Origin of the sequence: Streptomyces sp. NPDC051207 (assembly GCF_040682395.1) — a bacterium.
Lineage (GTDB): Bacteria > Actinomycetota > Actinomycetes > Streptomycetales > Streptomycetaceae > Streptomyces.
In genome coordinates, this window is sequence record NZ_JBFBAX010000013.1 from 111,351 (window position 1) to 166,572 (window position 55,222).

The window sequence follows — 55,222 nt, forward strand, 5'->3', positions numbered from 1 at the left end:
GCGCACACGCCCCACACCAGGCCCAGGCCGAGCCCCAGGAGCGCGCCGAACACCGCGATCACCACCGACTCCAGCCGGATCATCCGGCGCAGCTGACGCCGGGCGAGACCGATGGCCCGCAGCAGCCCGATCTCGCGGGTGCGCTCCACCACCGACAGCGCGAGCGTGTTGACCACGCCGAGCACCGCGATGACGATGGCCAGCCCGAGCAGCGCGTACACGAGGTACAGCAGGACGGCGATCTGGTCGCGCACCAGCTCCTTGTAGTCGGCCTGGTCACGGACCTGGACCTGCGGATACGCGTCCAGTGTCCGCTCGAGCCGGCCGCGCAGCACGTCCGCGTCGGTGCCGGGGGCCGCGTTGACGTACAGCGCCGCCTCCTGCCCGCCCGGCAGGTACTTCTCGGCGGTGGCGATACCGAAGAACAGCCCGCCCCGCATGCCGAGGCCCTCGGCTCCGTCCTGGTCGGTGAGGGCCCGCACGGTCAGCTCGGTGCGCCGCCCCGCCGGGAACTCGACCGGGAGCACGCTGCCCACCCGGACGCCGTGCTCCCGGGCGAAGCCGGCGTCCATGGCGAGCGCCCCGTCCGCCAGCGCGGCCCGCGTGTCACCGCTCGCGTACGTCACGTGGGCGACGTCGTCGACGCCGTCGTCGTAGCCCGAGGCGTTGGTCTCGATCCGCTCGCCGTCCGGCAGCCGTACCGCCAGCGGCACGAAGCGCTGCCTGACGACCTGGCCGACGCCCTCCGTGCCGCGGACCTTGGCGGTGATCTCCGGTGCGAACGGCCTGAAGTTGTTGTTCTGGACCACGAAGTCCGCGCCGAGCGTCCTGTCGATCTGCTGGTCGAAGGACTCCGACATCGAGGCGCTCGCCACCGACATCCCGCCGACCAGCGCCAGGCCCACCATCAGGGCCGCCGCCGTGGCGCCCGTGCGGCGCGGGTTGCGCAGCGCGTTGCGCTGGCTCATCCGGCCGACCGGGCCGAACACGGCCGGGAAGGCGCCGCCCAGCACGCGGATCACCGGGCGCACCAGCAGCGGGCCCGCGATCACGGTCGCGGCCAGCGTGAGGACGACCCCGAGCCCCAGCAGCGAGGCCGCGGGGGCGGTGTCCGTCGCGGCCGCGCAGCCCACCAGGGACGCCGCGCCTAGCACCCCGACGACGCCGCCCACCACCGCGCGCGCCCTCAGCGGCCTGCCCACCCCGGCGATCTCGGCGTCCGCCAGCGCCGCCATGGGTGAGACACCGGCCGCCCGCCGCGCCGGAAGGTAGGCCGCCACGAACGTCACGCCGATGCCGACGGCGTACGCCGTGACCGGGGTGCCCCAGCCGACGACCATCTCCGCCGTCTTCAGATTCATGCCGAACGCGCTCATCAGCCGGATCAGCCCCGCCGCGAGCCCGATGCCGGCCGCCAGGCCCAGCGTGGAACCGGCCACGCCGAGCAGCACCGCCTCGGTGAGCACCGACCGCCGCACCTGCCGCCGGTCGGCGCCGAGCGCCCGCAGCAGGCCCAGCTCCCGGGTCCGCTGGGCGATCAGCATGGAGAACGTGTTGACGATCAGGAAGACACCGACCAGCACGGCGATGCCGGCGAAGCCCAGCATCACGTACTTGATCACGTCGAGGAACGTGCCGAGTTCGGCGGTGGCCGACTCGGCCTGCTGGTCCGCGGTGCGCACCTCGTAGCGGCCCGGGCCGAGTTCCGCCGTGATGCGGCGCGCGAGCTCGGCGTCGCTCACCCCGGGGGCGGCGGTCACCGAGACGCCCGTGGCCCGGTCGGCCGACCCGAGCAGCTCCCGCTGCGCGGTCTGCTGATGGAGGAAGACCAGGGTGGCGCCCGGGTTGGTGGTGGTGAAGGTGGCGATGCCGACGATGTCGACCCTGAACGACCCCGGCGGGGCCAGCACGGTCAGCGTGTCGCCGATCTCCAGGTGCTTCTTCTCAGCGGTGTCGGCGTCGAGCAGGGCCTCGCCGTCGCCGCGCGGGGCACGGCCCGAGGTCAGCGCGACCGGGCTGCGGTCGGTGACGTACCAGTTCGAGGCGATGGTCGGGGCGCCGGTGGTCGAGCCCACCGGATCGTTGCGCTCGTCGACGACGGTGACGTAGTCGACCGCCACGTCCAGATGGGTCGCCTCGGCCCCGTCCACCCGGGCGATCCGCTCGGCGAGCGAGGCGGGCAGGGTCGGCACGGTGCCGGAGACCTCGGAGGACCCCACTCCTTGTTCCGGCTCCACCGTCACGTCGGCGGACGTCGAGGCGAACAGCCGGTCGAAGGTACGGGAGACCGTGTCGGAGAAGATCAGGCTGCCGGCGACGAACGCCACCGACAGCACCACGGCCAGCGCGGACAGCAGCAGCCGGCCCTTGTGCGCGAGGAAGCTCCTGAGTGTCGCCTTCAGCACCGGGTCAGTCCCTCCCGGAGGCGGCACCGGCCGGGCCGTCGCCGTCGGACCGGCCGCGGATGCCGTCGAACCGTTTCATCCGCTCCAGCACCGCCTCCGCCGTCGGCCGGGACATCTCGTCCACGATCCGGCCGTCCGCCAGGAAGAGCACCAGGTCGGAGTGGGCGGCGGCGCCGGGGTCGTGGGTGACCATCACGACCGTCTGGCCGAGGTGGTCGACGGCGTCGCGCAGGAAGCCGAGCACCTCCAGGCCGGCACGCGAGTCGAGATTGCCGGTCGGCTCGTCCGCGAAGATCAGCTCCGGGCGGGAGGCCAGCGCCCGCGCGCACGCCACACGCTGCTGCTGGCCGCCGGACAGCTGGGCGGGCCGGTGCGACAGACGGTCGCGCAGGCCGAGCGTGTCGATGACCTGGTCGAGCCACTTCCCGTCGGGCTCGCGGCCCGCGATGTCCATGGGCAGCGTGATGTTCTCCAGCGCGTTCAGCGTCGGAATGAGATTGAACGACTGGAACATGAACCCGATCCGGTCCCGCCGCAGCCGCGTCAGCTCCCGCTCCTTCAGCCCGGTGATCTCCGTGTCGCCGAGCCACACCTGCCCGGCCGAGACCGTGTCGAGCCCCGCCAGACAGTGCATCAACGTGGACTTCCCCGAGCCCGACGGGCCCATCACGGCGGTGAACCGGCCGCGCACGATGTCCACGTCGACCGCGTCCAGGGCGAGCACCGTGGTCTCGCCCGTGCCGTACGCCTTGGTGAGACCACGCGCGCGTGCGGCGGTCCCGTCGGGCGACGCGAGGCCGGGCGCGTGCTGTGCGGCGGGAGTGGACAAGGCTGCCTCCTCGGTGGCTCCTCGTGCACGGGCGTGGGGCGTGGGGGACTGCGCCGTCGCCCCGAGCCTAGTGTGACCCGCCACACGCCCGGCATGCGCCGGGGGAGGATGTCTTCGCCACGCGCCCTTGGCCCTGCGGGCCGTCCGGCGCGGGCCCGAGCAGGCGCGGCGACCGGCCCGCCCACGCCCCGGGCCCGGGGTGCCGGTTCGTGCCGTGCAGGTACGGCACCGGAGGGTCCGGCCGGTCAGGAGCGGCGGGGCGTCCGTCCTCGCCATGCCGAGGAACCGCGCTGGCGGCGCCTGTGCCCGGCCCGCGCGTCTATCCCTCGCGCCCCGGATGCCGGGCCGTGCCCAGCACGCAGTACGACGTCGGCAGAGTCGGGCCGTTCTCCGGCATCGTCAGCCGCCGGTAGGGGCCCAGCTCGAACCCCGCCTCCCGCAGCGCGCCCACCGGGTCCCGGGAGAGATGACAGCCGCCGTTCAGCCGGGGCCACAGCGTCCGGTCCAGCGCGCGCTGCGTGAACGTCATCGCCCGGCCGCCGCCCACGCCGTGCTCGAAGAACCGCACGACACCGCCCGGGCGCAGCACCCGCCGCACCTCCGCGAGCGCCCGCGGCACGTCCCGCACGCTGCACAGCACCAGCGACACGACCGCCGCGTCGAAGGCGTCGCTCTTGACGGGCAGCGCCTCGGCCGCGCCCGGTGCCACGTCGACGGGCACCTCGGCGCGCAGGGCGGCCTCGACCGCCAGCTTCCGCAGCACGCGCTCCGGTTCGATCGCCACGACCTCGGAGACGGCGCCCGGATAGTGCGCGAAGTTCAGGCCGTTGCCCGCGCCGACCTCGATCACCCGGCCGGACAGCCCGGCGAGCAGCTCGCGCCGCACCTCGGCCATCCCCATCCGGGACTCGGCGGCGACGCTGACCCGCGCGTAGTACCGGGCGAACAGCGGATGATGGACGGCATCACGCGCGACCCTGCCGGAACCGCCCGAACGCAACGCCATGGGGACCTCCGTAGGGGGCAGGACTGGCCTCAGGGCGATTGTCCCCCGCACACCGCCGGGACATCCCGGCGGTGCGGGCCGATTTCCGGGGGCGGGGCCATGGGCCCTTCCGGAATCAAGCCCACCGGCCACCGGCCCTGGCCCTTCGGCACCGGCCCCCGCCCTGGCCCTTCGGCACCGGCCACCGGTTCCCGGTCCTTCGGCCACCGGTTCCCGGTCCCTCGGCCACCGGCCACCGGCCCTCCGGCCACAGGTCCTCCGGTCACAGGGCACCAGCCCCCGACCACTAGCCCTACGGCCACCGGTCATCAGCCCTCGGTCCTCCGGCCACCGGCCCCCGACCACTAGGCCTAACGGCCCCCGGCCACCAGCCCTCCGATCACCAGCCCCCGGCCCCCGCCCTCACCCCCTCCCCGGCGACTCCCGCACCCGGAACGCCTCCGCGTCCCACGTGCCGTACAAGCGGGGTGCCAGCCAGTCCGGGGCCGCGGTGCGGAACGTCGCCGGGGGAAGGGCCGCCGCGGACTCGGGCAGGGCCCCCAGCAGGGGCGCCCCGGCCGACTCCGGAAGGTCCGCGAGGTTGCAGCGGCACGCGAGGTCCGGGACGGCCGGCCAGCTGCCGATCACCACACCCAGCAGCTCCAGCTGCCGCGCCCGCAGCTCACGCGCCGTCAGCTCCGTCGTGTTCAGCGTGCCGAGCCCGGCCGTGGCCACGACGAGGACCGGGGCCCCCAGCAGCCGCGCCGCGTCCGCGAGCGTCCCGCCCGACGCGTCGAACCGCACGAGCAGCCCGCCCGCTCCCTCCACCAGCACCAGATCGTGGTCGGTGGCCAGCTTGGCCGCGGCCTCGGCGACGTCCTGCGGATGCACGGGCGCCCGCCCGGCCCGCCGCGCCGCCGTCGCCGGCGCCAACGGGTCGGGATAGCGGGCCAGTTCGGCCGTCGTGACGTCGCCCGCGAGCCGCGCCACCTCCGCGGCGTCCCCGCGCTCGTCCTCCCGCACCCCCGTCTGCGCGGCCTTGAGGACGGCCACCGAACGGCCCGCCGCCAGCGCCGACGCCGCCACGGCGGCCGTCGCCACCGTCTTGCCGACCTCCGTGCCCGTGCCCGTGATCACCAGTACCGGCATGTCATCCCTCCCGTGCCGCCGCGCACACCGCGCGGGCGATCCGTGCCACGTCCGCGTCACCCGTGACGTACGGCGGCATCGTGTACAGCAGGTCGCGGAACGGCCGCAGCCACACGCCCTCGCGCACCGCGGCGCGGGTGGCCGCCCGCATGTCGACGGCGTGATCCAGCTGGACCACCCCGATGGCGCCGAGCACGCGCACGTCCCGCACGCCCGGCAGCGCCGCCGCCGGGGCCAGGCCCTCGCGCAGCCCCGCCTCGATCCGCTTCACCTCGGCCCGCCAGTCCTGCCCGAGCAGCAGCTCGATCGAGGCGCAGGCCACCGCGGCGGCGAGCGGATTGCCCATGAAGGTGGGTCCGTGGGCGAGCACCGGGACCTCGCCGCGCGAGATCCCGTCGGCCACCCCGGACGTGCACAGCGTCGCCGCCATGGTCAGATAGCCGCCGGTCAGCGCCTTGCCGACGCACATCACGTCCGGCGTCACGGCCGCGTGCTCCGCCGCGAACAGCGCGCCCGTACGGCCGAACCCGGTCGCGATCTCGTCGAACACCAGCAGCACGTCGTGCGCGTCGCACGCCTCGCGCAGCACCCGCAGATACGCGGGGGAGTGGAACCGCATCCCGCCCGCGCCCTGCACCACCGGCTCGACGATCACGGCGGCCAGCTCGCCGGCGTGCCGCTCGATCAGCGACCGCAGCTGCCCGGCGTACGCCTCGTCGTACTCGGCGGGCGGTGCCTCGGCGAACACCTGGCGCGGCAGGATCCCGGTCCACAGGTCGTGCATCCCGCCCTCGGGGTCGCACACCGACATCGGCTGCCAGGTGTCCCCGTGGTAGCCGCCGCGCCAGGTCAGCAGCCGCCGCTTCTCCGGCCGGCCCAGCGAACGCCAGTACTGCAGGCACATCTTGACCGCGACCTCGACCGACACCGACCCGGAGTCGGCGAGGAACACGTGCTCGAGACCGTCGGGCGACATGTCGACAAGGAGTTTGGCGAGCCGTACGGCGGGCTCATGGGTGAGCCCGCCGAACATCACATGACTCATCCGCCCCAGCTGCTCGCGCGCGGCCTCGTTCAGCACCGGGTGGTTGTAGCCGTGAATGGCCGACCACCACGACGACATGCCGTCGACCAGTTCCCCGGAGCCGTCGGCGAGGCGCAGCCGCACCCCGCTCGCCGACTCCACCACGAGCGGCTCCTGCCGCCCGGGCATCGGGCCGTACGGATGCCACACGTGCCGCCGGTCGAGGTCGAGCAGCTCGGACACGCCCAGGTCAGGCATTGGGCGCGAGGTCGGTCCCGGCGCCGCGGCGGCGCACGGCGACGAGATCGGTCCGGGGCTGGTCGGCGGACGCCGGGGCCGCGGGCCGGGACGCGGACCCGCAGGAGGCCCCGGCAGCCGGCTCGGAGCCGCACACCCCGCCGCCGTCGTGGCAGCCGCCCGCCCGGTGCTCCGGCAGGGTCACCTCGCCGGCGCCCTCCACCTCGAACCCGGCGTCGGCGATCATGTCGAGGTCCGCCTTGCCGGCCTGGCCCTCGCTGGTGAGGTAGTCGCCGAGGAAGATCGAGTTGGCCAGGTGCAGCGCGAGGGGCTGCATCGTCCGCAGATGGACCTCACGGCCGCCCGCGATGCGCACCTCGACGTCCGGGCACACGAACCGCACCATCGCCAGGATCCTCAGGCAGCGCTGCGGGGTGAGGTGCCACTCGGTGGCGAGCGGCGTGCCCTCCATCGGGATGAGGAAGTTGACCGGCACCGAGTCCGGGTCCAGCTCCCGCAGCGAGAAGACCACGTCCACGAGGTCCTCGTCGGTCTCGCCCATGCCCGCGATCAGGCCGGAGCAGGCGGACAGCCCTGCCGCGTGCGCCTTGCGCACGGTGTCGACCCGGTCGGCGTAGGTGTGCGTGGTGGTGATGTCGCCGTACGTGGACTCGGAGGTGTTGAGGTTGTGGTTGTAGGCGTCGGCGCCCGCCTCGCGCAGCCGGTCCGCCTGCCCGTCGGAGAGCAGGCCGAGGCAGGCGCACACCTCGATGCCCTCGTTCTGCTCCTTGATCGCCTTGATGGTCTTGGAGACCCGGTCGACGTCACGGTCGGTCGGGCCCCGGCCGCTGGCCACCAGGCACACCCGCTTGGCGCCGCCGGCCACCCCGGCCGCCGCGGCCTGCGAGGCCTCGTCGGGTTTGAGCCAGGTGTACTTCAGGATGTCGGCCTTCGAGCCGAGCCGCTGCGAACAGTAGGAGCAGTCCTCCGGGCACAGACCGGACTTGAGGTTGACGAGGTAGTTGAGTTTCACTCGTCGGCCGAACCAGTGCCGGCGCACCTTTCCGGCCGCGGCCACCACATCGAGCAGGTCGTCGTCGGTCGTGGCGAGAACGGCCAGGGCCTCCTCGCGGGTCGGCAGCTCGCGCCGAAGCCCCTTGTCCACCAGCGTGTTCAGCAAGTCCATGAGAGCCGATCCTTACGTACGGAAGCGTGCCGGGCCAAGGAGAGTTCGCACAACCCTCCCCGTTCGGCGTGTGTGGATTGCCACACCGTGGGTGGCTGGTCGTCCGGCTAGTGTCTGTGCACTGCCTACAAAGGGCGGTGCCGCGCGGGGGAGGTCTGCGAAGGCACTGTCCACCACAGCACCGGAGGGGCCATGGGGTTCGGCTGGATCGAGGAGCGGGCGGCGCGGCGCCGGCGCGCCGGACTCGTACGGACCCTGCGTCCCCGGCCCGCCGAGTCGCCGCTGCTGGACCTGGCGAGCAACGACTACCTGGGCCTGGCCCGGCACCCCGAGGTCACCGAGGGCGCGGCACGGGCCGCGCGGACCTGGGGCGGCGGGGCGACCGGCTCCCGGCTCGTCACCGGCAGCACCGAACTCCACGCCGAACTCGAAGCCGAACTGGCCGGTTTCTGCGGCTTCGAGGCGGCCCTCGTCTTCTCCTCCGGGTACGCCGCGAACCTGGCCGCGGTGACCGCGCTGGCGCCGCACGGCTCGCTGATCGTCTCCGACGCGGGCAACCACGCCTCGCTGATCGACGGCTGCCGGCTGGCGCGCGGCACGACCCAGGTCGTCGCGCACGCCGACCCGGAGGCGGTCCGCAAGGCGCTCGGCGCGCACCGGGGGCCCGCCGTCGTCGTGTCCGACACGGTCTTCTCGGTGGACGGCGACGCCGCCCCGCTGGCGGCGCTCGCCGCGGCGGGCCGGGAGCACGGGGCGGGCCTGGTGGTGGACGACGCCCACGGCCTGGGCGTCCTCGGTGCCGGCGGGCGCGGTGCCGCGCGGGCGGCGGGGCTCGCGGGCGACGCCGACGTCGTCGTCACGGTCACGCTGTCCAAGTCGCTGGGCAGCCAGGGCGGCGCCGTCCTCGGCCCCGCCCCGGTGATCGACCATCTGGTCAACGAGGCCCGGACGTTCATCTTCGACACCGGCCTCGCCCCCGCGGCGGCGGGCGCGGCCCTGGCGGCGCTGCGGCTGCTGCGCCGCGAGCCGCGGCGAGCCGCGCGGGCCCGCGAGGTCGCGGCCCACCTGCACACCCGGCTGACCGCCGAGGGCCTGGAGGCGGTACGTCCGGACGCCGCGGTCGTCTCCGTGCGCGCGCCGTCCCCGGAGGCGGCCGTGCGATGGGCGGCGGACTGCCGCGCGGCGGGCCTGGCCGTGGGCTGTTTCCGTCCTCCTTCCGTGCCCGACGGTGTCTCACGGCTCAGGCTGACCGCCCGCGCGGACCTCTCCGGGGAGCAGCTCGAACACGCTGTGCGGGTCATCGGCGAAACGCGGCCATGAGTCGGCGTGGCACGGCCGTGCGTCGCCCGGAGGGCCCGGTTCAGTCGCGCCCGGGAATCGTGCGGCTCACCGGAACACGCCGGTGAACGCCGCCCAGCTCTCGGGGGAGAACAGCAGCGCGGGTCCGGCCGGGTCCTTGGAGTCGCGGACGGCGAGCAGCCCGGTTCCGGGACCGGAGTGCGCGAGGGCCGTTTCGACGCAGTTGTTCGCTCCCGTGCTGTAGCTGCTGCGCAGCCAGCGCACGTCGTGCAGGTCGTTGCTCGAAGGGACGTTCCGAGGCGGTGCGGACATGGTGCCTCCTTATGCACCGCCGGTCATACCGGCGATGAATTCCAATGAATCCTCGGGTGAAAGAGCGCGCTTGCGGAGAGAGTTGAAAGCCTCTGTGTAGGCCTCCAGGTCTTCTTTCCGTTCGAGATGGACGCTACTCGTCAACTGGTCGAGAACAACCACGTCCAGATCAGATGTACGTGCAAATGAGAAAATAACGAAAGATCCCGTGACACCGATGTGTGCCCCCGCCGAAAACGGCAGAACTTGGAGCCGGACGTGCGGCAGAACCGCCGCCGCCGTCAGCTTCTCCAGCTGCCGCGACATCACCCCGGGCCCGCCCACTTCCCGGCGCAGCACGGCCTCGTCCAGTACGGCGCTCAGCTCCAGCGGGGGCTCGGCGTGCAGGACGTCCTGCCGGGCCAGCCGCACCTCGACCAGTGCCTCCAGCCGTTCCTCGGACAGCCCCTCGACCGCGGCGCCGGTCACCGCCCTGGCGTACTCCCGGGTCTGCAGCAGCCCGGGCACCACGGTGGTCTCCAGCGTGCGCATCGCGCTCGCCTGCGACTCCAGGCTGATGAAGTCCCGGTAGGTCGGCGGCAGCTCCCCGCGATAGGCGTGCCACCAGTGGTTGCGCCCGTCGCCGTCGTGCGAGCCCGCGAGGACGAGCAGCAGCTCCCGCAGCCGGTCGTCGGCCACTCCGTAGGCGTCCAGGAGCAGCCGTACATCGTCCGGTTTCGCCCCGCTCGTGCCGGTCTCGATCCGGCTGACCTTCGACTGGTGCCAGCCCACCAGCCCGGCAGCCTCCCCACTGGTGAGACCCGCCGCAGTGCGCAATGCGCGCAGTTCGGCGCCCAGTTTTCGGCGGCGCACCGCGGGACCGTGCTGCATGGGCTTCTCCTTACTCCTTCCGAGCCGCCCAAATACGTTCTCGCGTCGCAGAGTTCACCGCTTCGAGCGACAGATATATGCAGATCTTGGTGGATCGCCTTCCTCGCCGGTGCGGTGATGGCAGTCTGACGAGGAAGCACCAGTCCGGGACCGTACTCCAACCCTCCGCTCCGTGTCGGACGCGGTCCCGTGGGAAAGGGACGGCATCGCCATGGCAGACCTTTTGGAAGCATCCGTCACTCTGCCGAGCGAGCCCGCCTCGGTGTCCGCCTCCCGGTCCTTCGTGGTGGACACGTTGGCCGAATGGGGCCTGCCGGGGGGCGCGGACGTCTCCGAGACCGTCCGGCTCATCGTCTCCGAGCTCGCCACCAACGCCGTACAGCACACCTTCGGCCAGTCACCCACGTTCCGGGTGGACGTCGCCCTGTACCGCGACGAGCGCCTGCGCCTGGCGGTGACCGACAGTCACCCGCGCTTCCCGAAGCGGCTGCCCGCCGCCGTCCAGCAGGACAACGGGCGCGGCATGGTGATCATCCGGTGGCTGGCCGCGGAGTACGGCGGCAGGCTGCACGTCCGGCCCACGCGCGAGGGCGGCAAGACGGTCTCCATCGACCTGCCCTGGCACGGCGATGCCCCGGCCGAAGCGGTGACGGCGGCGGGGCAGCAGGAGCCGTAGGGGGTCACGGGGGCGACGGCGGGCCGGGTGCCGTCGCCCGCGCGGGGTCAGCGCACGCGTCCGTACGACACGCTCCGGGACCAGATCTTCTGCAGTCGCACCACGTCGCCGGTCTTCGGGGCGTGCCACATCCTGTTGTTCCCGGCGTAGATGCCGACGTGGTACACGTAGCTGCCCGAGTGGAAGAACACCAGGTCACCGGCCTTGCGGCTGCGCGCGGAGATGTGCCGGGTCCTGTTGTACTGCTGGGCGGCGGTACGGGGCAGCTTCTTGCCCGCCTTCTTGTACGAGTACTGGGTGAGCCCGGAGCAGTCGAATCTGCCCGGGCCCGTGGCGCCGTAGCGGTAGGGGGCGCCCTTCTTGGAGGCAGCGACCTGGAGGGCTTTCCTGGCCGGTGTGGCGGCGGCAGCCTCGGAGCCTGCGCCCGGGACCACGAGGGAGCCACCCACGGCGGCGAGAGTGAGGGCCGAGGCCGTACCGGCCCGGGCGAGGAGGGACGGGACACGATTGAGCGCAGTCATGCGCAACCCTTCGTCAGCCGCCTGTGAAGGATGACCTGTCGGATTCGGGCTGGCGAAGTTGCCCGGCCGCGGCTGCGGCTTCACCCCAAGGGCTGCCCGGAACGGCTGTCGCTCCGGTCCGGCGGCCCGTCGTGCTCGGGTCCTCCACTCCTGCCGATCCACTCCTGTCGACCGGGCGTCCGGGCGGCGGCAGGACTCGGCGTCCGCCCGGACCGCCCCGCCGCGGTGGCGGGGGCTTGTCGTCAGTCAGGGATCTTGACTGATGGATGTCCGAATATCCCAATGGAACCGGCTATTTGTGTTGTTCTTCACCAATCGCCCGTTCGGGTGGACAGCCCTCTGTTCGACTGATCGTGCACCCCTCTGATGGGCCCCGGACCAGCGGCGGAACACTCCATTCCGCCCTCGCGCCGCGCGCGTTGCGCAACTTCGGAGGGCCGGAAAAAGGATGTGCGCATACTCCGACGGGGGGTACGTCGTTCGGGCCGTTTCACCCCCGGTCCGGACGCCCCGTACGGCACGACGGCGCCCGGACACCTGGGAGTGCGTCAACGGCCCGCCTGCGGCGGCAGGGTGATCCGGGACGTGCGGCGCTCGCCGTCCAGGACGCGCAGCGCCCGGGCCAGGGTGGCGGCGTGCAGCTCGCTCTCGCCCCGCTGGTGCATGAGCGTCAGCGCGTCGCGCAGGGCCACGGCCTTGCCGACCAGTGCCTGCGCCGCACGCAGGCCACGATACGTGTCGCCGTCCTGCGCGGGGTTGATACGGCCCAGCAGGTCCACGACGTCGAGGTAACGGTCGATCAACTCGGCCTCCGCGCGCGTCAGGGCGGGCAGGGGAGGCAGTTCGGGCGGCAGCACCGGCGGCTCACCTCGCGCCGGGCACGGGCCGCGTGGCCCTGTGGTCCGGGATGATCCGGTCCGCCAGGCCGTACTCCAGCGCCTGCCGCGCGTCCAGGATCCGCTCCCGCTCGATGTCCTGCCGCACCTGCCGTGCCGTACGGCCCGTGTGCCGGGCGAGCAGCTCCTCCATGCGCGTGCGCACGCGCGTCAGCTCGTCCGACTGGACGGCGAGATCGCTCACCCGGCCCTCCACCGGCTCGGGCAGCGCGGGCTGACGGAGCACCACGCGGGCGCCCGGCAGCACGTACCGCTTGCCGTGGGTGCCCGCGGCCAGCAGCACCGACGCGGCGGCGCCGGCCTGGCCGAGGCAGACCGTCTCCACGTCACAGGTGACATGCCGCAGCGTGTCGTGGATCGCCGACATCGCGGTGAACGAGCCGCCGGGGCAGTTGACGTAGAGCGAGATGTCCCGGTCCGGGGCGAGGTGCTCCAGGTACATGAGCTGCGCCGTCACGTCGTTCGCCGACGGGTCGTCGACCTGCGTCCCGAGGAACACGATCCGCTCCTCCAGCAGCCTGGTGTACGGATCGAGCGTGCGGACGCCCGCGCTCGTGCGCTCGGTGAACCCGGGCAGGACATGGCGGGCGGATGGTCGGTTCATGGCACACCCCTCCTGGCGACAGCGCCGTCCCCGGCGGAACCGACTCCGCCGGGTCGGTAAAAAATGTACAGGATGTACGTGACGTTATGATGGAGGCATGGCCTACGAGATTCCGGTGACGCAAGCCAGGGCTGAACTCGCCGACCTGATCAACCGCGTCGTGTACGGCGGTGAGCGCGTCGTCGTCACGCGGCACGGCAAGCCCCTCGTCGCCCTCGTCTCCGCCGCCGACCTCGACCGACTCGAAGAACACCGGGAGCCCGGGGCGGACCAGGTGATCAGCGCGGTCTCCACGGTCCGCGAGGCCGCCTCCGCTCCCCGCGAGCCCCAGCGCTTCGGCATCGCGGCCCAGCACCGGGGTCCCGGCGCCTCCTAGGCGACCGCTTCGCGGTCCCGCTCGTCCGCCCGGGCGGCGTCCTTCCCGGCCCGCGCCCCGAGCACCCCGCCCAGGACGAGCGCGACCCACCAGCCCGGCGTCTGGGCCGGTCCGGTCGCCGCGGCGCCGCCGAGGCACGACACCGAACACGGCAGCGTCGTCCCCGCGGCGGGCGGCAGCCACTGGCCGATCGCCCGGCGGGCCCCGGCCGCATCCCGGGCGCCGAGGCCCACCGAGGACGGGTGGCCGAACACCATCACCACCGTCGCCGTGACCCCCCACCCCGGCGTACCGGCGAGGGCCGCCGGCCCGCCCACCGCCGGCGTCGACAGGGCGAGCACCCCGGCCTCCGCCCCCCCCCGCCGCCCGTGAGCACCCCGAGCCGGCTGTGCGCGACGCCCGCCCCCAGGAGGGCCACGGCGCCGTGCGCGACGCCAATCAGGCGGAATGAGCCACCGCCGTCCCGATCCGGCGGCCCGAGGGGCGCGCCGCTCGGTTAACGTGCGCGAAACGCCGTCCCACTAGCCTGCCCCTCCACGCCACCGGGGACGTCGCACGGGTGGCCGCGGCACCCGGGCCCCGCACGGCCCGGAGCGAGGACTGTGAGGTGGGACGTGCAACTGACCCCGCACGAGCAAGAGAGGCTGCTGATCCACGTCGCGGCCGACGTGGCCGGAAAGCGCCGGGCCCGCGGGCTCAGGCTGAACCACCCCGAGGCGGTCGCCCTCATCACGTCGCACCTCCTCGAAGGCGCCCGCGACGGCCGTACCGTCGCCGAGCTGATGGCCTCCGGACGCACACTGCTGACCCGTGACGACGTCATGGAAGGCGTCCCGGAGATGATCCACGACGTCCAGGTCGAGGCGACCTTCCCGGACGGCACCAAGCTCGTCACCGTCCACGACCCGATCGTCTGACGGGGGCCGCGCGTGATTCCCGGAGAGATCCTGTTCGCCGACGGGCCGGTCGTCTGCAACGCCGGCCGTGAGGTCACCCGGCTGACCGTCCTCAACGCCGCCGACCGGCCCGTCCAGGTCGGTTCCCACTACCACTTCGCCGAGGCCAACCCCGGCCTGGACTTCGACCGCGCCGCCGCCCGCGGCAAGCGGCTCGACATCCCGGCCGGCACCGCCGTCCGCTTCGAACCCGGCATCCCCGTGGACGTCGCCCTCGTCCCGCTCACCGGCGCCCGCGTCGTGCCCGGACTGCGCGGCGAGACCGGAGGCGCCCTCGATGGCTGAGATCTCCCGCGCCGCCTACGCCGACCTGTTCGGTCCGACCACCGGCGACCGCATCCGGCTCGCCGACACCGACCTGCTGATCGAGGTCGAGGAGGACCGGTGCGGCGGGCCCGGACTCGCCGGTGACGAGGCGGTGTTCGGCGGCGGCAAGGTCGTCCGCGAGTCCATGGGGCAGTCCCGCGCCACCCGCGCGGAGGGCACCCCGGACACCGTCGTCACGGGCGCCGTCGTCGTCGACCACTGGGGTGTCGTCAAGGCCGACATCGGCATCCGGGACGGCCGGATCACTGGCATCGGCAAGGCCGGCAACCCCGACACGATGGACGGCGTCCACCCCGACCTGGTGATCGGCCCCGAAACCGAGATCATCGCCGGGAACGGGCGGATCCTGACCGCGGGTGCCATCGACGCGCACGTCCACTTCATCTGCCCGCAGATCGCCGACGAGGCGCTGTCCGCCGGCATCACGACCCTCGTCGGCGGCGGCACCGGACCGGCCGAGGGCTCGAAGGCCACCACCGTCACGCCCGGCCCCTGGCACCTGGCGCGGATGCTGGAGGCGATGGAGGCCCACCCGCTCAACATCGGCCTGCTCGGCAAGGGCAACACCGTCTCCCACGAGGCGATGCTGTCGCAGATCCGCGGCGGCGCCCTCGGCCTGAAACTGCACGAGGACTGGGGCTCGACCCCGGCCGTCATCGACGCCGCGCTGACCGTCGCCGAGCGGACCGGCATCCAGGTCGCCATCCACACGGACACCCTGAACGAGGCCGGGTTCGTGGGCGACACGCTCGCGGCGATCGCCGGGCGCGGCATCCACGCCTACCACACGGAGGGCGCGGGCGGCGGGCACGCGCCCGACATCATGACCGTGGTGTCCGAGCCGCACGTGCTGCCGAGTTCGACGAACCCGACGCGGCCGTTCACCGTCAACACCGCCGAGGAACACCTCGACATGCTGATGGTGTGCCACCACCTCAACCCGGCGGTGCCCGAGGACCTGGCCTTCGCCGAGTCCCGGATCAGGCCGTCCACCATCGGCGCCGAGGACATCCTGCACGACCTCGGCGCCATCTCGATCATCTCCTCCGACTCCCAGGCCATGGGCCGGGTCGGCGAGGTCGTCCTGCGCACCTGGCAGACGGCCCACGTCATGAAGCGCCGGCGCGGCGCGCTGCCGGGCGACGGCCGGGCGGACAACCACCGCGTGCGCCGCTATGTCGCCAAGTACACGATCAACCCCGCCCTCGCGCAGGGGCTCGCCCGCGAGATCGGTTCCGTCGAGAGCGGCAAGCTCGCCGACCTCGTGCTGTGGGAGCCGGCGTTCTTCGGCGTCAAACCGCACCTCGTCATCAAGGGCGGGCAGATCGCCTACGCGCAGATGGGCGACGCCAACGCCTCCATCCCGACGCCGCAGCCGATCCTGCCGAGGCCGATGTACGGGGCGATCGGGCGGGCGCCTGCCGCCAACTCGGTCAACTTCGTCGCCCCGCTGGCGATCGAGGACGGGCTCGTGGAGCGGCTCGGGCTCGGCAAGCGGTTCGCCGCCATCGACTCGACCCGGGGCGTCACCAAGGCCGACATGCGGGAGAACGACGCCCGGCCCGACGTGCGGGTCGACCCCGACAGCTTCGCCGTGCACATCGACGGCGAACTCGTCGAGGCCACGCCGGCCGCCGAACTGCCCATGGCCCAGCGCTACTTCCTCTTCTGACGGCGGTCCCATGTCACGCGCGGCACTCCTCCTCCTGGCCGACGGCCGCTTCCCCGCCGGGGGCCACGCGCACTCGGGCGGCGCCGAGGCGGCCGTCAGGGCCGGTCGGGTGACCGGCGCCGAGAGCCTGGCGGACTTCTGCCGGGGGCGGCTGCACACGGCCGGGCTGGTGTCGGCCGCGCTGGCCGCCGCCGCCGCGCTCGGCGCCGAACCCGGCGCGCTGGACTCGGCCGCGGACGCCCGGACGCCGTCGCCCGCGCTGCGGGTCACCGCGCGCAGGCTGGGGCGGCAGCTGGCCCGGGCCGCCCGCGCGGCCTGGCCGTCCGCCGAACTCGACGCGCTGGCGCGGGAGTTCCCCAAGGGCGCGCACCAGCCGGTGGTGCTCGGGCTCGCCGCGCGGGCGGCGGGGCTCGGGGCCGACGACGCGGCGTACTGCGCGGCGTACGAGTGCGTGAGCGGGCCGGCCACCGCGACCGTGCGGCTGCTGAGCCTCGATCCGTTCGACGCGACGCGGGTGCTGGCGCGGCTCGCGCCCGAGGTGGACCTCGTGGCCGGCCGGGCGGTGACGGCGGCCCGGGAGGCGGCCACGGCCGGGGTCGAAGCGCTGCCTTCGGCCTCGGCGCCGCTGCTGGAGATCGGGGCGGAGGCGCATGCCGCTTGGCCGGTGCGGTTGTTCGCGTCCTAGGGCGCACTCCGTCGCCCGCGCCCGGCCCCCGTGCCGGCCGGACGGCCTCGTCCTCAAGCGCCGGACGGGCCGGAGGTGCCGGACCCGGCCGACAAGGCGCCGCAAGAAGGCGCACACCGCGCCGCAGTGAAGAAGCGCGCAGCACAGAAAGCAGGATCTGCCCATGCATCTCGACCACGCGCACACCCACCACGACCCCGCCGCCCTCGGCGCCGACGCCCGGCGGCCCGACGGGGCGCGGCGGGCCCTGCGGATCGGGCTCGGGGGGCCCGTCGGGTCCGGGAAGACCGCCACCGTCGCCGCGCTGTGCCGGGCGCTGCGCGACGAGTTGTCGCTCGCCGTCGTCACCAACGACATCTATACGCGTGAGGACGCCGAGTTCCTGCTGCGCGAGGCCGTGCTGCCGCCCGAGCGGATCACCGCCGTGGAGACCGGTGCCTGCCCGCACACCGCCATCCGCGACGACATCTCCGCCAACCTGGAAGCGGTCGAGGACCTGGAGGACGAGGTGGGCCCGCTGGACCTGATCCTCGTGGAGTCCGGCGGGGACAACCTCACCGCGACGTTCTCCCGAGGGCTGGTCGACGCGCAGATCTTCGTGATCGACGTGGCCGGCGGGGACGACATCCCGCGCAAGGGCGGGCCCGGCGTGACGACCGCCGACCTGCTCGTCGTCAACAAGACCGACCTCGCGCCGTACGTGGGCTCCGATCTCGCGCGGATGGCCGCCGACGCCGAGGCGCAGCGGGCCGGGCTGCCGGTCGTCTTCCAGTCGCTGCGCAGCGCGGCGGGCGTGCGGGACGTCGCCGCGTGGGTGCGGGAGCGGCTCGCCGCGTGGCGGACGTGACCGTGCCCGGGGTGCGTGCCGAGGCGCGGATCACCGCCCGCGACGACGGCCGGGGCGGCACCTGTCTGCCGGTGCTGGAGAGCGACGGGCCGCTCGCGCTGCGGCGGACCCGCGGCGATGCCGCCGAGGCGCGGGTCGTGCTGGTCGGTGCGATGAGCGGGCCGCTCGGCGGTGACCGCTTCGCCGTGCGGGCCGAGGTGGGGGAGGGGGCCCGGCTGCGGGTGGGCTCGGCCGCCGCCACCATCGCGCTGCCGGGACAGGCCAAAGGCGAGGCCCGCTACGACGTCCGGGCCACCGTCGGCGACCGGGGCGAGCTGCACTGGCTGCCCGAGCAGCTGATCTCCGCGCGGGGCAGTGAGCTGGCCGTCACCACGCGGGTGGACCTCGCCGCGACGGCCCGGCTCGTGCTGCGCGAGGAACAGGTGCTGGGGCGGGCCCGGGAGGAACCCGGGCGGCTCGGCAGCCGTCTCGTGGTGCGGGTGGCCGGAACGTGCCTGCTCGATCAGGAGCTCGTCTGCGGACCTGGCGCGCCGGGCGGCTGGGACGGGCCCGCCGTGCTCGGCGGACACCGGGCCGTGGGCCAACTCGTCGTCGTCCGGCCCGAGTTCGCACAGCGGCCGGTCACGGCCCGGGTGCTCGCGGAGGGGGCCGCCGTGGTGCCGCTCGCCGGGCCCGCCGCGCTGGTGACGGCCGCGGCCCCCGACGCGCTGCGGCTGCGGCGGCTGCTGGACGAGGCGATGGCGTCCCTGGCCTGACGGCCGTATGCCGGGCGAAAAGTCCGGCGACCGAACAAACCGGCCCGTTTATCGGATTGGCAAAGAACGCACGCCACCCCTGTTCCCGGAGATCGCACTGCCGCGAGGATCCCCGTACTGACCGCAAGAATGTACGGGGAGGGCCCACTTGAGGACGAGACAACGGAACCGGCGGACGGCCGCCATCGGTTCGGCCGGCGTGCTCGTGACCGCCGCACTGCTGGCCGGCGCCGTCTCGGCGCCGACCGCGAGCGCGAGCCCGGCCGCCGCCGGCCAGGGCCAGGACCGTGAGGCCCGCGGCGCCGCCCTCGCGGCGGCACGCGCGGCGCAGACCGGCATCGACTGGCAGGACTGCCCCGCCGACTGGGGACTGGAGAAGCCCATCCAGTGCGGCTGGGTCACCGTCCCGCTCGACTACGCCGAGCCGAACGGCAAGCAGATCAAGCTCGCCGTGGACCGCGTCGGCAACACCGGCACCAAGGCGGAGCGCCAGGGCGCCCTCGTCTACAACCCGGGCGGACCGGGCGGCTCCGGCCTGCGCTTCCCGCGCCGGGTCGTCACCAAGAACCCCCTGTGGGCCAACGTGGCGAAGGCCTACGACTTCGTCGGCTTCGACCCGCGCGGCGTCGGCAAGTCGGCGCCCATCTCCTGCGTCGACCCGCAGGAGTTCGTCAAGGCGCCCAAGGCCGACCCGGTGCCCGACACGGAGGCCGACAAGCTCGCCCAGCGCAAGCTGGCCCGCGAGTACGCCGAGGGCTGCTACGAGCGCAGCGGCGAGATGCTGCCGCACATGACCACGCCGAACACCGCGCGTGACCTGGACGTCATCCGCGCCGCCCTCGGCGAGCGGAAGCTCAACTTCCTCGGCGTCTCCTACGGCACCTACCTGGGTGCCGTCTACGGCACCCTGTTCCCGGGCCACGTGCGCCGCATGGTCGCCGACAGCGTCGTCAACCCGTCCCGCGAGAAGATCTGGTACCAGGCCAACCTCGACCAGGACGTCGCGTTCGAGGGCCGCTGGAAGGACTGGCAGGACTGGGTCGCCGCCAACGACGCCGCCTTCCACCTCGGCGACACCCGCGCCGAGGTGCAGGACAAGTGGCTGGAGCTGCGGGCCACCGCGAAGAAGGACCCCATCGGCGGGGTCGTCGGCCCGGCCGAGCTGATCTCCTTCTTCCAGAGCGCCCCGTACTACGACTCCTCGTGGGTGCCGGTCGCCACCGTCTTCAGCAAGTACGTCGCCGGAGACACCCAGGCGCTCGTCGACGCCGCCGCCCCCGACCTGTCCGACACCGCGGGCAACGCCTCCGCGGAGAACGGCAACGCCGTCTACACGGCCGTCGAGTGCGCCGACGCCAAGTGGCCCACCAGCTGGCAGCGCTGGGACCGCGACAACACGCGGCTGCACCGCGACCACCCGTTCATGACGTGGGCCAACGCCTGGATGAACCTGCCGTGCGCGACCTGGCCGGTCAAGCAGCAGACCCCGCTGAACGTGAGGACCGGCAAGGGACTTCCGCTGGTCCTCATCGTGCAGGCCGAGCGGGATGCCGCCACCCCGTACGGCGGCGCTCTCGAACTGCACCGGCGTTTCGAGGGCTCCCGCCTCATCACCGAGAAGGACGCGGGCTCCCACGGCGTCACCGGCCTGACCAACCCGTGCGTCAACGAGCGGGTGGACGCCTACCTGCTCACCGGCAAGCTGGACGGCGCCGACGTGACGTGCGCGCCGCACGCCATGCCCAAGCCGTAGCCGGCGGCAGGGGCCACGCGAAGGGGCGGCGGGGGAGAACCACACCCCCGCCGCCCTTTCCGTCCGCCCGCCGCGGTCACCTCCGCGGCCCGCGCGGGAACCTGCGGGCCCGCTCTGCCTGCGCCTCCTTCTGCGCGGCATCCGCCTCCGCCTTCACGACGGCCGCGTACTCGTCGACGTACTCCTGCCCCGACAGCGACAGGATCGCGTACATGATCTCGTCCGTGGCGGCGCGCAGGACGGCCTTCTCGCCCTCCATGCCCTCGTAGCGGGAGAAGTCCAGGGGCTTGCCGAAGCGGATCGCCACCGGGCGGATACGGGGCACCTTCTTGCCGGGCGGCTGCGCCTCGAACGTGCCGATCATCGCGCACGGCACCACCGGCACCCCGGCCTTCAGCGCCATCACCGCGACGCCGACCTTGCCCTTGTAGAGCCGGCCGTCGTGCGAGCGCGTGCCCTCCGGGTAGATGCCCAGCAACTCGTCCTTGCTCAGCACCCCGAGGCCCTCGCGGATCGCGGCCTGCCCCGCGTCCTTGCCCGACCGGTCCACCGGGATCTGCCCCGCGCTGCGGAAGAACGCCGCCGTCAGCCTGCCCTTGATCCCGGGACCCGTGAAGTACTCGGCCTTCGCCAGGAAGGTGATGCGCCGCTTCAGGATCGCCGGCATCAGGAAGTGGTCCGAGAACGACAGGTGGTTGCCCGCGATGATGGCCGCTCCCGACGCCGGCACGTGTTCCAGGCCCTCGATGCGCGGCCGGAAGACCAGCCGCAGCAGCGGTCCCAGCAGCACGTACTTGAGCAGGTAGTAGAACAAAGGGGGCGCTCCTCACTTGGCGATCGGCTCAACCGCCGCGTTCTGGCTGGTCAACCGGCACACGTGGGGTGTCAGTGTAGGCGCGGGCACGGGCGCCCGGAACCGGTCCGCGCCCGGCCGCGCCACGCGCCCGCCGTGTTCCGGCCGATCTGGGTGGGCTCGCCCGCATACGGATTCCGCGCGGCCCGCGCCGTGCAGGCAATCACGGCAGAGGGTCCGTCAGCGGCTGCTCCGCCCAGATGATTTTCCCGTCGGACACGAAACGGGTGCCCCATCGCTGGGTGACCTGCGAGACGAGCAGCAGGCCGCGCCCGCCCTCGTCGGTGGTGCGCGGGTGCCGCAGATGGGGCGCGGTGGCGGCGGTGTCGAACACCTCGCAGATCAGGGCCCGTTCGCGGATCAGCCGGAGCCGGATGGGGCCCGCGGAGTACCGGATCGCGTTGGTGACCAGCTCGCTCACCACCAGTTCCGTCGTGAACGCCAGCTCGTCAAGGTCCCACCGCGCGAGCTGCCGCGCGGCCCTGCGGCGCGCGTCGGCCACGACCGCCGGGTCCGCGGGCAGGTCCCAGGCGGCGACCTGGCCGTCGCCGAGCCGCCGGGTACGGGCCATCAGCAGCGCCACGTCGTCGTGCGGGCGGGCCGGCACCAGCGCGTCCACCAGGGACCGGCAGTGCAGGTCGAGCGGGACGTCCGACCGCTCCAGGGCCTCGCGCAGCCGGTTGTGGTCGGCGCCGGCCTGCCAGGCGCCCGCGCGGGCCAGCAGCCCGTCGGTGTAGAGGACGAGCGTGCTGCCCTCCTCCATGGCCATCTCGACCGACTCGAACGGCGGCCCGCCCGCGCCGAGCGGCGGCCCCTGCGCCATCTCCACCAGCGTGACCGCGCCGTCGGGCGCCACGACCACCGGCGCGGGATGCCCCGCGGCGGCCATGGCGCACCGGCCGTCCACCGGGTCGTAGACGACGTACACGCACCCGGAGCCGACGGACACGGTGCTGTCGCCGCCCGCTGAGTACATCTCGATGCCCTCCTCGTGCGCCGACCGGGCCACCAGGTCGTCCAGGTGGGCGAGGACCTCCTCGGGCGGCAGGTCCAGCGCGGCGAGCGTCCGCACGGCGGTGCGCAGCCTGCCCATCGCCGCGGCGGCCCCGATGCCGTGCCCGGGCACCTCGCCCACGACGAGGGCGACACGCGCCCCGGACAGCGGAACGAGGTCGTACCAGTCGCCGCCGAGGCCGGTCAGCTCGTCGGCAGGGCGGTAGCAGGCGGCGACCTCCACCGCGTCCTGCTCGGGCAGCCGGTGCGGGAGCAGGCTGCGCTGCAGGACCAGGGCGGCGTCGCGCTCACGGCTGTAGCGCCGGGCGTTGTCGACGCAGACGGCGGCCCGCGAGACGAGGTCCTCGGCCAGTTGCACGTCCTCCCGGTCGAAGGGCTCCCGGTGGCGGCAGCGGAAGAAGGTGGTGACGCCGAGGGTGGTGCCGCGGGCGCGCAGCGGCACGGTCATCGCGCTGAGCGGGGCCGGTTCCGGGGACGTGGCGGACCGGTCGTCCGAGGGGGGCGTGGTCCAGTCGCGGGCGAGCGGGTCGAGGCGCTCCTCGCGCCAGGACAGGCCCGAGGCCAGACAGCGCACCGGCGGGGATCCCGCCGGGTAGGACACCACCCCGCCGGTCTTCAGGAGCACCCACGGGCCGTCGCCGTGCGCCGTCCGCTGCTGTCCCGCGCGCCGCAGCCGTAGCGCGTCGGTGGCCGTGACCGGCGCGATTTCGGCGCCGCGCACCACCGACTCCAGCAGGTCCACGGCGACGAAGTCGGCGAGCCCCGGCACGGCCACGTCGGCCAGTTCCTGCGCGGTCCGGGTGATGTCCAGGCTGCGGCCGATGTGCCGGCCCGCGCGGTCCAGCAGGGCGAGCCGCTGGCGGGCGCGGTGGCGTTCGGTGACGTCGACGACCGTGTAGTACACGCCCGTCGGGTGGCCCTCGTCGTCCTCCAGACGGATGAACGACATCATGTGCGCCGTCTCGCGGTGCGGGGCGGACCTGACGCGGCCGACGTGCTCGTAGCCGACGAGCGGCTCGCCGGTGGTCAGCACGTGCCGCATCTGCGCCTCGATCGACTCCGAGTCGACGCCCGGCTGGATGTCGGCGAGCCGCAGCCCGAGGCGGTCCTGGGCCGGGCCGCCGCCGAACTGCTCCAGGGCGGCGTTGGACCACACGAAGCGCAGGTCCGTGTCGACGATCGCTATCCCCACCGGGGAACCGGTGACCATCTGCTCCAGCATCGTGCGGCTCATGTCCCAGCCGGGGGCGTCCGCCAGCTCCGACAGCAGCACCAGCCAGCGCGCGGGGCCGCCGCCCAGCGCGGAGGTGATCCGGGCCATGATCCTCACCGGGCTGCCGTCCTTGCGGCGCGCGGTCAGCAGGCCCGCCCAGCCGCCGTCCCTGCGCCAGCGCTCCACGAGGTCCGGCACCCGGCGGGCGTCCGGCTCGGCCAGCAGGGCGGCCAGGCCGGTGCCCACCGCCTCGGACGCGGGGTACGCCAGGAGCGCCTCGGCGTTCCTGGTCCAGCTCGTCACCACGCCCCGGGCGTCGAGCAGCAGGGGCGCGGCATCGGCCACGTCGAACCGCTGCCGGGCCACGTCGCGCTCCTCGTAGCTGCCCACGGCCGACCTCTCTGTCGCGGAGAGTGGTCTACCACCACTTGTCCCCATCTTGACCCATACGTCCGCAGGGGGCCGGACTGGACGGGGCAGGTCGGGGGAGGGGTGGGGTGGTGCGGTTGGGGCGGAGCGGCGGGGGTTCGGGGCGCGGGCTGGGCCCGGTGGACTCCGGGGCCCGGACCGGGCCCCGGAGTCCACCGCCCACCGGTACCGCGCGCGGGCCCGGACCCGGACCCCGTCGGCCTCAGCCCTCGGCCAGCACCTTCTCCAGCGTCCCCAGCGCCCCCTGGAGCTCCTCCGCCGTGATGGTCAGCGGCGGTGCCAGGCGGATGGTGGAGCCGTGGGTGTCCTTGACCAGGATTCCCTCGCGCATCAGGCGTTCGCTGACCTCGCGGCCCGTGCCGATGGCCGGGTCGACGTCGACGCCCGCCCACAGGCCCCGGGAGCGGAAGCCGACGACGCCCTTGCCGGCCAGGCGGGACAGGCCGTCGCGCAGCAGCACGCCCAGTTCGTCCGCCCGGCGCTGGAACTCCCCGGTCTCCAGCAGTTCCACCACGGCCGTGCCGACGGCGGCGGCCAGCGGATTGCCGCCGAACGTCGAGCCGTGCTCGCCCGGCCGCAGCACCCCGAGCACGTCCCGGCGCCCGACCACCGCCGACACCGGCACGATCCCGCCGCCCAGCGCCTTGCCGAGCAGCACGACGTCCGGGACGACCGACTCGTGCTCGACGGCCAGCGTGCGGCCCGTCCGCCCGAGCCCCGACTGGATCTCGTCCGCGACGAACAGGCACCCCGCGCGGCGGGTCACCTCGCGCACCCCGGCCAGATAGCCGTCGTCCGGGATCAGCACACCGGCCTCGCCCTGGATGGGCTCGATGAGCACGGCCGCCGTCGTCTCGTCGATCGCCGCCTCCAGCGCGGCCAGGTCGTTGTACGGCACGATCCGGAAGCCCGGCGTGAACGGCCCGAAGCCCGCCCGTGCCGTCTCGTCCGTGGAGAAGCTGACGATCGTCGTCGTACGGCCGTGGAAGTTGTCCGCCGCCACCACGATCGTCGCCCGGTCGGCGGGGACGCCCTTCACCTCGTAGGCCCACTTGCGGGCCACCTTGACGCCGCTCTCCACGGCCTCGGCGCCGGTGTTCATCGGCAGCACCATGTCCGTGCCGGTCAGCGCCGTGAGCCGCTCGGCGAACCCGGCCAGCTGATCGTTGTGGAAGGCGCGCGAGGTCAGCGTCAGCCGGTCGAGCTGGCGGTGCGCGGCCGCCACCAGCGCCGGGTGGCGGTGGCCGAAGTTGAGCGCCGAGTAACCGGCCAGCATGTCGAGGTACCGGCGCCCCTCGACGTCCTCCACCCAGGCACCCTCGGCACGGGCCACCACCACGGGCAGCGGGTGGTAGTTGTGCGCCAGGACCGGTTCCTCGGCCCGGATCAGGTCGGCGGAGGAACGGGTGTGGACGGGAGCGGTCATGAGCGGATCTCCTGGGTGCAGCACTTGATGCCGCCGCCTGCCTTCCGGAACTCGGACAGGTCGACGGGGACGGGAACGTAACCGCGCTCGGCGAGCTCGGCGATGAGGGCGGTCGCCCCCGGCGAGACGAAGACATGACGACCGTCGGAGACGGAGTTGAGCCCGAACGCCATCGCGTCCTCACGCGTGGCGATCACCGCGTCGGGGTAGAGCCGGGCGAGCACCTCACGGCTGCCGGGCGAGAACGCCTCCGGGTAGTAGGCGATGTTCCCGTCCCCGCCGTCGCCGCCCTCCTCGAGGACGAACAGCGCGGTGTCCAGATGGTAAAAGTACGGGTCCACCAGCGTCAGGCCGATCACCGGCACGCCGAAGTACTCCTGCACCTCCCGGTGCGCCTCGCGGGTGGTGCGGAAGCCCGTGCCGGCCAGGATCCACCGGCCCGCGGGGACGAGGTCGCCCTCGCCCTCGCACACGGACTCGGGGTGGTAGACCTCGAAGCCCGCCGCCTTGAACCACGCCTCGTACGGCACGGACTCGGGACGGCGCTCGGGCGCGTGGAAGAGGGAGCCGAAGACACGGCCGCCGACGACGACCGCGGCGTTCGCGGCGAAGACCATGTCGGGCAGTCCCGGCACCGGCGCCACGGTCTCCACGGTGTGTCCGTGGTCGCGGTAGACGTCGATGAGGGTCCGCCACTGGGCGTGGGCCCGGCCCACGTCGACCGGGGCGTCGGGACGCATCCAGGGGTTGATCGCGTACTGCACGGCGAAGTGTCTGGGTTCGCAGACTAGGAAGCGCCGCCGGCGCGGCACACGGGTTCCGGGCACAGAGGGGTTCCTCCGCTTCCTGGGTGTCGAGTCAGGGTTGACACCACGGTAGGAAGCGGGCCCGACGGGCGACAAGGAATAAAGACTGCGCGTCGACGCAGGATCGCTGCGTAATTCCGGCCCTCAACGCAGGTTCGCTGCGCCGCCTGACGGCTCGTCCGGTGCCGGGTGGCTGGCGCCCGCCTCCGGGCTCTCCGGGAGGAGGTGGGACAGCACCATCACGCTGATCGTCTTGCGGATGAACGGCTCCGCGCGGATCCGCTCCAGCACCTCCTCGAAGTGCTCCACGTCCCGCGCCCGCACGTGCAGCAGCGCGTCCGCGCCCCCCGTCACCGTCATCGCCGCGGTGATCTCCGGATGGTTGCGCACCACCTCCGCCAGCCGCCGCGGCGGCGCCGCCCCCTCGCAGTACACCTCCACGTACGCCTCCGTGCGCCAGCCCAGCGCCGACGGCTCCACCGTCGCCGTGAACCCGGTGATCACGCCCGTGTCGCGCAGCCGGTCCACCCGGCGCTTCACCGCCGTCGAGGACAGCCCGACGGACGCGCCGATCTCGGCGAAGCTCGTCCTGGCGTTCGCCATCAAAGCGGTGATGATCTTCCGGTCGAGCTCGTCGAACGGCGTGGGCCCACTGTTCATGGCCGCACTGTATCCACCGCCGCCCCGAACGCCGTATGCAGAGAAAACGCCCATGCCGGACCGTGTGCAGACGTCCGGAAAGCACCTACACTCCACGTTCATGCTGCGCGCCCTGGCTGTCGACGACGAGCGCCCCTCGCTGGAGGAGCTGCTGTACCTGCTCAACTCCGATCCGCGCATCGGCAGTGCGGAGGGCGCCGGCGACGCGACCGAGGCGCTGCGCCGCATCAACCGCGCGCTGGAGTCCGGGCCCGACGGCCCCGAGGCGATCGACGTCGTCTTCCTCGACATCCAGATGCCCGGCCTCGACGGCCTCGACCTCGCCCGGCTGCTGACCGGCTTCGCGCAGCCGCCGCTCGTCGTGTTCGTCACCGCGCACGAGGACTTCGCCGTGCAGGCCTTCGACCTCAAGGCCGTCGACTACGTGCTGAAACCGGTCCGCAAGGAACGCCTCGCCGAGGCCGTGCGCCGCGCCGCCGAACAGCGCGGCGCCGCCCCGCGCATCCCCGTCCACGAACCCGACCCCGACCACATGCCCGTCGAGCTGGGCGGCGTCACCCGCTTCGTGCCCGTCGACGAGATCACCCACGTCGAGGCCCAGGGCGACTACGCCCGCCTCCACACCGACAAGGGCAGCCACCTCGTCCGCATCCCGCTGTCCACCCTGGAGGAGCGCTGGCGCTCCCGCGGCTTCGTCCGCATCCACCGCCGCCACCTGGTCGCCCTGCGCCACATCGGCGAGCTGCGCCTCGACGCGGGCACCGTCAGCGTCCTCGTCGGCACCGAGGAACTCCAGGTCAGCCGGCGGCACGCGCGGGAACTGCGGGACCTGCTGATGCGCCGCACCACGAGCTAGGGGGAGCACCATGCCCCAGGACCCCACCGAACGCCGCGTCGTCGTCACCGGCCCGCCCCGCCGCGCGGGCAGCACCTCCGGCTACTACCGGCCACGCACCGAGATCGACGAGCAGACCACCCTCGGCCACACCTACGTGCGCTCCCTGATGCGCACCCAGCTGCGCGCCGCGCTCGGCGTGTTCGCGGTGCTCGTGCTGCTCGTCGGACCACTGCCGCTGGCGTTCGCGGCGGCCCCCGACGCGCGCCGCCTGGAATGGGCCGTCCTCGGCTTCGGCCTGTACGCGCCCCTGGTCCTGCTCGCCCGCTGGTACGTCCGCCGCGCCGAGCGCAACGAACGCGACCTCGTCCGCCTGGTCGAGGACCGCTGAGCCCGCCCGCCCCATGAACTCCGGCTATGCCGTCCCCGCCGTCGCCCTCGTCGTCGTCGCCACCGTCCTCGTCGGCGCCTTCGGCCTGCGCATCTCCCGCACCACGTCCGACTTCTACGTCGCCTCCCGCACCGTCGGCCCCCGCCTCAACGCCGCCGCCATCAGCGGCGAGTACCTGTCCGCCGCCTCCTTCCTCGGCATCGCCGGACTCGTCCTCGTCCAGGGCCCCGACATGCTCTGGTACCCGGTCGGCTACACCGCCGGATACCTCCTGCTGCTGCTGTTCGTCGCCGCCCCGTTGCGCCGCTCCGGCGCCTACACGCTGCCCGACTTCGCCGAGGCCAGGCTCGCCTCCCAGGCCGTACGGCGACTCGCGGGCGCCTTCGTCGTCGGCGTCGGCTGGCTCTACCTGCTGCCGCAGCTCCAGGGCGCCGGACTGACCCTGGCGGTGCTGACCGGGGCACCCGACTCGCTCGGCGGAGTGATCGTCGCCGTCGTCGTCACCGCCACGGTCGCCGCCGGAGGCATGCGCAGCATCACCTTCGTGCAGGCCTTCCAGTACTGGCTCAAACTCACCGCCCTGCTCGTGCCCGCCCTCTTCCTCGTCCTGGCCTGGCAGGCCGACGGCGCCCCGCGCGAGGCCTTCGACGAACCGGCCACGTTCCGCGAGCAGCGCGTCGTCCGCGTCGAGGACAGCCTGGAGATGAGGCTCGACAAGCCGCTTACCGTCACCGTGACCGGCACCGTCGACGGCCGCACCCACGACGGCACCCGGGTGAGCCTGCCCGCCGGAACCCACCGCATCGACGGCGGCACCCGGCTGACCTTCACCGAGGGCACCCCCGTCCCCGAGACCCGCCGCGGCGCCGACGACGCGCTGTCGCCGTCGCGCGCCGAGAGCCGCACCGAACGTCCCCTGTACGCCACGTACGGACTGATCCTCGCCACGTTCCTCGGCACCATGGGCCTGCCGCACGTCGTCGTCCGCTTCTACACCAGCCCGCACGGCGTCGCCGCCCGCCGCACCACCGTCGCCGTGCTCGGCCTGGTCGGCGCGTTCTACCTGCTGCCGCCCGTCTACGGCGCCCTCGGCCGCCTCTACGCGCCCGAGCTGGCCCTCACCGGTGACGCGGACGCCGCCGTCCTGCTGCTGCCCGACCGGGTGATCGGCGGACTCGGCGGCGATCTGCTGGGCGCCCTGGTGGCGGGCGGCGCCTTCGCCGCGTTCCTGTCCACGGCCTCCGGACTGACCATGGCCGTGGCCGGCGTCCTCACCCAGGACGTCCTGCCGTCCTGGGGCGTACGCCAGTTCCACGTCCGGCACTTCCGGCTCGGCACGGTCCTCGCCATGGCCGTGCCGCTCGCCGCGAGCGTCATCGTCGGCGGGCTGCCCGTCGCCGACGCCGTCGGACTCGCCTTTGCCGTGTCCGCGTCGTCGTTCTGCCCGCTGCTCGTGCTCGGCATCTGGTGGCGCCGGCTGACCCCGCCGGGCGCCGCCGCCGGCATGCTGGTGGGCGGCGGCTCCGCACTGCTCGCCGTCGCCGCGACCATGGCGGGACTGCCCGGCGGCGGCACCCTGCACGCCCTGCTGGCCTGGCCGGCGCTGTGGTCGGTGCCGCTGGGCTTCCTCACCATGGTGCTGGTGTCACTCGCCACGCCCGGCCGGGTCCCGACCGGAACGGAATCGATCCTCGCGCGGTTCCACCTGCCCGAGGAACTGCGGACGGAGGTGTCGCCGTGAGCGGATTCGTGGCCGGCCTGTGCGTGGCCGTGCTCCCGCTGCTGGCCGCCGGTTTCTGGCTGGGCCGCCGCACCGCCCGCCCCGCGAACCTCGCCGGGCTGGGCAGCCCTGTCGAGCACGCCACCTTCCAGACCCTGCACACCGCCTCCCTCGCCGCGCCCCCGCTGCGCGCCGGACTGACCGAGGAGACCGCCCGCAAATCCGCCCGCAAGCTGCGCTCACTGCTCGGCACGGACGCGCTGTGCCTGGCCGACCTCAAGGAGGTGCTGGTCTGGGACGGGGTGGGCGACCACCACCGCTCCGAGATCATGGAACGACTCGCCGGACCCCTGGAGACCGGCCGCGGCGAGGCCTTCCCGCTGACCTGCGACACCCCCGACTGCTCGGTGCGCTGGGCCGTGGTCGCGCCCCTCACCGTGGACGACCGGGTGCACGGCGCGCTCGTCGCCTGCGCGCCCCGCGAGTCCGCCGTCCTCGTCCGCGCCGCCGGGGAGGTCGCCCGCTGGGTGTCGGTCCAGCTCGAACTGGCCGACCTCGACCAGTCCCGCACCCGGCTCATCGAGGCGGAGATCAAGGCCCTGCGCGCCCAGATCTCCCCGCACTTCATCTTCAACTCGCTCGCGGTGATCGCGTCCTTCGTGCGCACCGACCCCGAGCGGGCCCGCGAGCTGCTGCTGGAGTTCGCCGACTTCACCCGCTACTCGTTCCGCCGGCACGGCGACTTCACCACCCTCGCCGACGAGCTGCACGCCATCGACCACTACCTGGCCCTGGTGCGGGCACGCTTCGGCGACCGCCTCGCCGTCACCCTGCAGATCGCGCCCGAGGTGCTGCCGGTCACGCTGCCGTTCCTGTGCCTGCAGCCGCTGGTGGAGAACGCCGTCAAGCACGGCCTGGAGGGCAAGTCGGACACGTGCCACATCCAGATCACCGCGCAGGACGCGGGCGCCGAGGCACTCGTCGTCATCGAGGACGACGGTGCCGGAATGCACCCCGGCCTGCTGCGCCGCATCCTCGCCGGTGAGATCAGCCCGTCCGGCGGCATCGGACTGTCCAACGTCGACGACCGGCTCCGCCAGGTCTACGGCGACGATCACGGCCTCGTCATCGAGACCGCGGTCGGAGCCGGTATGAAGATCACCATCCGCCTGCCGAAGTATCAGCCCGGCGTGCACTCGGCCGGGCGGCTCGCCCAGTGAACCCCGGCAGGCGGACCGCCGGTGCGCTCACCCGCGGCTGAGGACCATGCCCAGCGTGAGCAGGCCGAGGACGACCCAGCCGAACCACAGCCATCCATTGCTGCCGAGAGCCACCGTGTAGGCGGTCACCATCACGAGACCGCCGACGGTGAGCACCCCCATCGTCTTCGTGGAGCTGTCCGTGGAACCGGGCATCGCAACACCCTCCTCATGGTCCGTTCCCTCCATGGTGCCCCGTTCCGGCGCGATTAGGGATCGGGAACGACGCACAGACCTCAGTCGCCGCGCGCGTTCAGCGACGCCAGGTAGGCGTTGTACGCCTCCAGCTCCTGGTCGCCGTCGCGGTCGGCTGCCCGGTCCTTGCGCTTGGCCTGCCGCTGGTCGGAGGCGTACCACTGGAACAGCAGCGCGATCAGCACGAGCACGGAGGGGATCTCACTGAACGCCCAGGCGATGCCGCCGGCCGCGTTCTGGTCGGACAGGGCGTCGATGCCGAGGGAGGCGGGCGGGTCGCGGAACGTCTCCACCATGGGCGTCGAGGCCATCATCAGGGCGATGCCGAAGAACGCGTGGAAGGGCATCCCCGCGAACAACTCCAGCATCCGCATCAGGTGGCCCGGCCGGTTCGGGCCCGGGTCCACGCCCATGATCGGCCAGAAGAACACCAGGCCGACGGCGAGGAAGTGCACCATCATCGCGGTGTGGCCCGTCTGCGAGCCCATCAGGAAGTCGAACAGCGGGGTGAAGTACAGGGCGTACAGGCTCGCGATGAACAGCGGGATCGTGAACACGGGGTGCGTGACGATCTTCATGTAGCGGCTGTGCAGCAGCATCAGCAGCAGCTCGCGCGGACCCTTGTGACCGCGCACGGCCGGAGGCAGCGTCCGCAGCGCCAGCGTGATCGGGGCGCCGAGCAGGATCAGGATCGGTGACAGCATGCTGATGACCATGTGCTGCACCATGTGCACGCTGAACATGACCATGCCGTAGTCGTTGAGCCGGGTGCACATCACGAGCGCGACGGACAGCACACCGGCGACGTACGCCACCGTCCGCCCGACCGGCCACCTGTCGCCGCGCCGCGTCAGCCGGGCGACCCCCCACCCGTACAGCGCGAGCCCCAGCAGACAGGCGACCAGGAAGAACGGGTCCGCCGACCACTGAAGCCCGCGCCCCAGCGTGAACGGCGGCAGATCCATGACCATGCCGTGCCCGCTGTGCTCCATCCGCCGGCTCCTGATACGTGGGGGTAAGTACCGGACCAGGGTAAGACCGCCCCCGGCCACACCTGCGACCGGGGGCGGCAGAGCCGGCCAGGGGCGCGAGGAACGGCGCGATCGGCCACGACGGCGGTGAAGCAGGACTCCCCTACAGCACGCACTCCGCCTCGTCGTACCGCTGCTGCGGCACCGTCTTGAGCGTCTCCACCGCCTCCGCCAGCGGCACCATCACGATGTCGGTGCCGCGCAGGGCCGTCATCCGCCCGAATTCCCCCCGGTGCACCGCCTCCACGGCATGCCACCCGAACCGCGTCGCCAGCACCCGGTCGTACGCGGTCGGCGTACCGCCCCGCTGCACATGCCCGAGGATCACCGGCCGGGCCTCCTTGCCGAGGCGCCGCTCCAGCTCCAGGGAGAGCTGACGGGCTATCCCGGCGAACCGCTCGTGGCCGTAGATGTCCTTGCCGCCCTCGTCGAAGTCCATGCTGCCCGCCCTCGGCTTGGCCCCCTCCGCGGCGACCACGATCGCGAAGCGCTTGCCCGCCGAGAACCGCTCGCCGACCTTGGCGGTCAACTCGTCGATGTCGAAGGGCCGCTCCGGCACGACCACGGCGTGCGCGCCGGCCGCCATGCCGGAGTGCAGCGCGATCCAGCCGGTGTGGCGGCCCATGACCTCCACGATCAGTACGCGCTGGTGGGACTCGGCGGTGGTCTTCAGCCGGTCCAGGGCCTCGGTCGCCACGGTGACGGCCGTGTCGAAGCCGAAGGTCACGTCCGTTCCGGCGATGTCGTTGTCGATGGTCTTCGGCACGCCCACGATCGGCAGTCCGTTGTCGGACAGCAGCCGGGCCGCCTTCAGCGTGCCCTCGCCCCCGATCGGGATGATCGCGTCGAGGCCCAGCTCCGCCACGTGCCCGCGGGCCCGCTCCACACCGTCCCGCAGGTGCTCGGGGCGGACCCGGGAGGAGCCGAGGATGGTGCCGCCGCGGGCCAGGATGCCGCCCACCGCGTCGAGGTCGAGCTTGAGGTAGTCGCACTCCAGGAGGCCTTTCCAGCCGTCCCGGAAACCAATGACCTCGTCGCCGTGGTCGGCCACGGCACGGTGCACGACGGACCGGATGACGGCGTTCAGGCCGGGACAGTCGCCGCCGGACGTGAGGACACCAATGCGCATAGCCCGAAATACCTTCTCGACGTGGGCCGGACCCGGACCACGCTGTCCGGCTCGAATCCCCGCCACCCTAGCGGCATCGGGGGGCGGGGCCGAAGCACGCGTCCGCCTGCTGGACGGCCCCGCTCACCTGTGCGGAAGGGGCGTCAGACGGGCCGGTTGCCGGGAGCCGTCCGGGCGGTGTACGCCGGGCTCACGCGGGCTGCTGGGCGGCGGCGATGCGCTCGTTGCGCAGCGCCTCGTACCAGTGGTCGTCGACCGGCGGCAGGGCGTTCACGTCGAGCGCCAGCTTCAGCAGCAGGTCCGCGATCAGCGGGTTGCGGGCCAGCACCGGGCCGTGCATGTACGTGCCGAACACCGTGTCGTTGTACGCGCCCTCCGTGCCGTCGCCCGTGCCGTTGCCGTTGCCGAACCGCACGCGCGCCAGCGGGCGGGCCGAGGGGCCGAGGTGGGTGACGCCCTGGTGGTTCTCGAAGCCGGTCAGCGGGGGCAGGCCGAGGCGCGGGTCGATGTCCCCGAGGACGTCACCGACGCAGCGGGCGCCCTCGCCGCGCGCCGAGACCACGTCGAGCAGGCCGAGGCCGGGCTCGCGCTGGCCGAGGTCGTTGATGAACTCGTGGCCGAGGATCTGGTAGCCGGCGCACACCGAGAACACGATCGCGCCGTTCTCCACCGCCCGGTACAGGCCGCCGTCGCGGCGCAGCCGCTCGGCCGCGAGCCGCTGCGGCCGGTCCTCGCCGCCGCCGATCAGGTAGATGTCGCCGGACGTGGGGATCGGCTGGTCGCTGCGCACGTCGAGCCGGGCCACGTCGAGGCCGCGCTGGCGGGCCCGGCGCTCCACGACGAGGGCGTTGCCCTGGTCACCGTAGGTGCTGAGCAGGTCCGGGTAGATCCAGACGAGCCGCAGGCTGTTGTCGCTCATGAAGTCACTGTCCTCTGCTTGCGTCAGTTGCCGACGCGGCGGCGCAGGTCCTGGAAGGCGGTGTAGTTGGCGATGACCTCGATCCGGCCCGGCGGGCACGTCTGGACCGCCTGGTCGAGGTTCTCGCACACCTGGAAGTGCTGGTTGGCGACCTCCAGGCGCACCGCGAGGTCCAGCTTGCGGTCGCCGACCACGAAGATCGGGTGGCCGGTCAGACGCGTGTAGTCGACGTCCCACAGCCAGGAGGTGTCGGTGCCGTCGGCGGCGCGCGCGTTGACCGACAGGACCACCGGGGTGGGCGGCGGGTCGATCAGGGAGAACGTCTCCAGCCAGCCGGCCGGGTTCTTCGCCAGCAGCAGCCGCAGGTCGCGGCCCTGGAACTGCACGACGTCGTAGCGGCCGGCGACCGCCTGCACCTGGTACATGCGCTCCAGGGCGACCTGCGGCGGCACCCCGAACACGGCGGCGACGGCGGCCGAGGAGGTGGCGTTGGCCTTGTTGGCGCGGCCCGGCAGCTGGAGGTGGATCGGCCAGGCCGAGCCGTGCGGGTCGAGGACGTGGTCGCCGGACAGCGCCCAGGTGGGGGTGGGCCGGCGGAAGCCGCACTCGCCGCAGAACCAGTCGTCGCCGGGGCGCTGCATCACACCGCCGCAGGACGGGCAGGACCAGGCGTCGTCCTTCCACATCTGCCCGGCGGCCACCCAGATCACGTTGGGGGAGGAGGACGCGGCCCACACCACCAGCGGGTCGTCGCAGTTGGCCACGACGACGGCCTTCGAACCGGCCAGGCCCTCGCGCCAGTTCTCGGCGAGCATGCGGGTCTCGGCGGCGCGGTCGAGCTGGTCGCGGGAGAGGTTCAGCAGGGCGATGCACTTCGGGTCGGTGTCCCGGGCGACACCCGCCAGGTACTTCTCGTCGACCTCGATGACGCCGTACCGGGCGTCCGAGTTGCCGGCCAGGGCCGAGGTGATGCCGGCGGGCATGTTCGCGCCGAGCGCGTTGGAGACGACCGGGCCCGCCGCGCGCAGGGCCTCGGCGATGAGCCGGGTGGTGGTGGTCTTGCCGTTGGTCGCCGAGACCAGGACGACGTCCAGGTTCTGGGCGAGCCGGGCGAGGAGGTCGGGGTCGAGCTTGAGAGCCACCCGGCCGCCGATCACCGAACCGCTGCCGCGCCCCGCGGCGCGCGATGCCGCCGCGACCGCCTTGCCCGCTGTCACGGCCAGCTTGGCCCGCGGCGTGAGCGGGTCCGAGTTGCCTGCCATCAGTTCTCGATCCTCCTTGCGTACGCGCCGCGCCTGTGGCCTGACGGCAACGTGGTGGTGGAGCTCAGCCTATCGAGATCCATTCGCACTCCCGAATCATGGCACCGCGTGGGCCTTCGCGGGGGAGGCGGGACCGTGGGGATTCGGCGGCGGACCGTACGCTTGCGGCCATGCCACACGCCTCCATCCCGGGCGCCCGCGGGCGCGTCCGGCCCCTCACCCTGCTCGGCGACCCGGTGCTGCACGCGCCGTGCGCGGACGTCACCGACTTCGGCCCCGGACTCGCCCGCCTCGTGGAGGACCTGTTCGCCACCATGTACGCGGCGCGGGGCGTCGGCCTCGCCGCGAACCAGGTGGGCGAGCCGCTGCGGGTGTTCGTGTACGACTGCCCGGACGACGACGACGTCCGTCACGTCGGCCATGTCGTGAACCCGCGGCTGGTCCGGGCGGACGGCCTGGTGCTGCGCGGCCCCGAGGGCTGTCTGTCCCTGCCGGGCCTGGAGGCGGGCACGGAGCGCCACGACCACGCCGTGGTCGAGGGCGTGACGGCGGAGGGCGAGCCGGTCACCGTGCACGGCACGGGCTTCTTCGCGCGGTGCCTGCAGCACGAGACGGACCACGTGGAGGGCAGGATCTACGCCGACCACCTCACGGGGTGGCGCAGGCGGCGCCTGCTGAGGCAGGCGGCCCGGGCCTCCTGGGCCCGGTGAACGGTCAGAACCTCGGTCCGCCGGACCGGTCCCCGGCCGCGGCCAGCCGCCCCCACAGCAGGTCGGCCAGGCACGTCACCAACTCCGCCCGGGAGCACGGCCGTTCGCCCAGCCACCAGTCGCCGGCCGCGTGCATCATGCCGACGATCCCGTGGCCCCACACCCGCGCCAGCTGCTCGCTGCCCGGTCCGAGGTCGACCCGCTCCTCGATGACCCGGGCGAGTTCCTCGCCCATGCGCCGCAGCACCGGCGCCGCGTTCCTGCCGAGGTCGAAGTTGGGCTCGCCGGCCTGACTGCCCTCCGCCGGATGCATCAGGAAGCGGTAGACCTGCGGACGGGCCTCGATCGCCGCGAGGTAGGTGTCGAGGGTGGACTCCACGCGTTTGCGCCGCTCCGCCGGGGCGTCCAGCGCCGCGCGCAGTGAGTCGAGGAGGGCGTCGGTGTGCCGCTTGGCGAGGGCCGCGTACAGTCCGCCCTTGTCGCCGAAGTGCCGGTAGAGGATCGGCTTGGTGATGCCGGCCTCCGCGGCGATGGCGTTCATCGACGCCTGCGGGCCGTCGCGCAGCACCACTCGGTCGGCGGCCTCCAGCAGCTCGCGCCGTCTGCGGTCGGCGGACCGCTGCTGCTCGGTGCGCTGCGTGGTGTTCATGTGCTCTCCCCACCCGTGCTGATTCGGTGACGCCTGCGCAAAGTAACACCCGATCGGCCCGGGAGATCGAACGGGCAGCCGAGCGGTGGCCGGGAGTTGACTTTTCCTACCCATGGGTAACAGACTCGGGGTTACCGTAAGTAACACGCACGTGCGCCGCTGGAGGGGACATGGCCGAGTTCACCATGGAGCTCAACGACGAACAGAAGGAAGTCCGGGACTGGCTCCATGGCTTCGCCGCCGACGTGATCCGCCCCGCCGCCGCCGAGTGGGACGAGCGTGAGGAGACCCCCTGGCCGGTGATCCAGGAGGCCGCCAAGGTCGGCATCTACTCCCTGGACTTCTACGCCCAGCAGTACTTCGACGCCACCGGCCTCGGCATCCCGATGGCGATGGAGGAGCTGTTCTGGGGCGACGCGGGCATCGCGCTGTCGATCGTCGGTACCGGCCTCGCCGCCGTCGGCGTCCTCGCCAACGGCACCGAGGAGCAGATCGGCACCTGGATCCCCCAGATGTACGGCGACGCCAACGACGTCAAGGTCGCCGCGTTCTGCTCCTCCGAGCCCGACGCCGGCTCCGACGTGGCCGCCATGCGCACGCGTGCCGTGTACGACGAGGCCAAGGACGAGTGGGTCCTCAACGGCACCAAGACCTGGGCGACCAACGGCGGCATCGCCAACGTCCACGTCGTCGTCGCGTCCGTCGACCCCGACCTCGGCTCCAAGGGCCACGCCTCCTTCATCGTCCCGCCGAACACGCCCGGCCTGTCGCAGGGCCAGAAGTTCAAGAAGCACGGCATCCGCGCCTCGCACACCGCCGAGGTCATCCTCGACAACGTGCGCGTGCCCGGCTCCTGCCTGCTCGGCGGCAAGGAGAAGCTGGACGAGCGGCTCGCCCGCGCCCGCGAGCGGGCCAGGAGCGGCGGCGAGCGCGTGAAGAACGCGGCGATGGCCACGTTCGAGGCGTCCCGTCCGGCGGTCGGCGCGATGGCGGTCGGCACCGCGCGCGCCGCGTACGAGGTCGCCCTCGACTACGCGAAGACCCGGGAGCAGTTCGGCCGGCCGATCATCGACAACCAGGGTGTCGCCTTCCAGCTCGCGGACATGCGGACCTCCATCGACGCCGCGCGCCTGCTGGTGTGGCGGGCCTCGTGGATGGCCGTCAACGGCAAGCCGTTCACGGCGGCCGAGGGCTCGATGTCGAAGCTCTTCGCCAGCGAGACCGCGAAGAAGGTGACCGCGCAGGCCATCCAGATCCTCGGCGGCAACGGCTACACCCGGGAGTACCCGGTGGAGCGCATGCACCGGGACGCCGCGATCTACACGATCTTCGAGGGCACCAGCGAGATCCAGCGGCTGGTCATCGCCCGCACCCTGGCGGGCATGCCGATCCGCTGACGGTGCCGCCGTCCGCGCGTGCGAGCCGGACATCCCGAAGGTCGCCTGTTGTGCCGGTGCCGCCACCGCACGGCCGTGTGGTGGCGGCACCGGCGGTCCCTGCGACGCCGTCGTGGCACGCTCACCACGTCACCGGCAGGGCCTCCGGGCCGCGGATCAGCGCGCCCTTCTTGAACGGCACGTCCCGCGGCGCCACCGCGAGCCGCAGGCCCGGCACGCGGTCCAGCAGCGTGCCGACCAGCAGCTCGGACTCCAGCCGCGCCAGCATGGCGCCGGGGCAGAAGTGCGGCCCGAAACCGAAGGACACGTGCGGGTTCGGGCTGCGCGAGAAGTCGATCGCGTCCGGGTCGGCGAAGACCCCGGGGTCACGGTTCGCGGCCAGGTACGACACGTAGACCGCGTCGCCCGCCCGGATCCGCACGCCCCTGATCTCGACGTCCTCCAGGGCGATCCGCGACAGGCCGACGGCGTTGCGGTGCGGGATCCAGCGCAGCAGCTCGTCGACGGCCCGCGGCCGGATCTCCGGCTCGCGGCGCAGCCGCTCGGCGAGCTCCGGGCGGGACAGCAGGACGTGGAACATCTGCCCGCTGTTGTTGGTGACGGCCTCGCCGCCGATCTGCAGCAGCACCGCCAGCCCCACGGCCTCCTCCGCGGTGACCTCGCCGCGCCCCACGGCGGCGCCCAGCAGCGAGGCGACGTCCTCGGCGGTGCTGCCCTGCCGCCGGCCGATCAGAGCGGAGAAGTACGCGCTCATCTCCCGCTTGGCCTTCTCGCTGACGTCGGCGCCGTGCGCGGACGACAGGATCAGCTGCGTCCAGGTGTGCATGGCCTCCCGGTCGTCGGCCGGCACACCCATCAGCTCGCAGATCACGGCGATGGGGAAGGGGCCCAGCACGGCGGTGGTGAGATCGGCGGGCGGGCCGTGCGACAGCATCGCGTCGACCAGTTCCTGAAGCATCCGGCGGGACTTCTCCCGCACCCGCTCGACGCCCCGTGCCGTGAAGGCGGCGGCGACCGTGCGGCGCAGCCGGGTGTGGTCCGGCGGGTCGAGGAAGCCGACCGCGCCGCGCGCCGGGATGAAGTGCGGCGCGAGCCGGGTGACCTGCCGGTCCATGACGGCCTCGCGGCCGAAACGCGGGTCGTTGGTGACCAGGCGGACGTCGTCGTGGCGGGTCACCAGCCAGGCCCAGCCCTCGCCGTTGGGGAGCGTGATCCGGGTGACCGGTCCCTCGGCCATCAGCTCCCTGAGGACGGGGTCGAAGTCGGTGCCCGGCAGGTCGAGCGCGGGCCAGTGCCGCACCGGCGGCAGGGTCTCGGTGAGCGTCTCCTCGGTCATCGGGTGCTCACGCCGCCCTCCGGTCCTTGCGCTGCCAGCGGCCCAGCGCCATCTCCGCGGTGATGCCCGGCCCGAACCCGGCGAGCAGTCCACGCGCCCGGTGCTCGGCGCCACCGTCGTCGAACAGCCGCCGCAGCGCGTCCAGGACGACGGCGCTGGCGATGTTGCCGTACTCGGTGAGCGTCGCCCGGCTGAACCGGAACGCGTGCGGGTCGACCTTCAGGAACGTGCTGAGGTCGTCGAGGATGCGCGGCCCGCCGGCGTGGACGATGTAGAAGTCCAGGTCGGAGGCGTCCCAGTCGTGCTGCGCCGCCAGATCCTGGAGCGCCGGGGCGAGCGGTTCCATCGTGGCGGGCACCCGCTTGTCCAGCAGGAAGTGGAAGCCGGTGGCCCGGACGTCGTACATGATCCACTCCTCGGTCTTGGGGATCAGGTACGAGCCGTTGCGCTCCAGCCGGACGCCCTCGCCGCCCCGGCCGCGGACGACGGCCGAGGCGATGCCGTCCCCGAACAGGCCGTTGGACAGCAGCGATCCGACGCCGATGTCGGTGGGCTGGTAGCACAGCGAGCAGAACTCGCAGGCGACGATCAGCGCGTTGGCGTCCGGATACGCCGTGCAGAAGTCGTGTGCCCGGTTGATCGCGGCGCCTCCCGCGGCGCAGCCCAGCTGGGCCATGGGTATCTGCCGGGTGGTGCTGTCGAAGCCCATGGAGTTGATCAGCCAGGCCGTGAGCGAGGGCATCATGAACCCCGTGCACGACACGTAGATGATCACGTCGATGTCGGTGGTGAGCAGTTCCGCGTCGTCGAGGGCGCGCTGCACGACCGCCGGGACCCGGGCCTTCGCCTCGGACTCGTAGAGCTTGTTGCGCTCCTCGAAGCCGGGGTGCTTCAGGGTCTCCTCGATGGGCTGCACGATGTGCCGCGTGCGCACCCCGGTGTTCTCGATCAGCCGGAGGGCGAGGCCCAGTTGAGGGTGGTCGGAGTGGCGCGAGCGTGCCAGCTCCAGCGTCTCCTCCATCGTGATCACGTGCTCGGGAACGGACACCGAGGGTCTGCACAAGGTAGCCATGAGCAGTGCCTGCTTTCGCGTCAGTGGTCCATGCCACGATCACTCGGCAGGGCGCCGATCTCGCGCCGGACTACTCCGACCGGGGTGCCTTCGAGGCGGCCCGGGGCAGGTGCCAGCCGGTCATGGAGCACCCCCGCTGCTGTGCGCGATGCACGCGACGTCGATGCGGTCGGCGAGCTTCGCCAGCTCGATCGTCAGCGCGGCCACCGTGTCCTCGTCGAGCCCGTCCTCGCCGGCCTCCACCAGGCGCAGCCACCGGCCGCCCACCGTGCGCAGCAGCTTGCTCACATCGCTCGCGGCGACCTGCAAGGTACCGCGGTTGTCGACGATCAGAGGCAGAGTCACTTCGCGGTTCACAAAGGGGATCGTAGCCGCGGAACCCTCACGCTCCGTGCCATACGGTGGTGATGTTGCAGAACTCCCGGATTCCGTGTCCGGACAGCTCACGCCCGTACCCGGACCGCTTCACCCCGCCGAACGGGAACGCCGGGTGGGACGCCGTCATCCCGTTGACGTACACGCTGCCCGCCTCCAGATCCCGGACGAACCGGTCCACCTCGGCGTCGTCGCGCGTCCACACGTTGGAACTCAGCCCGAACGGCGTGTCGTTGGCGATCAGTACGGCCTCGTCCAGGTCGGCCGCGCGGTACAGCGTGGCGACCGGCCCGAAGGCCTCCTCGCGGTGGATGCGCATCTCGCGCGTGATGCCGGCGAGGACGGTCGGCGGGTAGTACCAGCCCGGCCCGTCGGGGCGTTCGCCGCCGCACAGCAGCTCGGCGCCGGCCCGCACCGCGTCGTCGACCAGCTCCTCCAGGTCGTCGCGGCCCTGCTCGCTGGAGAGCGGGCCGACGTCGGTGTCCTCGTCCAGCGGGTCGCCGACCCTGAGGGCCTTCATGCCGGCGACGAACCGCTCGGCGAAGGCGTCGTACACGTCGGTGTGCACGATGAACCGCTTGGCGGCGATGCACGACTGCCCGGTGTTCTGCACGCGCGCGGTGACCGCGACCTCGGCGGCCCGGTCGAGGTCGGCGGACGGCATCACGACGAACGGGTCGCTGCCGCCCAGCTCCAGCACCGTCTTCTTGATCATCTCCCCGGCGGTGGAGGCGACGGCGCGGCCCGCGGGCTCGCTGCCGGTGAGGGTGGCCGCCTTCACGCGCTCGTCACGCAGGATGTCGTCGACGGCCGCCGAGCCGATCAGCAGCGTCTGGAAGCAGCCCTCCGGGAAGCCCGCCCGGTGGAGGAGGTCCTCCAGGTACAGGGCGGTCTGCGGGACGTTCGAGGCGTGCTTGAGCAGGCCCACGTTGCCCGCCATCAGCGCCGGGGCCGCGAACCGGATCACCTGCCAGAGCGGGAAGTTCCACGGCATGACCGCGAGCACCGGGCCCAGCGGGCGGTGGCGCACCCGGACCCGGGAGGCGCCCGAGTCCCGCACATCGGCGTCGCCGGGCTGCTCGTCGGCGAGCAGGTCCGCGGCGTGCTCGGCGTACCAGCGCATCGCCTTGGCGCACTTGGCGACCTCGGCGCGGGCCTGCTTGACCGGCTTGCCCATCTCGGTGGTGATCAGGCGGCCGAGGTCGTGCTGGTCCTTCTCCAGGAGGTCGGCGGCCTGCCGCAGCAGCCGGGCGCGTTCGTCGAAGCCCGTCGTGCGGTAGGTGCGGAAGGTGGCCTCGGCGAGCCGGAGCCTGCGCTCGATCTCCTCCTCGCCCATGGCCTCGTACGTCCTGAGTGTCTCGCCGTTCGCGGGATTCACCGTTGCGATGGGCATGACCGACCTCCCTGGGAGCGAACCGTGTTCCGACCTTCGCGCGCGGCGGCGGTGCCCGCAACGCGGTGCGGCTACCAGGGCGAGTGCTCCGCGAGCCGGTCGAGAAACGCGGCCTGCGCCGTGACGATCACCTCGCGCGCCCGCTCCAGGCCGAACCACGCCACCCGGTCCAGCTCCGGGAACTCCCGCGTCCGGCCCGACCGCGGCGGCCACTCCATCGTGAAGGTGCCGGGGACCACCGCCGCCGGGTCCAGGTCGCCCTCGACCGCCCACACGGTGACGGTCTTGCCGCCGCGCTGCCTGACCTCGCCCAGCGGGATCGCCTCACCGTCGGGCGGCGGCAGCCCCAGCTCCTCCCGGAACTCGCGCCGGGCCGCGTCCCAGGCCGGCTCCGCCGGGTCGTACTCGCCCTTCGGTACGGTCCACGCCCCCGCGTCGCGGCGCGCGAAGAACGGGCCGCCCATGTGGCCGAGCAGCACCTCCAGGCCCCCGGCGGTGTGCGGGCCGGTGTGCCGGAACAGCAGCAGGCCGGCGCTTCGGGCGCCCGTCACGGCCGTACGTCCGGGTGCGCCGCCAGCAGCGTCTCCACCGTGTCGGCCTCCTCCGGGCGCTTGTCCTCGCGGTAGCGGACCACGCGGGCGAAGCGGAGGGTGACGCCGGCCGGGTAGCGGGTGGAGCGCTGCAGGCCGTCGTAGGCGATTTCGACGACGAGTTCCGGGCGTACGGTCACCACCCAGCCGTCGTCCTGGACGGCCAGCTCCCGCAGGCGCTGCGTCTGCCAGGTCAGCATCGCGTCCGTCATGCCCTTGAAGGTCTTGCCCAGCATCACGAAGCCGCCGTCGGCGGTGCGGGCGCCCAGGTGCAGGTTGGAGAGCTTGCCGGTGCGGCGGCCGTGGCCGCGCTCGACGGCCAGGACCACGAGGTCGAGCGTGTGCACGGGCTTGACCTTCAGCCAGGACGCGCCGCGCCGGCCCGCGCTGTAGGCGGCGTCGAGGCCCTTGACGACGACGCCCTCGTGGCCGCGCCGCAAGGTCTGCGCGAGGAACTCCTCGGCCGCCGCGGCGTCCTCGGGCCCGGACACGAGCGCGCGGCGCACCCGCATCGGCTCCGGCACGAGCCGCGCCAGCTCGGCGTGCCGGGCGGTCAGCGGCAGGTCGAGCAGGTCACGGTCGTTGACGGACAGCGCGTCGAAGAAGACGGGGGAGACGGGGACCTGGCGGGCCGCCGTGGCGACGTCCACCCGCTGGCCGACGCGCCCGGCGGTCTCCTGGAAGGAGCGGGGCCTGCCGTCCGCGTCGAAGGAGATGACCTCGCCGTCCAGGATGAACCGCTCGCCCCGCAGCTCCAGGGCCGCGGCCCGCACCTCGGGCAGGCGGTCCGTGATGTCGTCGAGGGTGCGGGTGTGGACGCGTACGGTGTCGCCGTCCCGGTGCACCTGGACGCGGATGCCGTCGAGCTTCTCCTCGACCGCGCAGGCGCCCAGCTTGGCGACGGCCTCCGCGACCGAGGACGCGGAGTGCGCCAGCATCGGCAGCACCGGGCGGCCGACCGTGAGCCGGAACCGCTCCAGCGCCGCGGGGCCGTCCGCGAGCAGCGCCTCGGCCACCGTCTGCAGCGAGCCCGCCAGCATCACCGCCCGCCGCACGTCCGCCGCCGGCGCGCCGGTCGCCTGCGCCAGCCCTTCGACCGCGACGGCGTCCAGGGCGCCCTGGCGCACCTCGCCGGTCAGCAGCCCGCGCAGGAACCGCTGCTCGTCCTCGGTCGCGGCGCCCATCAGCTCGCCGACCAGCCGGGCGCGTTCGGCCTGCGAGCCCGTGCCGGACACCGCGCCCAGCCCGGTGAGCCGCGCGTCCACCTCGCGCACGGTCAGGCTCGGCTCGGCCGCCGGTTCCACGGCCCGGCCCAGCGCCTTCCAGCCGACGCCGAGCCGGCCCTGCGGCAGCCGTCCCGCCAGATACGGGATGACGATCGGCACGTCGTCGGGTTCCGCCTCCCGGAACAGCTCCGCGAGCAGCGCGATCTTCCGGGACCGCGCCGAGGTGGCGGCGACCTCCCGGGACACGTCGGCCAGCCGGGTCAGCAACATGCCATCAGAGTGCACCGCGGGCGGCCCGCCCACACCCGGACGGCGCCTGACGCGCCCGCCGTCAGCCGCCCGGCGCCGCGTCCAGACGGGACATGACCAGGTCCCCGACGATCGCCGTCGCCGCGCGGTAGCCGCCGCTCGCCGCGTGGATGACCTGCTCCGAGAAGCCGATCGCGTTGCCCGCGGCCCACACCCCGGGCACCGTGGTCAGGCCCGTCCCGTCGACCACCGGGTACGCCCCGAACGGGGTCTCCTCCAGCTCCGCGCCCAGCCGCTCGAGCAGTCCGGTCTGCGGCACCGCCCGCGGCGCGACGAACACCACCGAACGGTCGTGCACCGTGCCGTCCGCGAGCCGCACCCCGGTGAGCCGGTCGTCCTCGGCCACCAGGGCGGCGACCTCGCCCGGGACGACCTTCACCCCGGCCGCGGCCAGCCGGCGCAGGTCCTGGTCGGACAGCTCCTGCTCGGCGACCGTGTGCAGGAACAACGTCACGTCCTTCGACCACTGCGACACCAGCAGCGCCTGGTGCACGTTGCGCGCACTGGTGGCCAGCACGCCGAACGCCTCGTCGCGCACCTCCCAGCCGTGGCAGAACGGGCAGTGCAGCACGTCCCGGCCGAACCGCTCGGCCACCCCCGGCACCCCGGGCAGCTCGTCCTTCAGGCCGGTGGCGACCACCAGGCGCCGGGCGCGCACGGTCCGGCCCGAAGCGAGCGACACGGCGAAGTGCTCGCCGCCGGTGACGTCCACCGCCCGGTCCCGGACGAGTTCCACCCCGTAGCGGGCGATCTCCTCCCGGCCCGCGGCCAGGAACGCGGCGGGCGACATGCCGTCCCGCGACAGATAGCCCTGCATGTGGGCCGAGGGCGCGTTGCGCGGCTCGTCCGCGTCCACGACCAGGGCCCGCAGCCGGGCCCGGCCCAGCACCAGGGCGGCCGACAGTCCTGCGGCACCGCCGCCGATGACGACGGCGTCGTGGATCACGTCGCTGAGGTCGTTCGGGTCGTTCCGACGAGTCATGGTGACCACCTCCTGGTACGACCGTCGCCCGTCGGTGGCGTATTGACAAACACGTTTGCCGAAACTGCAATGGCGGCATGACGGGAAGAACAGAAAAGAAGCAGGAGCCGACAGAGAAGGCGGAGAAGACGGAAGAGGTCCTCGCGGGGGTCGGGCCCCGGCTGCGCCGCCTCCGCAAGGAGCGCGGCGCCACGCTCGCCGGGCTGTCCGAGGCGACCGGCATCTCGGTGAGCACGCTGTCGCGGCTGGAGGCCGGGCTGCGCAAGCCCAGCCTGGAACTGCTGCTGCCGATCGCGCAGGCCCACCGGGTGCCGCTGGACGAGCTGGTCGGTGCCCCGCCGGTCGGCGATCCGCGCGTGCGGGCCGAGCCCATCGTGCGGCACGGCCGTACCCACTGGCCGCTCACCCGGCAGCCCGGCGGACTCCAGGCGTACAAGGTGCTCGAGCCGCCGCGCCGAGCCCGAGCCGCGCACCCATGAGGGGTACGAGTGGCTGTACGTCCTGTCCGGCAGGCTCCGGCTGGTGCTCGGCGAGCACGACGTCGTGCTGACGGCCGGGGAGGCCGCCGAGTTCGACACGCGCGTGCCGCACTGGTTCGGGTCGACGGGGGAGGGGCCCGCGGAGTTCCTCAGCCTCTTCGGTCCGCAGGGGGAGCGGATGCACGTACGGGCCCGCCCGAAGCGGTCGTGAGGCGCGTCCCGGCCGGACTCGCGTGGTCGTGACCCGTGTCCCTGCCCGAGCGGTCGTCACGCGCGCCCCCGCCCTTCGCGGCCATGACCGACCCGACTGTTCCCTGATCGGCAAGCGACCGCTTAGTATGCGCTGGACCGGTCGGACGACGCAGGCGACGTGGAGGCCCCGCATGCAGGCATGGCAAGTGCACGAGAACGGCGAGCCCGGCGCGGTGATGCGCCTGGCGGACGTGGCGCCGCCGACGCCGGGCGACGGCCAGGTCCTGCTCAGGGTGCGCGCCGCCAACATCAACTTCCCGGACGCGCTGATGTGCCGGGGCCACTACCAGGTCAGGCCCCCGCTGCCGTTCACGCCGGGCGTGGAGATCTGCGGCGAGACCGAGGACGGACGCCGGGTGATCGCCAACCCCGTGCTGCCGCACGGCGGTTTCGCCGAGTACGCCGTCGCGGACGCCGCCGCCCTGCTGCCCGCCCCGGACTCGCTGGACGACGCCGAGGCCGCCGCACTGCACATCGGCTACCAGACGGGCTGGTTCGGTCTGCACCGCCGGGCCGGTCTGGAGGCCGGCGAGACGCTGCTGGTCCACGCCGCTGCGGGAGGGGTCGGCAGCGCGGCCGTGCAGCTCGGCAAGGCGGCCGGCGCGACGGTCATCGGCGTCGCCGGCGGCGCCGAGAAGGCGGCCGTGGCCCGCGACCTGGGCTGCGACGTGGTCGTCGACCGGCACACCGAGGACGTCGTCGCCGCCGTCAAGGAAGCCACCGGCGGCCGGGGCGCGGACGTGATCTACGACCCGGTCGGCGGCGAGGCCTACGCCCAGTCCGCCAAACTCGCCGCCTTCGAGGGCCGGATCGTCGTCGTCGGCTTCGCGAGCGGCACCATCCCCAGCCCGGGGCTCAACCACGCCCTGGTGAAGAACTACTCGATCATGGGCCTGCACTGGGGCCTGTACAACACCAAGAACCCCAAGCTGGTCCGGCACTGCCACGAGCAGCTCACCGGCCTGGCCGCGCGGGGCGCGATCAAGCCGCTGGTCAGCGAGCGGGTGGCGCTGGACGGCGCGGCTGCCGCCGTGCAGAAGGTCGCCGACGGCCTCAGCACCGGCCGGATCGCCGTCGTCACGGAGGAGGCAGCATGACCGACGCCGCCGAACTGCGCCGCCGCACGCGGGAGTTCCTGGCCGCGCACCCGCCCGCGGGCACCGACCGGCTCGACTTCCTGCGGGCCCGCTTCGACGCCGGGCTGGCCTGGGTGCACTTCCCGGAGGGCCTCGGCGGACTCGGCGCCTCCCGGTCCCTCCAGGCCGTCGTGGACGCCGAACTGGAGGCCGCCGGGGCGCCCGACAACAACCCGCGGCGCATCGGCATCGGCCTCGGCATGGCCGCGCCGACCCTCCTGCGCTACGGCACCGAGGAGCAGAAGCGCACCTTCCTGCGGCCCCTGTGGACCGGCGAGGAGGTGTGGTGCCAGCTGTTCAGCGAGCCCGGCGCCGGCTCCGACCTCGCGGCGCTCGGCACCCGGGCCGTCCGCGAGGGTGACACCTGGGTGGTCGACGGGCAGAAGGTGTGGACGTCCAGCGCCCACGTCGCCCGCTGGGCCATCCTCATCGCCCGCACCGACCCGGACGTGCCCAAGCACCGGGGCATCACCTACTTCGTCTGCGACATGACCGACCCCGGCGTCGAGGTCCGGCCGCTGCGCCAGATCACCGGCGAGGCCGAGTTCAACGAGGTCTTCCTCACCGGCGTCCGCATCCCCGACGCCCACCGCCTCGGCGAGGTCGGCGACGGCTGGCGCGTCGCGCAGACCACGCTGAACAACGAACGCGTCGCCATCGGCGGGATGCGGCTGCCCCGCGAGGGCGGCATGATCGGCCCGGCCGCGACGACCTGGCGCGAACGCCCCGACCTGCGCACCCACGACCTGCACCAGCGGCTGCTGAAGCTGTGGGTCGAGGCCGAGGTCGTCCGCCTCACCGGCGAACGCCTGCGCCAGCAGCTCGCCGTGGGCCAGCCCGGCCCCGAGGCCGCCGGCATGAAGCTCGCCTTCGCCCGCCTCAACCAGGAGATCAGCGGCCTGGAGGTCGAACTGCGCGGCCCGGAGGGCCTGCTGTACGACGACTGGACCATGCGCCGCCCCGAGCAGGTCGACTTCACCGGCCGCGACGCCGGCTACCGCTATCTGCGCGCCAAGGGCAACAGCATCGAGGGCGGGACCAGCGAGGTCCTGCTGAACATCGTCGCCGAGCGCGTCCTGGGCCTGCCCGGCGAGCCGCGCACCGACAAGGACGTCGCCTGGAAGGACCTCGCCCGATGAGCACGACGAGCACCGCGCCCGACCTGCTGTACTCGGAGGAGGAAGAGGCGCTCCGCGCCGCCGTCCGCGACCTGCTCACCGACCACTGCGACCCGGCGGGCGTCATCGCGCGCATCGAGTCGGACACGCCGCAGGATCTGTCGCTGTGGAAGTCCCTCACCGACGGCATGGGCCTCGCCGGGCTGCTGGTGCCCGAGGACTTGGGCGGCCAGGGCGCGACCCACCGCGAGGCCGCCGTCGTCCTGGAGGAACTGGGCCGGGCCGCCGCCCCCGTGCCGTACCTGACGAGCGCCGTCGTCGCCATCGAGGCGCTGCTGGCCTGCGAGGCCGGTGACCTGCTCGGCGAGTTGGCGTCCGGGCGGCGCGTCGGCGCCCTCGCCGTCGGACTGCACGTCGCCCCGGGCGGCGCCTTCCGGGCCGTGCGGGTGGACAACGGCACGCTGCGCGGCGAGCTGACCGGCATCGCGGACGCTGCCGTGGCGGACGTGCTGCTGGTGCCCGGCGACGACGGCGGTCTGTACGCCGTGGAGTCCGGCGCCGTGACCGTCACGCCGCAGGTGTCCCTGGACCTGACCCGCCCCCTCGCCACCATCACGCTCGACGCCGCCCCGGGCCGCCGGCTCGGCGACGCCGAACCGGCCGTGCGCCGCGCCCTGCGCGCCGGGGCCGGGCTGCTCGCCTCCGAGCAACTCGGCGTCGCCGACTGGGCGCTGACCGAGACGGTGCGCTACCTGAAGGAACGCAAGCAGTTCAACCGGCCCGTCGGCGGCTTCCAGGCGCTCAAGCACCGGCTCGCCCAGCTCTGGCTGGACGTCGCCGGCCTGCGGGCCGCCGCCCGCGGCGCGGCCGACGCGCTGTCCACCGGCCAGGACGCGGACGTCGCGGTCGCCGTCGCGCAGGCGTACGCGGCGCCCGTCGCCGTCCGCGCCGCGGAGGAGGCGGTGCAACTGCACGGCGGCATCGGCATGACGTGGGAGCACCCGGCCCATCTCTACCTGAAGCGGGCCAAGGCCGACTCGATCGCCCACGGCACACCGGGCGCCCACCGCGAGGCGCTGGCCGAACTGGTCGACCTCCGCGCGCCCTGACGCACACCCGGCCGACGGCTGGGGAAAGCCCGCCCCACCTGGGGCGGGCTTTCCCGTGCGCCCTGCTGCGGTGAAGTGAACGCCCGGCGGCGGTCCGGCCAACTCCGGCGCTGTGGCTGCTGTTCGGTGACCCCGGAACCTCATACTCGCAGAGGTTCCGTACGGCACGACCAGGGAGGCAGCGCATGGCCCTCACCACCCGCCGCAGAGTTCTCACCACGTTCGGCGCCGCCCTCGCGGGCGCGGTCGCCCTGCCCGCCACCCGCGCGGTCGCGGGTGAGAACCGGCACGGCCCGCGCCCGTTGTGGCGCGCCCACGCCCACAACGACTACGAGCACCCGCGCCCCCTGCTCGACGCCCTCGACCACCGCTTCGGCAGCGTCGAGGCCGACATCCACCTCGTCGGCGGCCAACTCCTCGTCGCGCACGACCCCGAGGACCTGGACCCGGCCCGCACGCTGGAGTCCCTCTACCTCGACCCGCTCGCCGCCCGCGTCCGTGCCCACCACGGGTCCGTGTACCGCGGCCACCGCAGGCCCCTCCAACTGCTCATCGACATCAAGACCGAGGGCGCGTCGACCTACCTCGAACTCGACCGGCACCTCGCCCGCCACAAGCACCTGTTCACCACCTACGTCCACGGCCGGGTGTTCCCCGGACCGGTCACCGCCGTGATCTCCGGCGACCGCGCGGCACGCGTGCCCATGGCGGCGCAGACCTCGCGCCGCGCCTTCTACGACGGCCGGCTCGCCGACCTCGGCGGCCCCGCGCCCGCCTCGTTCGCCCCGCTCATCAGCGACAACTGGACCCACCACTTCACCTGGCGGGGCGTCGGCCCCTTCCCGGCCGCCGAACGGCAGAAGCTGCACGGCATCGTCGAGGCGGCGCACGCCCGCGGGCAGCGGGTGCGGTTCTGGGCGACCCCCGACACGCCCGGCCCCGCCCGGGACGCGCTGTGGAGCGAACTGGTCGCCGCCGGCGTCGACCACCTGAACACCGATGACCTGGCCGGCCTGGAGGCGTTCCTCGACGCCCACGACCGGGCGTAGACACCACACGTTCGGAGGACAGGTCAGCCGCACGGACGAACCCTCCGCTACGCCACACTTGCGGCCGAACGCCGCGAAGCGGACGTGGCGGAGGAGGTTCGCGATGGCCGTGTCCATCTCTGTGGTGCTGTTGCTGCTGATCCTGGCGGTGATCTTCCTGCGCAGCGGGGGACTGAAGCTCTCCCACGCCCTGGTGTGCCTGCTGCTCGGCTTCTCCCTGGCCGGCACGAGCATCGCCCCGACGATCCAGGAGGGCCTGACGGCGACGGCCGACATCGTCAGCAGCCTCAGGCCGTGAGGCCGGGCCGCCGTTCAGGGGGCTGCGAAGACGCCGATGCCGTTCGGGACCGGGCGTTCCGCGCCGCCGCTCGGGTGGTTGCGCACCGAGACGCGGGTTGCGCCCGGTTCCCGGGCGACCAGCGTGGCCGACCCGCCGCCGTCCAGATTGAACGCGTCGTGCGCGCCCAGCCGCCGCATGGTGTCGGCGACTTCGGAGACGGTCAGACCGCTCCGGTACGCGGGTGCGCCGTCCACCGCGAGCAGCAGCAGGCGCCGCCCGCCGTCCGCGACGCCCACGGCGGTGCGCACCGCGGGCGTCCGCGCGTCGAGCCCCGGCAGTGGCCGCCCGCCCACCAGCACCGGACAACCGCCGAGAGCGAAGCGGTAGGGCGTCCCGGACGTGGCCGCCACCAGCCGGTGGCGCACCTGGACCGACTCCCCGGCGGACAGCTCGCGCAACTGCCGCGCCCCTTCCTCCCGGCCGACGAGCACGGTCGTCCCGGCCGGGACGGGGCCGGTGCCCGGGGTGTCCGCGGCCGCCACGACCCGGCCGTCCCGGACCGTCACCTCGTAGGTGTCCGTGCTGCACGGCGCCGCCCGGTCCGTGTCCGTGCCGCACGTGGCGCGCACCCGGGACGCGCTGCCCCACTCGGCGGTGAACGCGCCGACGGAACCCTCCGGCAGGGCGTACTGGTTCAGGCCGCCCAGCGGAAATTCTCCCTCGCCCGTGCGGACGGACCCGTCGAGCGCCAACCGGTCGAGGCGGGCCCTGCCGTCCACGCCCACACCGAACACGTCCTGCGTGGACGTGCCGGGCGGCAGCGCCGGGCCGAACCGCTGCCCGTGCGGCACCGCCGCCTTCAGCGCGCGCCCGCTTGCGATCACCGGCCCCACGCTCGCGCCGGTCGCCTCCACGCCCGGGTGCTGCGTCTCGGAGATGTGGAAGAAGTCGCCGTTGACACCACCGACGGCGCCCTGGGCGTCCGCCATGACAGAGACGGGCGCACGGGCGGCAACGGCGCCGGGGTACAGCAGGCCGACCCGTACGTGCGGGTCGCCGAGGTCGACGCGCAGTACGTGCGCGTGCGTCGTGCCGTGGGACGCCGTGATGTCGAACTCCTCGTACCCGACACCGGGGGCGACGGCGGTGCCGCCCGGTGCGGCGCTCGCCGGCCCGGCGCCCACCAGCGCGCCGAGCACCATGAGCACCGCCAGGAGCGCCGCTCCAACGCGTCCGCCTCTCGCACCACTCGCACCTGATCCGGACCGCCCACGCCGACGCGTCACAGCACCCCCTGAGGTCCCGTCAAATGTCCCAGGACCCGCGGGGAGTCCACCAGACGGTGATGACCGTCCGGGTGACCCGGGGTGGTGACCAGCCCTCGATCAGCCGCGACCGTGTGAGAAACGCACGCCTTCGGATGCCTCAGGAGAAGCCGCTGCCGCGGCCCTGGCTCCACACGGCGTACTGGCTCCTGGACACCCAGAACGGCACGCTCTCCTCGACGTCCTCCACCTCAAGCTCCGCGAGCAGCACGTCCGAGCCGCTCGTGCGGAACGCGCCCGCCGGACAGCACAGGGGCGCGCTGCCGTCGCAGCAGCCGCCGGACCGGTGGAACGTCAGCGGGCCGTGCGTCGCGCGCAGCCGGCGCAGCAGTCCCGCGGCGGCGGGCGTGAGCTCGACGCGCGGGATCTCCTCATCCGTGCCAACCGTCCCGGGCGAGCCGCGTGCGGGTCAGCGGACCGTCGTCGGACCGGTACCGGACAGCACACCACGGGCGGGGCTGCGAGGACGTGGCAGCCGGCGGCGCCGTGGCCGTCAGCCGCCCATGGCGTCGCGGGGCAGCACGGTGACGCGGTGGAAGTTGCACCGGCCGGTCGCGGGTCCGCCCGGGGCGGGCCAGGTCTGGTGGGCCTTCAGGGCGATGCTCACCAGACTCATCAGCAGGGCCACGTCCGTGTCGCAGTCGAGGTGGACCGTCACCCAGGGCGAGCCGGGCACCACGTGTATGGCGCTCGACCCCCGCAGGTCGTAGTGGAAACGCTGGATGGCCCGCTGGGTGAGGTGCAGGTCCACGTCCCGCTCGGAGTGGAAGTGGACGATCTCGGCGTGGGCGGTGCGAAGCGCCCGCCCGGTGCCGCAGCCGGCAGGCCCCGCCGTCAGGTCGGGCCAGGCCTCGAGTTGCTCCATGGCGCGCTGGGCGAGAGTCATGTCCACATCGTCGCCCGATCACCGCCTCGCAACCAGAGGTTGAGCGATTTGTAACCGTGCCGTGAGGTGACACACGCGGGAATCACGGACGCGTGCCCGCCTCGAACCGCGAGACGGGCACGCGCAGGGCACTGGCCTGGCCGGCCGCGACTCGCCAGGCCACCGGCGCTCAGCGAGCGCCGGTCCAGTTGTGGGCGACGTCCACCACGATCCGGTCGGACAGCGACAGCACCCGGAACGGCAGCTTGGCGCGGACGCCGAGCCCGATCTGGGTCTCGCCCTCGAAGCTGCCGGCGAACCGGGTGTCCCGGAACGTGCGGTACCCGGTGAGGTCGACGCCCGGCAGCGGACGGCCGACCCGGCCGGGATACGTCGGCGTGCCCGTCCCGTCGTAGGAGGGCGCGGCCACCCGGACCTCGATGACGGCTCCGCCCGCGACCGGGACGGCACGTCCGGACCCGTCCTGGTGGACCTGGCTGACGTACCGCACCCAGTAGCCGATGCCCTGGCCCGCGCCCGGGACGTCGATGACCATCCGGTCGAAGCAGGCGTGCCGACCGGTCCTGATGTTCGTCAGCGGCTCCGAGGTGTGGGAGGCGCCGCTCTTGGCGAGGCTGCCCCAGCCGGTGGGGCAGGCCGTGGACTGCGTGGTGGTGACCGGTGCGGCACCGGCCGGAATGGCGGTGAATGCCAGCGCGGCACTCATGAGCGCGGCCGTGGCGAGCGCTCTACTGTTTCGTCCCATGGTGTCCCCCGGGGCGTCGATGTGCTGATATGGCATGAGACACCCTGGATGGCTGAATGGTTGCGCTCACTGGCCTATTTCGTGGCCCCCCGGGCGAAGCCGTTGTAGATGTACCGCTGGAGGAAGAGGAAGACGATCAGCGTCGGCACGATCACCAGGACGGTGCCGGCCGAGATGTGCTCCCAGTGCGCACCGAACGGGCCTTTGAAGCGGAACAGGGCGGTGGAGATGGTGCCGAGGTCCTCCGCCGGCATGTAGAGGAACGGGATGTAGAAGTCGTTGTAGACCGTGATGCCCTTGATGATCACGACTGTGGCGATCGCGGGCTTCAGCAGCGGCAGGATGATCTTCCAGTAGATGGTGAGCGAGTTGGCTCCGTCGAGCCGTGCCGCCTCGTCGAGCGCGACCGGGATGCCGCGGATGAACTGGAGGAAGATGTAGATCGAGACGATGTCCGTGCCCATGTACAGCAGGATCGGCGCCCAGAGGCTGTTGAACAGGCCGAAGCTGTTGACCACTTGGAAGGTGGCGACCTGGGTGGTGACACCGGGCACCAGCGTGGCGATCAGGAACAGCGCCATGACGGGCTTCTTGGCACGGAACCGGAACCGGTCTACCGCGTACGCCGTCATCGAGCCGATGAGCACGGTCCCGGTGATGGAGAACAGCAGGATGAAGGCGGTGTTGGCGAACGCCGAGAGCATCTTGCCGTCGGTGAACGCCGTGGCGTAGTTGCCGAAGTTGAACCAGTCGCCCGGCAGCGACAGCGCACCGCCCTCGGAGACCTCGGCGGAGGTCTTCAGCGAGGTCAGGAAGACCACGGCGAGCGGCACCAGCACGACCAGCGACGCGAGGATCAGCGACAGGTAGGTCAGCGCGGGCGCGATCCGGCGGCGGCGCCGCGCGGGAGCCGCCTTGGTTGCGGGCACGGTCGTGGTCATACGAGGTCCACCTTGTCGTCGGGCACGAGGCGGCGCTGGATCCAGGTGATCAGCAGGATGATCAGGAGCAGCACGACGGCCGCGGCCGAGGCCAGGCCGGTCTTGTTGAACTGGAAGGCGAGCTTGACCGTCTGGATGACGAAGGTCGACGTGCCGGTCGCGCCGCCGGTCATGATGTACGGGATCTCGAACACCGACAGGGACCCGGAGATCGCCAGGATGACGCTCAGGCCGATCACCGGCCGGATGCCCGGCGCGATGATGTGCCGGAACTGCTGCCACCGGGTGGCCCCGTCCAGCTGCGCCGCCTCGTACAGCTCCCCGGGGATGGACTGGATGGCGCCGAGGAAGAGCACG

General features: G+C 73.2%; 56 protein-coding genes and 2 pseudogenes (2 of these 58 only partly in view). 22 read left to right on the forward strand and 36 right to left on the reverse strand.

The features are described 5' to 3' along the window. The 6 genes from AB0M97_RS15745 to bioB form a co-directional block, all read right to left on the reverse strand. Positions 1-2,405, reverse strand: partial view of an FtsX-like permease family protein gene (locus tag AB0M97_RS15745; protein ID WP_365961407.1) — the 5' portion only. It extends 163 nt beyond the left edge of the window; only the first 2,405 of its 2,568 coding nucleotides appear in the window; its start codon is at positions 2,403-2,405; the stop codon falls past the left edge of the window. Between the two features lie 4 nt (positions 2,406-2,409). Beyond that, the gene (locus AB0M97_RS15750) at positions 2,410-3,234 is read right to left on the reverse strand and encodes an ABC transporter ATP-binding protein (protein WP_365961408.1); all 825 of its coding nucleotides are present in this window, start codon (positions 3,232-3,234) and stop codon (positions 2,410-2,412) included. A gap of 319 nt (positions 3,235-3,553) precedes the next feature. Beyond that, positions 3,554-4,240 carry a class I SAM-dependent methyltransferase gene (locus AB0M97_RS15755; protein ID WP_365961409.1) on the reverse strand — a complete coding sequence of 229 codons (687 nt, stop codon included), beginning with the start codon at positions 4,238-4,240 and terminating at the stop codon, positions 3,554-3,556. A gap of 402 nt (positions 4,241-4,642) precedes the next feature. Further along, complete coding sequence (bioD, locus tag AB0M97_RS15760) at positions 4,643-5,368, reverse strand: dethiobiotin synthase (RefSeq protein ID WP_365961410.1); 726 nt, start codon at positions 5,366-5,368, stop codon at positions 4,643-4,645. Position 5,369: 1 nt separating this feature from the next. Further along, entirely contained in the window at positions 5,370-6,650 is a 1,281-nt protein-coding gene (locus AB0M97_RS15765; RefSeq protein ID WP_365961411.1) for an adenosylmethionine--8-amino-7-oxononanoate transaminase, read from the reverse strand. Beyond that, entirely contained in the window at positions 6,643-7,815 is a 1,173-nt protein-coding gene (bioB, locus tag AB0M97_RS15770) for a biotin synthase BioB (RefSeq protein ID WP_365961412.1), read from the reverse strand. Before bioB ends, AB0M97_RS15765 begins: the two co-directional genes overlap by 8 nt. 192 nt (positions 7,816-8,007) lie before the next feature. Between bioB and AB0M97_RS15775 the strand changes: the two genes are divergently transcribed. Further along, a complete protein-coding gene (locus tag AB0M97_RS15775) occupies positions 8,008-9,135 on the forward strand; it encodes an 8-amino-7-oxononanoate synthase (RefSeq protein ID WP_365961413.1) in 1,128 nt (375 codons plus the stop codon). Between the two features lie 66 nt (positions 9,136-9,201). Here AB0M97_RS15775 and AB0M97_RS15780 read toward each other — a convergent pair whose 3' ends face one another. Both AB0M97_RS15780 and AB0M97_RS15785 read right to left on the reverse strand, forming a co-directional pair. Beyond that, complete coding sequence (locus tag AB0M97_RS15780; RefSeq protein ID WP_365961414.1) at positions 9,202-9,426, reverse strand: DUF397 domain-containing protein; 225 nt, start codon at positions 9,424-9,426, stop codon at positions 9,202-9,204. A 9-nt stretch (positions 9,427-9,435) separates the two neighbouring features. Continuing rightward, entirely contained in the window at positions 9,436-10,296 is an 861-nt protein-coding gene (locus AB0M97_RS15785; protein WP_365961415.1) for a helix-turn-helix transcriptional regulator, read from the reverse strand. 211 nt (positions 10,297-10,507) lie between these two features. Here AB0M97_RS15785 and AB0M97_RS15790 point away from each other — a divergent pair, with 211 nt between their 5' ends. Next, entirely contained in the window at positions 10,508-10,972 is a 465-nt protein-coding gene (locus AB0M97_RS15790; protein ID WP_365961416.1) for an ATP-binding protein, read from the forward strand. 47 nt (positions 10,973-11,019) lie between these two features. Here the strand turns inward: AB0M97_RS15790 and AB0M97_RS15795 are convergent, their stop codons facing one another. From AB0M97_RS15795 to AB0M97_RS15805, 3 genes are all read right to left on the reverse strand, one after another. After that, positions 11,020-11,493, reverse strand: coding sequence for a C40 family peptidase (locus AB0M97_RS15795; RefSeq protein WP_365961417.1), 474 nt, complete (start codon positions 11,491-11,493; stop codon positions 11,020-11,022). 548 nt (positions 11,494-12,041) lie between these two features. Continuing rightward, the gene (locus AB0M97_RS15800) at positions 12,042-12,350 is read right to left on the reverse strand and encodes a hypothetical protein (RefSeq protein ID WP_365961418.1); all 309 of its coding nucleotides are present in this window, start codon (positions 12,348-12,350) and stop codon (positions 12,042-12,044) included. 7 nt (positions 12,351-12,357) lie between these two features. Further along, the gene (locus AB0M97_RS15805) at positions 12,358-12,993 is read right to left on the reverse strand and encodes an ATP-dependent Clp protease proteolytic subunit (RefSeq protein WP_365961419.1); all 636 of its coding nucleotides are present in this window, start codon (positions 12,991-12,993) and stop codon (positions 12,358-12,360) included. Between the two features lie 97 nt (positions 12,994-13,090). Here AB0M97_RS15805 and AB0M97_RS15810 point away from each other — a divergent pair, with 97 nt between their 5' ends. Next, the gene (locus tag AB0M97_RS15810; RefSeq protein ID WP_365961420.1) at positions 13,091-13,369 is read left to right on the forward strand and encodes a type II toxin-antitoxin system Phd/YefM family antitoxin; all 279 of its coding nucleotides are present in this window, start codon (positions 13,091-13,093) and stop codon (positions 13,367-13,369) included. On the opposite strand, the gene AB0M97_RS15815 is transcribed toward AB0M97_RS15810, so the two are convergent. Further along, positions 13,366-13,710, reverse strand: a complete 345-nt coding sequence (locus tag AB0M97_RS15815) for a hypothetical protein (protein ID WP_365961421.1) — start codon at positions 13,708-13,710, stop codon at positions 13,366-13,368. The genes AB0M97_RS15810 and AB0M97_RS15815 overlap by 4 nt on opposite strands. A 273-nt stretch (positions 13,711-13,983) precedes the next feature. On the opposite strand from AB0M97_RS15815, the gene AB0M97_RS15820 reads away from it, so the two are divergent. The 7 genes from AB0M97_RS15820 to AB0M97_RS15850 all read left to right on the forward strand — a co-directional run bounded on the left by AB0M97_RS15820 (position 13,984) and on the right by AB0M97_RS15850 (position 20,364). Next, on the forward strand, positions 13,984-14,286 hold the full coding sequence (locus tag AB0M97_RS15820; RefSeq protein ID WP_365961422.1) for an urease subunit gamma: 303 nt from the start codon (positions 13,984-13,986) through the stop codon (positions 14,284-14,286). Between the two features lie 12 nt (positions 14,287-14,298). Beyond that, on the forward strand, positions 14,299-14,610 hold the full coding sequence (locus tag AB0M97_RS15825; protein ID WP_365961423.1) for an urease subunit beta: 312 nt from the start codon (positions 14,299-14,301) through the stop codon (positions 14,608-14,610). After that, a complete protein-coding gene (locus tag AB0M97_RS15830) occupies positions 14,603-16,324 on the forward strand; it encodes an urease subunit alpha (protein ID WP_365961424.1) in 1,722 nt (573 codons plus the stop codon). Before AB0M97_RS15825 ends, AB0M97_RS15830 begins: the two co-directional genes overlap by 8 nt. 10 nt (positions 16,325-16,334) lie before the next feature. Further along, positions 16,335-17,009 carry an urease accessory UreF family protein gene (locus tag AB0M97_RS15835; protein WP_365961425.1) on the forward strand — a complete coding sequence of 225 codons (675 nt, stop codon included), beginning with the start codon at positions 16,335-16,337 and terminating at the stop codon, positions 17,007-17,009. 163 nt (positions 17,010-17,172) lie between these two features. Continuing rightward, positions 17,173-17,856: an urease accessory protein UreG gene (ureG, locus tag AB0M97_RS15840; RefSeq protein WP_365961426.1), complete on the forward strand. Its 684-nt coding sequence runs from the start codon at positions 17,173-17,175 to the stop codon at positions 17,854-17,856. Next, on the forward strand, positions 17,844-18,611 hold the full coding sequence (locus AB0M97_RS15845; protein WP_365961427.1) for an urease accessory protein UreD: 768 nt from the start codon (positions 17,844-17,846) through the stop codon (positions 18,609-18,611). Before ureG ends, AB0M97_RS15845 begins: the two co-directional genes overlap by 13 nt. Before the next feature lie 148 nt (positions 18,612-18,759). Beyond that, positions 18,760-20,364 (forward strand): alpha/beta hydrolase, encoded by a 1,605-nt coding sequence (locus AB0M97_RS15850; protein WP_365961428.1) that lies wholly within the window; start codon positions 18,760-18,762, stop codon positions 20,362-20,364. Between the two features lie 76 nt (positions 20,365-20,440). Here AB0M97_RS15850 and AB0M97_RS15855 read toward each other — a convergent pair whose 3' ends face one another. From AB0M97_RS15855 to AB0M97_RS15875, 5 genes are all read right to left on the reverse strand, one after another. Next, positions 20,441-21,178: a lysophospholipid acyltransferase family protein gene (locus AB0M97_RS15855; RefSeq protein ID WP_365961429.1), complete on the reverse strand. Its 738-nt coding sequence runs from the start codon at positions 21,176-21,178 to the stop codon at positions 20,441-20,443. A gap of 202 nt (positions 21,179-21,380) precedes the next feature. Continuing rightward, positions 21,381-23,834: a SpoIIE family protein phosphatase gene (locus tag AB0M97_RS15860; protein ID WP_365961430.1), complete on the reverse strand. Its 2,454-nt coding sequence runs from the start codon at positions 23,832-23,834 to the stop codon at positions 21,381-21,383. A gap of 241 nt (positions 23,835-24,075) precedes the next feature. Continuing rightward, positions 24,076-25,299 (reverse strand): ornithine--oxo-acid transaminase, encoded by a 1,224-nt coding sequence (gene rocD, locus AB0M97_RS15865; RefSeq protein WP_365961431.1) that lies wholly within the window; start codon positions 25,297-25,299, stop codon positions 24,076-24,078. After that, on the reverse strand, positions 25,296-26,126 hold the full coding sequence (ddaH, locus tag AB0M97_RS15870) for a dimethylargininase (protein ID WP_365961432.1): 831 nt from the start codon (positions 26,124-26,126) through the stop codon (positions 25,296-25,298). The genes rocD and ddaH overlap by 4 nt, the downstream gene beginning before the upstream one ends. A 123-nt stretch (positions 26,127-26,249) precedes the next feature. Beyond that, positions 26,250-26,765 carry an Lrp/AsnC family transcriptional regulator gene (locus AB0M97_RS15875; RefSeq protein WP_365961433.1) on the reverse strand — a complete coding sequence of 172 codons (516 nt, stop codon included), beginning with the start codon at positions 26,763-26,765 and terminating at the stop codon, positions 26,250-26,252. Between the two features lie 100 nt (positions 26,766-26,865). Between AB0M97_RS15875 and AB0M97_RS15880 the strand changes: the two genes are divergently transcribed. From AB0M97_RS15880 to AB0M97_RS15895, 4 genes are read left to right on the forward strand one after another with little or no spacing between them, the layout of a single operon-like run. Continuing rightward, positions 26,866-27,621: a LytTR family DNA-binding domain-containing protein gene (locus AB0M97_RS15880; protein ID WP_365961434.1), complete on the forward strand. Its 756-nt coding sequence runs from the start codon at positions 26,866-26,868 to the stop codon at positions 27,619-27,621. A 10-nt stretch (positions 27,622-27,631) separates the two neighbouring features. Next, on the forward strand, positions 27,632-27,991 hold the full coding sequence (locus AB0M97_RS15885; protein WP_365961435.1) for a hypothetical protein: 360 nt from the start codon (positions 27,632-27,634) through the stop codon (positions 27,989-27,991). A 13-nt stretch (positions 27,992-28,004) separates the two neighbouring features. Beyond that, entirely contained in the window at positions 28,005-29,732 is a 1,728-nt protein-coding gene (locus tag AB0M97_RS15890) for a cation acetate symporter (protein WP_365961436.1), read from the forward strand. Then, entirely contained in the window at positions 29,729-30,931 is a 1,203-nt protein-coding gene (locus AB0M97_RS15895) for a histidine kinase (protein WP_365961437.1), read from the forward strand. Before AB0M97_RS15890 ends, AB0M97_RS15895 begins: the two co-directional genes overlap by 4 nt. 27 nt (positions 30,932-30,958) lie before the next feature. Here the strand turns inward: AB0M97_RS15895 and AB0M97_RS15900 are convergent. The 5 genes and pseudogenes from AB0M97_RS15900 to AB0M97_RS15920 form a co-directional block, all read right to left on the reverse strand. After that, positions 30,959-31,279 (reverse strand): annotated as a pseudogene (locus AB0M97_RS15900) (hypothetical protein); the annotation flags it as partial. Next, the gene (locus AB0M97_RS15905) at positions 31,207-32,157 is read right to left on the reverse strand and encodes a cytochrome c oxidase assembly protein (protein ID WP_365961438.1); all 951 of its coding nucleotides are present in this window, start codon (positions 32,155-32,157) and stop codon (positions 31,207-31,209) included. The gene AB0M97_RS15905 and the pseudogene AB0M97_RS15900, both read right to left, overlap by 73 nt. 142 nt (positions 32,158-32,299) lie before the next feature. Further along, positions 32,300-33,325: a 6-phosphofructokinase gene (locus AB0M97_RS15910; RefSeq protein WP_365961439.1), complete on the reverse strand. Its 1,026-nt coding sequence runs from the start codon at positions 33,323-33,325 to the stop codon at positions 32,300-32,302. A 190-nt stretch (positions 33,326-33,515) separates the two neighbouring features. Beyond that, positions 33,516-34,244: a glutamine amidotransferase gene (locus AB0M97_RS15915; RefSeq protein WP_365961440.1), complete on the reverse strand. Its 729-nt coding sequence runs from the start codon at positions 34,242-34,244 to the stop codon at positions 33,516-33,518. Positions 34,245-34,267: 23 nt separating this feature from the next. Then, positions 34,268-35,506 (reverse strand): MurT ligase domain-containing protein, encoded by a 1,239-nt coding sequence (locus AB0M97_RS15920; protein ID WP_365961441.1) that lies wholly within the window; start codon positions 35,504-35,506, stop codon positions 34,268-34,270. Between the two features lie 170 nt (positions 35,507-35,676). Between AB0M97_RS15920 and def the strand changes: the two genes are divergently transcribed. Continuing rightward, on the forward strand, positions 35,677-36,216 hold the full coding sequence (def, locus tag AB0M97_RS15925) for a peptide deformylase (RefSeq protein WP_365961442.1): 540 nt from the start codon (positions 35,677-35,679) through the stop codon (positions 36,214-36,216). Positions 36,217-36,220: 4 nt separating this feature from the next. Here def and AB0M97_RS15930 read toward each other — a convergent pair whose 3' ends face one another. After that, positions 36,221-36,865, reverse strand: a complete 645-nt coding sequence (locus AB0M97_RS15930; RefSeq protein WP_365961443.1) for a TetR family transcriptional regulator — start codon at positions 36,863-36,865, stop codon at positions 36,221-36,223. Between the two features lie 170 nt (positions 36,866-37,035). On the opposite strand from AB0M97_RS15930, the gene AB0M97_RS15935 reads away from it, so the two are divergent. Beyond that, entirely contained in the window at positions 37,036-38,262 is a 1,227-nt protein-coding gene (locus AB0M97_RS15935) for an acyl-CoA dehydrogenase family protein (protein WP_365961444.1), read from the forward strand. 121 nt (positions 38,263-38,383) lie between these two features. Here AB0M97_RS15935 and AB0M97_RS15940 read toward each other — a convergent pair whose 3' ends face one another. The 7 genes from AB0M97_RS15940 to AB0M97_RS15970 all read right to left on the reverse strand — a co-directional run bounded on the left by AB0M97_RS15940 (position 38,384) and on the right by AB0M97_RS15970 (position 45,545). Continuing rightward, positions 38,384-39,598 (reverse strand): cytochrome P450, encoded by a 1,215-nt coding sequence (locus tag AB0M97_RS15940; RefSeq protein WP_365961445.1) that lies wholly within the window; start codon positions 39,596-39,598, stop codon positions 38,384-38,386. A gap of 7 nt (positions 39,599-39,605) precedes the next feature. After that, positions 39,606-40,670 carry a type III polyketide synthase gene (locus AB0M97_RS15945; RefSeq protein ID WP_365961446.1) on the reverse strand — a complete coding sequence of 355 codons (1,065 nt, stop codon included), beginning with the start codon at positions 40,668-40,670 and terminating at the stop codon, positions 39,606-39,608. Positions 40,671-40,790: 120 nt separating this feature from the next. Further along, complete coding sequence (locus AB0M97_RS15950) at positions 40,791-41,027, reverse strand: DUF6213 family protein (protein ID WP_365961447.1); 237 nt, start codon at positions 41,025-41,027, stop codon at positions 40,791-40,793. Between the two features lie 25 nt (positions 41,028-41,052). Then, complete coding sequence (locus AB0M97_RS15955; protein ID WP_365961448.1) at positions 41,053-42,438, reverse strand: NADP-dependent succinic semialdehyde dehydrogenase; 1,386 nt, start codon at positions 42,436-42,438, stop codon at positions 41,053-41,055. Between the two features lie 71 nt (positions 42,439-42,509). Continuing rightward, on the reverse strand, positions 42,510-42,989 hold the full coding sequence (locus AB0M97_RS15960; protein ID WP_365961449.1) for an NUDIX domain-containing protein: 480 nt from the start codon (positions 42,987-42,989) through the stop codon (positions 42,510-42,512). Continuing rightward, positions 42,986-44,524 (reverse strand): ATP-dependent DNA ligase, encoded by a 1,539-nt coding sequence (locus tag AB0M97_RS15965; protein ID WP_365961450.1) that lies wholly within the window; start codon positions 44,522-44,524, stop codon positions 42,986-42,988. Before AB0M97_RS15965 ends, AB0M97_RS15960 begins: the two co-directional genes overlap by 4 nt. A 61-nt stretch (positions 44,525-44,585) precedes the next feature. Then, positions 44,586-45,545 (reverse strand): NAD(P)/FAD-dependent oxidoreductase, encoded by a 960-nt coding sequence (locus AB0M97_RS15970; RefSeq protein WP_365961451.1) that lies wholly within the window; start codon positions 45,543-45,545, stop codon positions 44,586-44,588. Positions 45,546-45,622: 77 nt separating this feature from the next. On the opposite strand from AB0M97_RS15970, the pseudogene AB0M97_RS15975 reads away from it, so the two are divergent. From AB0M97_RS15975 to AB0M97_RS16000, 6 genes and pseudogenes are all read left to right on the forward strand, one after another. After that, a pseudogene (locus tag AB0M97_RS15975) lies at positions 45,623-46,235 on the forward strand (XRE family transcriptional regulator). Positions 46,236-46,407: 172 nt separating this feature from the next. Then, a complete protein-coding gene (locus tag AB0M97_RS15980) occupies positions 46,408-47,373 on the forward strand; it encodes an NADPH:quinone oxidoreductase family protein (RefSeq protein WP_365961452.1) in 966 nt (321 codons plus the stop codon). Continuing rightward, positions 47,370-48,551 carry an acyl-CoA dehydrogenase family protein gene (locus AB0M97_RS15985; RefSeq protein ID WP_365961453.1) on the forward strand — a complete coding sequence of 394 codons (1,182 nt, stop codon included), beginning with the start codon at positions 47,370-47,372 and terminating at the stop codon, positions 48,549-48,551. Before AB0M97_RS15980 ends, AB0M97_RS15985 begins: the two co-directional genes overlap by 4 nt. Further along, a complete protein-coding gene (locus AB0M97_RS15990) occupies positions 48,548-49,639 on the forward strand; it encodes an acyl-CoA dehydrogenase family protein (protein WP_365961454.1) in 1,092 nt (363 codons plus the stop codon). The genes AB0M97_RS15985 and AB0M97_RS15990 overlap by 4 nt, the downstream gene beginning before the upstream one ends. A gap of 185 nt (positions 49,640-49,824) precedes the next feature. Next, the gene (locus AB0M97_RS15995; protein WP_365961455.1) at positions 49,825-50,688 is read left to right on the forward strand and encodes a phosphatidylinositol-specific phospholipase C/glycerophosphodiester phosphodiesterase family protein; all 864 of its coding nucleotides are present in this window, start codon (positions 49,825-49,827) and stop codon (positions 50,686-50,688) included. 103 nt (positions 50,689-50,791) lie between these two features. Continuing rightward, on the forward strand, positions 50,792-50,986 hold the full coding sequence (locus AB0M97_RS16000) for a hypothetical protein (RefSeq protein ID WP_365961456.1): 195 nt from the start codon (positions 50,792-50,794) through the stop codon (positions 50,984-50,986). A gap of 14 nt (positions 50,987-51,000) precedes the next feature. Here the strand turns inward: AB0M97_RS16000 and AB0M97_RS16005 are convergent, their stop codons facing one another. The 6 genes from AB0M97_RS16005 to AB0M97_RS16030 all read right to left on the reverse strand — a co-directional run. Next, complete coding sequence (locus AB0M97_RS16005) at positions 51,001-52,170, reverse strand: phosphodiester glycosidase family protein (RefSeq protein ID WP_365961473.1); 1,170 nt, start codon at positions 52,168-52,170, stop codon at positions 51,001-51,003. A gap of 223 nt (positions 52,171-52,393) precedes the next feature. After that, positions 52,394-52,660, reverse strand: coding sequence for a DUF779 domain-containing protein (locus AB0M97_RS16010; protein ID WP_365961474.1), 267 nt, complete (start codon positions 52,658-52,660; stop codon positions 52,394-52,396). Positions 52,661-52,786: 126 nt separating this feature from the next. Then, entirely contained in the window at positions 52,787-53,179 is a 393-nt protein-coding gene (locus AB0M97_RS16015; protein WP_365961457.1) for a luciferase family protein, read from the reverse strand. Between the two features lie 169 nt (positions 53,180-53,348). Continuing rightward, positions 53,349-53,924, reverse strand: a complete 576-nt coding sequence (locus AB0M97_RS16020) for a hypothetical protein (protein ID WP_365961458.1) — start codon at positions 53,922-53,924, stop codon at positions 53,349-53,351. Positions 53,925-53,998: 74 nt separating this feature from the next. Further along, positions 53,999-54,865, reverse strand: coding sequence for a carbohydrate ABC transporter permease (locus AB0M97_RS16025; protein WP_365961459.1), 867 nt, complete (start codon positions 54,863-54,865; stop codon positions 53,999-54,001). After that, a protein-coding gene (locus AB0M97_RS16030) for a sugar ABC transporter permease (protein ID WP_365961460.1) crosses the window boundary here: on the reverse strand, positions 54,862-55,222 show its end. 611 nt of this gene lie beyond the right edge of the window; only the last 361 of its 972 coding nucleotides appear in the window; the start codon falls outside the window, past its right edge; it ends in the stop codon at positions 54,862-54,864. The genes AB0M97_RS16025 and AB0M97_RS16030 overlap by 4 nt, the downstream gene beginning before the upstream one ends.

Bases quoted from the DNA above. Each gene is read 5' to 3' on its own strand.
- AB0M97_RS15755 (WP_365961409.1), bottom strand. From the start codon at position 4,240: ATGGCGTTGCGTTCGGGCGGTTCCGGCAGGGTCGCGCGTGATGCCGTC.
- bioD (WP_365961410.1), bottom strand. From the start codon at position 5,368: ATGCCGGTACTGGTGATCACGGGCACGGGCACGGAGGTCGGCAAGACG.
- AB0M97_RS15765 (WP_365961411.1), bottom strand. From the start codon at position 6,650: ATGCCTGACCTGGGCGTGTCCGAGCTGCTCGACCTCGACCGGCGGCAC.
- bioB (WP_365961412.1), bottom strand. From the start codon at position 7,815: ATGGACTTGCTGAACACGCTGGTGGACAAGGGGCTTCGGCGCGAGCTG.
- AB0M97_RS15775 (WP_365961413.1), top strand. From the start codon at position 8,008: ATGGGGTTCGGCTGGATCGAGGAGCGGGCGGCGCGGCGCCGGCGCGCC.
- AB0M97_RS15780 (WP_365961414.1), bottom strand. From the start codon at position 9,426: ATGTCCGCACCGCCTCGGAACGTCCCTTCGAGCAACGACCTGCACGAC.
- AB0M97_RS15785 (WP_365961415.1), bottom strand. From the start codon at position 10,296: ATGCAGCACGGTCCCGCGGTGCGCCGCCGAAAACTGGGCGCCGAACTG.
- AB0M97_RS15790 (WP_365961416.1), top strand. From the start codon at position 10,508: ATGGCAGACCTTTTGGAAGCATCCGTCACTCTGCCGAGCGAGCCCGCC.
- AB0M97_RS15795 (WP_365961417.1), bottom strand. From the start codon at position 11,493: ATGACTGCGCTCAATCGTGTCCCGTCCCTCCTCGCCCGGGCCGGTACG.
- AB0M97_RS15805 (WP_365961419.1), bottom strand. From the start codon at position 12,993: ATGAACCGACCATCCGCCCGCCATGTCCTGCCCGGGTTCACCGAGCGC.
- AB0M97_RS15810 (WP_365961420.1), top strand. From the start codon at position 13,091: ATGGCCTACGAGATTCCGGTGACGCAAGCCAGGGCTGAACTCGCCGAC.
- AB0M97_RS15830 (WP_365961424.1), top strand. From the start codon at position 14,603: ATGGCTGAGATCTCCCGCGCCGCCTACGCCGACCTGTTCGGTCCGACC.
- AB0M97_RS15835 (WP_365961425.1), top strand. From the start codon at position 16,335: ATGTCACGCGCGGCACTCCTCCTCCTGGCCGACGGCCGCTTCCCCGCC.
- ureG (WP_365961426.1), top strand. From the start codon at position 17,173: ATGCATCTCGACCACGCGCACACCCACCACGACCCCGCCGCCCTCGGC.
- rocD (WP_365961431.1), bottom strand. From the start codon at position 25,299: ATGACCGCTCCCGTCCACACCCGTTCCTCCGCCGACCTGATCCGGGCC.
- AB0M97_RS15875 (WP_365961433.1), bottom strand. From the start codon at position 26,765: ATGAACAGTGGGCCCACGCCGTTCGACGAGCTCGACCGGAAGATCATC.
- AB0M97_RS15880 (WP_365961434.1), top strand. From the start codon at position 26,866: ATGCTGCGCGCCCTGGCTGTCGACGACGAGCGCCCCTCGCTGGAGGAG.
- AB0M97_RS15885 (WP_365961435.1), top strand. From the start codon at position 27,632: ATGCCCCAGGACCCCACCGAACGCCGCGTCGTCGTCACCGGCCCGCCC.
- AB0M97_RS15890 (WP_365961436.1), top strand. From the start codon at position 28,005: ATGAACTCCGGCTATGCCGTCCCCGCCGTCGCCCTCGTCGTCGTCGCC.
- AB0M97_RS15905 (WP_365961438.1), bottom strand. From the start codon at position 32,157: ATGGAGCACAGCGGGCACGGCATGGTCATGGATCTGCCGCCGTTCACG.
- AB0M97_RS15910 (WP_365961439.1), bottom strand. From the start codon at position 33,325: ATGCGCATTGGTGTCCTCACGTCCGGCGGCGACTGTCCCGGCCTGAAC.
- AB0M97_RS15915 (WP_365961440.1), bottom strand. From the start codon at position 34,244: ATGAGCGACAACAGCCTGCGGCTCGTCTGGATCTACCCGGACCTGCTC.
- AB0M97_RS15920 (WP_365961441.1), bottom strand. From the start codon at position 35,506: ATGGCAGGCAACTCGGACCCGCTCACGCCGCGGGCCAAGCTGGCCGTG.
- def (WP_365961442.1), top strand. From the start codon at position 35,677: ATGCCACACGCCTCCATCCCGGGCGCCCGCGGGCGCGTCCGGCCCCTC.
- AB0M97_RS15930 (WP_365961443.1), bottom strand. From the start codon at position 36,865: ATGAACACCACGCAGCGCACCGAGCAGCAGCGGTCCGCCGACCGCAGA.
- AB0M97_RS15935 (WP_365961444.1), top strand. From the start codon at position 37,036: ATGGCCGAGTTCACCATGGAGCTCAACGACGAACAGAAGGAAGTCCGG.
- AB0M97_RS15940 (WP_365961445.1), bottom strand. From the start codon at position 39,598: ATGACCGAGGAGACGCTCACCGAGACCCTGCCGCCGGTGCGGCACTGG.
- AB0M97_RS15945 (WP_365961446.1), bottom strand. From the start codon at position 40,670: ATGGCTACCTTGTGCAGACCCTCGGTGTCCGTTCCCGAGCACGTGATC.
- AB0M97_RS15955 (WP_365961448.1), bottom strand. From the start codon at position 42,438: ATGCCCATCGCAACGGTGAATCCCGCGAACGGCGAGACACTCAGGACG.
- AB0M97_RS15965 (WP_365961450.1), bottom strand. From the start codon at position 44,524: ATGTTGCTGACCCGGCTGGCCGACGTGTCCCGGGAGGTCGCCGCCACC.
- AB0M97_RS15970 (WP_365961451.1), bottom strand. From the start codon at position 45,545: ATGACTCGTCGGAACGACCCGAACGACCTCAGCGACGTGATCCACGAC.
- AB0M97_RS15980 (WP_365961452.1), top strand. From the start codon at position 46,408: ATGCAGGCATGGCAAGTGCACGAGAACGGCGAGCCCGGCGCGGTGATG.
- AB0M97_RS15985 (WP_365961453.1), top strand. From the start codon at position 47,370: ATGACCGACGCCGCCGAACTGCGCCGCCGCACGCGGGAGTTCCTGGCC.
- AB0M97_RS15990 (WP_365961454.1), top strand. From the start codon at position 48,548: ATGAGCACGACGAGCACCGCGCCCGACCTGCTGTACTCGGAGGAGGAA.
- AB0M97_RS15995 (WP_365961455.1), top strand. From the start codon at position 49,825: ATGGCCCTCACCACCCGCCGCAGAGTTCTCACCACGTTCGGCGCCGCC.
- AB0M97_RS16000 (WP_365961456.1), top strand. From the start codon at position 50,792: ATGGCCGTGTCCATCTCTGTGGTGCTGTTGCTGCTGATCCTGGCGGTG.
- AB0M97_RS16005 (WP_365961473.1), bottom strand. From the start codon at position 52,170: ATGGTGCTCGGCGCGCTGGTGGGCGCCGGGCCGGCGAGCGCCGCACCG.
- AB0M97_RS16015 (WP_365961457.1), bottom strand. From the start codon at position 53,179: ATGACTCTCGCCCAGCGCGCCATGGAGCAACTCGAGGCCTGGCCCGAC.
- AB0M97_RS16020 (WP_365961458.1), bottom strand. From the start codon at position 53,924: ATGGGACGAAACAGTAGAGCGCTCGCCACGGCCGCGCTCATGAGTGCC.
- AB0M97_RS16025 (WP_365961459.1), bottom strand. From the start codon at position 54,865: ATGACCACGACCGTGCCCGCAACCAAGGCGGCTCCCGCGCGGCGCCGC.